Source organism: Micromonospora sp. NPDC005197 (assembly GCF_040608295.1).
In the GTDB taxonomy this organism is placed as follows: Bacteria; Actinomycetota; Actinomycetes; order Mycobacteriales; family Micromonosporaceae; genus Micromonospora.
In genome coordinates, this window is record NZ_JBEXHY010000003.1 from 1 (window position 1) to 57,025 (window position 57,025).

Here is a 57,025-nt window from a genome sequence, read left to right on the forward strand (position 1 = left end):
GGGGTGAGTTTTCTTTGGCGGCCGGGCGGCGGCGCGGGGGGCGGGTTGGTGGTGGGGTGGGGGGACCGCGCGCCGGCGGGGGCGGGCCGGGCCCGCCGCCGACGACCGGTCAGATCTTGGCGACCTGGTTGAAGTTGAGCTCCACCGGGGTCTCCCGGCCGAAGATCGACACCAGCACCTTGAGCTTCTGCTGGTCGGCGTTGATCTCGCTGATCGTGGCCGGCAGCGACGCGAACGCGCCGTCGGTGACGGTGACCGAGTCGCCGACCTCGAAGTCGAGGACCTTGATCTCCGGCTTGGCCTTCTTCTGCTCGGTCTCGACGGCCGGCGCCAGCCACTTCAGCACCTCGTCGAGGGAGAGCGGCGCCGGCCGGTCGGCCCGGTCGGTCGCGCCCACGAAGCCGGTCACGCCCGGGGTGTTGCGGACACACGAGTAGGACTCGGCGGTCAGCTCCATCCGGACGAGGATGTAGCCCGGGAAGACCTTGGCCTGGATCTGCGAACGCTTACCGTTCTTGACCTCGATCTCTTCCCGGGTCGGCACCTCGACCTGGTAGATGAAGTCCTCCATGTCGAGGCTCGTGATCCGGGTCTCGAGGTTGGTCTTCACCTTGTTCTCGTAACCGGCGTACGAGTGCACCACGTACCAGTCACCCGGGGCGTAGCGCAGCTTCTGCCGCAGCTCGGCGACCGGGTCGTACTCCTCGTCCGGCGCAGGCTCGGTGGTGGGGAACTCCGGCTCGCTGGCGGCCTCAACCGACTCGTCACCAGCCGCCGTCGCGACCGTGGACTGCTCGTCCACCGGTCCGGCGGTCTCGTCGTACTCAGGCACGCTCGCTCACTTCCGTCACTATCGGCTGGAGACAGCCGGTCAGTCCGAGTTGCCGAAGACGAACAACACGACCTTGGCGAAGCCGTAGTCCAGCACGCCCACGATCGTCAGCATCACCGCGACGAACGTGACCACCACGGCGGTGTACGTCAGCAACTCCTTGCGGGTCGGCCAGATGACCTTACGCAGTTCGGCAACGACCTCGCGGAAAAACCGGGCGATGCGGCCGAACACGCCCACCCGACCGGTTTCCGACCGCGTGGTCGGCCGGCTGTCCGCCGATTCAGCCCGGGCGCGGGACCGCGTCGCGGTGCCTCCCCGGGAGACCGGCTCGTCCGCGCCGGAGGCGTCGTCGTCGGCTACGTCGTCGACGATCTCGTCGTCCAGACGATCGTCGCCGGCGTCCTCGCCGCGCCGCTTGTTGTCGGCCACTTCGCCCTCCGTCGCGGAATCTCGGGTCGCACGCCGGGCGGCGTGCGCGGCGCTGGTCACGCCGGCCGGGCCAAACCGTCCCGCGACGGGCCGCGGCCGGTGGATCAACCGGGGGCCCCGAATGCCTCGGAACCACCCCGCCGATGCCACCACCACGGGCCGGACGCCGCCTTGTCGGCGGCGCGACCCACGGGAACGGTCAGGCCTGAGGCGCAGGGGTGACAGGACTTGAACCTGCAGCCTGCGGTTTTGGAGACCGCTGCTCTGCCAATTGAGCTACACCCCTGTGCGGCAACACTCGCCCCACGCGGTCACAGACGACCGTGCAGGGGTCACTTGCCCCACGGCGGACCAGTGTACGGGTAGGCACCCGACTTTCCCAACCGGTCTCCCCGCCACGCGTGGCGGACCCGATTCAGCGCGCGGTCCGGATGGTCGCCCGGGCCTGTGAGAGCACCTTCTCCCCCAGGCAGGTCGCGGTCACATCGAGCCGGGTGAGGCCGTCCTCGGTCACCTCACGGACCCGCGCGGTCACCTCGATCTCGGTCCCCTGGTCGTCGTCCGGGACCACCACCGGCCGGGTGAACCGCACCCCGTACTCGATGACCGCGTCGGGCGCCCCGGCCCACTCGGCGACCGCCCGACCGACCAGGGCCATCGTGAACATGCCGTGCGCGATCACCCCGGGCAGCCCCACCTTCGTGGCGACCCGGTCGCTCCAGTGGATCGGGTTGAAGTCACCCGAGGCGCCGGCGTAGCGGACCAGGTCCGCCCGGGTCACCCGGAACGTCTTGGCTGGCAACTCCATCTCAGCCCTCCCCACGGATCACGTACCGGGCCCAGACGGAGACCACCGGTTCCCCGGCGACGGTGCTCACGTCGGTGCGGGTGGTCAGGAAGCCGTGCCCGCCCCGGCTGCTGACGTCCTCGATGGTGTTGGTGCAGACCAGCTCGTCACCCGCGACCACCGGCCGGATGTACGCGAACCGCTGATCGCCGTGCACCAGCCGGCTGTAGTCCACACCCAGGGCCGGGTCCTCGATGATCTGGCGGCTCGCCGCCATGGTGACGACCACCGGGAAGGTCGGCGGGGCGACCACGTCCGGGTGGCCCAGCGCCTGCGCCGCCACCGGGTCGTGGTGAGCCGCGTCGGTGGCGCCGATGGCCGTGGCGAACTCACGGATCTTTTCTCGGCCCACCTGGTAGGGGGCGGTCGGCGGATACGTCCGTCCGACGAAGGAAGGGTCCAGAGACATGCCGCGAACCTACACGGGAAGCACAATCGCCGATCTGGTCGGCAGGCAGCGGCTGAGCCGCGCCGTACCGGTCAGATCGGCGATTGGGAAGGCTTCGTCAATGGCCGGCGTGTGCCGGCCAGAGATCAGCGGGTCTCGCGGTGAACCGTGTGCCGGCCGTCGCGCGGGCAGAACTTCTTCAGCTCGATGCGGTCGGGGTCGTTCCGGCGGTTCTTGCGCGTGATGTAGTTGCGCTCCTTGCACTCCACACACGCCAAAGTGATCTTCGGCCGGACATCGGTAGCCTTCGCCACGGCGGAGTGCCTTCCTCGCTAACGGAAACAACTACGACGCGTCAGCCTAGACGCTGACTGCGCGGACATGCAAAGTGGGCGCCAGTGGCGCCCATCTCCACGACCACCGGGAACGAGCCCGGAAGACGAGAGTAGCGGTGGCCGGACTTGAACCGGCGACACAGCGATTATGAGCCGCTTGCTCTGCCATCTGAGCTACACCGCCGCGGTGGGTCCAGCTGAACCCTCGAGCCCCCTTACGGAATCGAACCGTAGACCTTCTCCTTACCATGGAGACGCTCTGCCGACTGAGCTAAGGGGGCCTGCGCGATCTCCCCGTGGGGCGCGCAGAAGTAAGAGTACACGGCCCGGCTCGACAGGTGAAATCGGATCCCTGGTGATCGTCTACGCCCAGCTCAGGGCACGACACGCAGCCGCGGAAGCTCCCCACCGGAGATCGTTTCGGGGTCGACCTGAGCGCCGAACCAGGCCGCCAACCGCTCGTACGGCAGCGGTCGACTGAACAGGAAGCCCTGGCCGATCTCGCACCCGATGTCCTGAAGGAGCTCCAGGGTCAGCTCACTCTCCACACCCTCGGCGACCACGGCCAGGCCGAACTGCTGGGAGAGCGTCACCACCGCGTTGACGATCGCCAGGTCCCCCGGATCGGTCGCCATGCCCTGCACGAAGGACCGGTCCACCTTCACCTCGTGCACCGGCAGCCGGCGCAGGTGGGCGAGCGAGGAGTCACCGGTGCCGAAGTCGTCCACCGACAGCCGGACGCCGAGATCGCGGAGCCTGCGCAGCGTCGGGATCGGCCGGTCCGTGCCGTCCAGGACCCCCGACTCGGTGATCTCCAGGGTGAGGCGCTGCGCCGGCACCCCGTACTCGGTCAACAGCTCCTGCACCCGGTCCGGGAAGTGCTGGTCGGTGAGCGTACGGGCGGCGAGGTTCACCGCGATGGGCAGCGGCTGGTTGGCCTCGGCCCAGTCCCGGCTGCGCCGCAGACCCTCGCGGAGCACCACCTCGGTGAGCCGACTCAACTGGCCGGTGTGCGCGGCAACCGCCACGAAGTCCTCGGGAGCGACGGTGCCGTGCGTCGGGTGCTCCCACCGGGCCAGACACTCGACACCGAGCAGACGCCGGTCCCGCAAGGTCACCTTGGGCTGGAAGTAGACCTCCAGCTCGTTCTGGTCCAACGCCTGACGCAGGTCACCGGCGAGACCCAGCCGGCGCAACGACCGGGATTCCAGGCCCGGGTTGAACAACTGCACGCTGCCGGGCACCGATTTGGCGGCGTTCGCCGCCAGATCGACGCGGAGCAGCAGGGTCGCGGCATCGCTGCCATGATCCGGGTGTACGACGACCCCGACGGCGGTGTTCACGTCCAGGGTGAGCGCGTCGAAGACCATCTCGTCGCGGATCTGGTCGCGCAGCTGTTCGGCCAACTCCAGCGCGGCGTCGGCGTTCTCCAGACGCAGGGTCACCAGGAACTCGTCCCCACCGACGCGACCCACCAGGGCCGACGACGGCGCGCTGGCCCGCAGCCGGTTGGCGACCTCGACGAGCACCTTGTCCCCGGCGGCGTGGCCGAGGGACTCGTTGACCTGGCGCAATCCGTCGACGTCGAAGAGCAGCAACGCCACCACCTCACCCGGCGCGCCAACCTTGACCGACTCGTCCAGCGCTGCGGTGATGCGCCGCCGGTTGGGCAGCCGCGTCAGGGTGTCGTGGTAGGCGTCGTGCCGCAGGCGGTCGACAAGTCGCGAATTTTCGAGCGCCACAGAGGCGTGGGCGGCCACCGTCTCGAATACCGAGATATCGCGTTGGGTGAAGTACAGCGGGTCGGCGAGCCGGTTGGTGACCTCGAGTGTCCCAATCACCACACCACCTGAGCGGAGCGGAACGACCACTGTGTCCTTGACCCCCCGCTCGGCGAGGCTGGCCCTGAACTCGGGATCACTTGTCACGCCACGGCCGACAGTCACCGGGCGAGCGGTCTCCAACACCTTCTCCCGCAACGCCGACGGGGTCAGGGACAGATCCAGCAGGCCAGAATCCTCGACTCGCGCGGTGAGCAGAATCTCGGGGTGACGGCCCTGTGCGGGCAGCCAGAGGGTGGCGTACTCGGCCTGCATCAGCGCGCGCACCCGGCCGAGCAGGGCGTCGACGAGGGTGCCGTCCTGGCCGCTGGCCGCGACCGCCATGCTCAGCTCGTACATGTCGGTGAGCGTGCGGTGCTGGCGAAAGAACTGGGTGTACGAGCGGTAGACCAGAGCGAGCCCGGCCGCCAGCGCGGCCAGGGGCACCAACGACCACCAGGACGCCTTGATCAGGATCAGGACGACCAGACCGGCGGCGACGTTGATGCCTGCGGTCAGGAGCAGTGACGGCGCCGCGCGGAGGGCTTCCCGGCCGGCCTGCCAGCCCTGCAACAGGGTGTGCACCGACATGACGGCGGTGAGACTCACCAGGAACACCACGCTGATCGCGCAGCAGAGACTCACCCACGTCGTCGGGCCGACACCCGACCTCGGCGGCAACGCCTGGAGGACGAGAGTGGCGAGCGACGTCCCGGCGGCGGCCCGCGCCACGTTGAACCACACCTTGGGCGCCGTGATCCGGTGTCGCAGTTGGGTGACCAGGGACGCGAGCGTGTAGATGACGACGACCGTCAGCGGCGGCAGGAAGTAGAGCGCCAAGACGAGCGGCAACTCGGTAAGCGTCATGGCCACCGACTGCCGGCGGGCGACCAGCACCAGCAGCGGCAGACCCGCGGCGATCATCGCCGCGAGAAGGAGCGCTGCCCAGTGCCAGTCGCCGAACGGCCGGTCGGAGACCAGACCGGTGAGGGTTGCGCAGGCGACAGCCAGAAGGATCAGCGGAGCGGTGATGATCCAGGCGTCTTCCGACGACCTGCGCCTCGACTGGTCCCGCGCGATCATTCCGCTCCCTGGCGGTGTGGCGTGTCCCTTGACAAGCGGTGGCCCGTCGGACAGGGGTCGTCAGACCCAGACGACGTCCGTGAGGTGCAAATCGGCGGGTACACCGTGGTTGGCGATGACCATGGTGGCGACGGCGGCAAGGATGAGGAGCGAGCCATACAGCCGGCCCAACCTACGACCAGACATAAGATTGCTCCTGTCGGAAGGTCTCGTGGGGTAGTGGAGGTTCCACGATCGTGCCACAGCACGGGCAACCAGAGAAGTGGTGGCCGCCCGACTGGCACCACCGTCTGTTACTTCCCGCCGTTCGGCCCACCGCCCTCGTCGCACTGGGCCAGATCACGAGCTTGCGAGACAGTTCACCGCTGCGCGCAGTGCTGAAAACGACCTTCAACGCAATCCGGGTCCACCTATAAGCACTCGACACATCCGGTTCGAACGTTACGCTCAGTAACATCAGTCTGCGTGACCCGAACGCGCGCCTTAAGTCCGGCCATCGACCACCATACCGGCTCCGCGCCATCTCGCCAGTACCTCGTCGGGTTCATTTCACATGGACGACGCCTCCTGCCGCCGCTCGACCATTAACAGCATAGATGCAGCTCACCTACGCAATCCCATCGACCCCCAAAGATGCAAGTTGCGTGCGCCATCAGGCGTACGGGCGCTCAAGCCGGCGTGGCGGTGTCCTACCGCGGCAGTCGGAACGGGGCCCACATTTCGGCCTCCGGCACCTCGTGGGCCGTGAAGTACCCGCCTTGTTCCAGTGGGCCCAGGATGGAGAGGCCCCTCGACGTAGCTGCGTGGCGGGACCCGTCGCCATGGCGATGGGGAGCACGTCCGGCAGTTGGGCCCAACCCTGTGGCAGCCGAGCAGGAGCAGAGCCTCCTTTGGGGCACCCCGGGTGCTCTACCCGGAGATGCACCTTGGGCATGGTGAGCCAACCAATGTGCTGGCCCGGGCAACCCCAACCCCAGCAGCCCGAGCCGGTTCGTCAGCAACATCGCAGCCACGACGCCGGTCGGCGGCGAGGCACCAGGAGGGTGACACGAGCCCTGTGCAGAGCCGGTCGTGCACATCAAGAGACAACGGCCTTCGGTTGCAGGCCGATCCGGGCCGGCATCCGTCAGGAAATCGCCTCCGGTTCCCGGAGCACGAGCATCCGCAGCAGACCTCACAGCGACATGATCAACATACCCACAACCAGTCGGTAACGGCTGGACGCGGCCGGACAAACGACAACGGCCCCCGATCAGCATCTCTGCTGGTCAGGGGCCGTGTCTGCACCTGGTGGCGGGTAGAGGATTCGAACCTCTGTAGCTTTCGCGACGGATTTACAGGGCGTCTACGGTTCTGCAGCACCCCTCACCTTGACCTGGTGGCTAATGCCGCTGGCCAGCCGCCCGACGCTATGCCGCCCACGATCTGCCCAAGCCCAGGGCCGAAGCCCCGGACGACACGTTAGAGATCTTCAGTCAGCCCGCTGTTGACTGGGTTTACTGCCAACTGATCACCCCCACTTGTGGATCGATCCCGTCTCGGCTGCGGCGCACTCAACCGTGCCACTTCATCGTCTAGAACCACGGAGAAGGGATTAGTCAATCCCATCACTTTCTTCCGCAGAGCATCTTGTTTGATGAGCCAATGATTTAGCCTGTCCGGATCAATTCCGAGCAACTCAACAATGAGCTGCTCAATCTGCCCGACCCGACGCGGCTGCAGTTCGCTAGTCACCGGCAGCAGGTGACCTAGGGTATGCGCCAGGAAGTTGCGTTGCGATGGCAGCAAACTGGAAATGTCGATCACCGCTACCGTGTCGACGAAACTGGCAATGGTCGAAGCGTATAGACGGTAACGCCTAGCTTGCTCAGCAATCGGATCACCAGTAGTCACTTCATCACTTGAGGTGCTCGCGACGGCAAGGCCGATGCCTGCAGCCAATGCCAGGGCGACCAAGCCGTCCCAGTCACTGCGCGCGTCAGCAACGGACCGTAGCAGTTCGAGCGAACCCTCAATCTCGCCCTGCACAAGCAGCTGCATCGCACAACAAATGGGATACAGGTCTTTATCAATTCTATGACTTTCGAGCCGCTGCCCGAGTTCTCGGAGGTCGATGCGCATCGAGAAGCTCGCACCATCGGCCGCCTGAGCGAGGGTTCCGTCAGAAGCGCCGCGCTGGAAACCCAACAAGTACAGATCCCACGTTCGCTCCGAGTCAAGCGGCAATCGGTGGGTCCCGATCCACAAATTGCTCCAGATCCCGTCGGCGGTGACTTCGCCAGGATACATCTTGAGAAACCGTTCCATTTCTTCCCAGGCTTTCGGCAGTCGACCGACTCCCACCGCCACGAGAGCACTCAATTGGGCGGCTCTGCGGTCGCCCCTACCTCGGGCTATCCACTTCTCAGCGTTCGCAAAGTCGCCAACAGCGGCGTATTTCATGGCCACTGACAAGCCATCTTCATCACTACGGCGGAATTTGTCTACGCGCGTGACCCTTGTCAAAAGAAGGAAGTAGACCAGCACGGCATCGGCGTAGACCAAAGCTTGGCGCGTCAGAATATTCGGCCAGTCACCGTAAACTGCCTGCGCCACTTTCTGCGGAAGGAGTTCCAAGGGAACAGACCGCAGGGCCTCCATGTCGAATTCGATTCGACCGCGGCTCACCTCTGTGGAGACGGCGATAGCTATTACAAGCAGGCAGATAACGTCGCCTGCGGTTGCCAATAGGAAGCCTATGTAAGGACGGCCGGGGCGGATGCGAAAGGTAGCGTAGTAACCGTCCGCCGAGAAGAGTATCGACAGATGACGGAGCATCAGAATGACAAGGAAGAGGAGTAGCCACACCCGCACCGGCGTGGAATCCTCCAAATTCCAGCCTAATCCAATGAATGCAATCACGGCAGCCAGCAGCATCGCTGAATCAAGGTGGTTGTATTGATTTAGCCTAGTCCGCTGATTTATTTCCTCAACAGTGTCGCCCTTGGCAGAGGACGCCACGACGGCGGCGAACGGCCACCAGGCAGCCGATCGCACAATTCCAAGGAACACCAGGACTGCCTCGCGCATGGCAGCGATCCTTGATCGACTGGCCCTTCGCCAGTAATCCTGCACCTCAGCACGGCGCATCGACTCGGAAGTGCGAAATTTTCGCCCGACCGTGAAGTAAAGAGCCAGCGCGACGCCCCCTACGGCTAGATAGAGGCCAAGCAGCACGTAGAGAACTATTGTCTGCAACAAGCCCATCGGCCACCCACTCATCGAACGACGGCCATAACACATCAACCTTAGCGACTCAGCGCAAGCACGAGGCAACAGCCTCTACGACGTGCAACGCGAACAAGAGGGCGTAATTCTTTCATCTTTTAGGCGACGCGACACCCCGAGTGGTCATCATCCGAGCGCATCGCCGATCTTCTCGTTGATGGTGTCGTCGCCGCCGTCGATGCAGTTGGCGTAGACACGGAGCAGGACGGCGACGCCGTGGCCCAGGCGCCGGGCGACCTCGGTCGGCGGGACGCCAGCATTCAGCCAGAGCGAGGCCGCCGCGTGCCGCAGGTCGTAGGGACGGCGGACGAGCGGCGAGGCGACCTGCGATTCCGTCAGCGCCTTCTCGCGGGCGAGCTTCCACCACCGGTCGTAGACCGACTCGGAGAGCGGCCCGCCGTGCAAGCCCCGGAAGAACCGGCCGTCTGGGCCGACCCCGTAATTCTCGACGTGCGCGCACAGCAGCTCGACGAGCCGGGGCGGGATCGGGACCGTACGAGTCTCCGCCCTCCCCCGGTGCTTGAGTCCACGCCGCTCGTGCGAACCGCCGTCATCGGTCCAGTGCGACCCGGCGCGCGGCAAAGTGCCGGCGAGCACCAGGCGACCCCAGCGATGTTCGATCTTCTCGTGAACGCAGGACTTGGAAGGCTTGACCGCCGCCAGATCGTCGAAGTCGGCCCCGCAGTCGGCGCACCGGCCGGCAAGGTCGCAGTCCTCTCGCCGGAGGTCCGCGGCTTCCGAGGGACGCATCCCCGCGTAGTAGAGGCAGCCGAAGAACGCGGTGACCTTGTCGGCCCGTTTGCCGAGAGATTTCACCGCCTCCAGCAGCGTGGCGACCTGGGCTGGGTTCGCCACCACCCGCCGGTCGATGGATTGCGCCACCTCGGGGGCGGTCCACTGGACCCGGTCGACCGGATTGGAAGCGATCAGCTCCAGCTCGACGGCGTACCCGAGCACGTTGTAGAAGGTGGCCCGCTTGCGCTGGACGGTGGAGGCAGCCGCGGGCCTGCCGTCGAGGCGTACGCACAGGCTGTCGAGGACGCGGCGGACCATCGCGGGCGAGTCGAGTTCGACTACCGGCAGGGACGCGGTTTCCAGCCAGGCGAGCGCCGCCGCGTGGTCGGGCGGGATCTCCTCGGACCAACGGCGCGGGTTGAGGCCGTAGAGGTACAGCGCCTCACGAAGCAGGGCGTCAGTCGGTCGGCCCCGCTTGGTCGGCCGGGTCAGGGTCACCGTGATCGAGGTCAGCGCTTCGACAATCGAGCGCCGAGTCTTGGCCGCCGCGCGAGGCCACTTCATTTCGACGTACGCGCGGCTGTGCGCGTACCAGGTAGTGGGGTTCTTGGTTCTGGCCTCGGAGACCGGGCGGCCGGTGGCCCGGTCGAAGGGCTCCCCCGCGTTGGCCGCCTGGACCAGCTCGGCGCGGAACGAGTGCGCCAGGGCCTTGGTACGGAACATGTCCTCGAAGCGCTGGCCGCTCACCGCCCAACGGACCCGCCACGGCCGCGCCTTCCGGTCAGCGCGCTTACCGATCTCCCAGATTTGGACCTCGTAGCTCTTCATGCGGCGTCCTGCTCCAGGTCGCCGAGCCACCGACCGAGCGCCGACCGGCGGACGCGAAGCTGCCCGTTCGGGAGCTTGATCACCCGTGGTCCCTTGCCGGTCTGCCGCCAGTAGAACCAGGTCGAACGCGGTACGCGCAGTTCGGCGAGCACTTCCGGCACGGTCAACAACTCCTCGGTCACTGCGTCTCCTCCCCGTCATGCTGTTCGCTGTGCTGAGTTGCCGAAAGATCTGCCGACCCCTGCGCGGCCCGGTCCTTGGCGGCGAGCAGTTCAGACCGCCAGCGGGCGCGTTCGCTGATCGACCGCATGAGCCGGTGGGTCATCGGGCCGACGTCGGGATCGTCGGGTCGGGCGAGTTCCCAGGCGTGCCGGACCCGTTCGGTGGTGTCGCCCTGGTCGTCGACGAGCTGCGTGCCGTCGGTGGTGACGCCGAGCAGCGCCCGCACCCAGGCCCGCGCATCGTGCTTGTGGTCGGCGAGGGTCTTGCCGGACCAGTCGCGGGAGATGAGGATGCGCCGGCCGCCGATGCCGAGGGTGTCGCGCTGGTGGACCTTGCCCTTGCAGCGGCCGGGCTTGAGTTTGGCGTGCGCCTTTTTCGGCTGGACGCCGTAGAGCAGCCAGTTGGCGCACCGGTCGGTGCAGGGCGTGAGCTGGAGTTGCTGCCAGAGCCGGTCGAGGTGCTTGCGTTGCTGGTCGGTGGTTGCCTTGTGGCAGTCGCCGGTGTGCTTGGTGATGTATTTCGTGACGTACCGGATGGTGCGCTCGGCGTCCTCGGTGCCGGGCATGACGCCGCGGGCGTCGACTTGGGCGCCGAAGCGGACGACGTGCACGGGTTCGGCGTCTGGGTCGTCGTCGATGGTGTCGAGGGCTTCCGTCCAGGTGGTCAGGGGCTCGCGGGTGTCGGGGTCGACCCATGCCGCTGCCTGTTCGTCCCAGATCGGGAGCCGGTCGAGGGTGTACCGCTGCACGTCGACCGAGGGCCACCACACCTGGTGATAGGTAGCCGCCGCGACGGTGCGCAGCACGTCGCGAGGGATGGTGCCCCGGATGGCGAAGTGCGCGTGTGGGGCGAGGCGGCGTTGCGGCTCGACGCAGCCGGCGTACTGGACGTTCCAGCCCTCGCAGCGTCGGAGGTTCTGCCAGAACCAGTCGAGAAGTCGAGGGAAGTGGACGGCGTCCCAGGCGGCGCGGCGGTAGTCGTACCTGGCCGGGTTGACCGGGGTGCCGTCGGGGCGGACCGGGCCGTACGAGTCGAGGGTGAGCGTGAGCCACATCGACGGTTGGTAGGTGGAGCCGTCCGGGGCGGTGTAGGTCTTGCCGACGGTGCGGCGCTCAACTTTGCGCCGGGGCAGTTCGGGGGCGTCCTGGCGCCGTTTGGTGGAGCGCTTGCGCCGTGGACCGGGCTCGTCGTCCTGGTCCTCGTCGTTGGTGACGTGAGGTGGCCCGACGCGCCCGCGCAGGCCCTCAGTGGCGATGGCTTCCTCAACCTCACGGATCGCCTCGTCGAGGTCGGTCACCTGGTCCCACTGCGCGCCGCGTACGGCCTCGTCGCGGGAGAACTCCAGGTGCGCGCGGAACAGGATCAGGGACTTCTGCGCCTCGGCGGCGGGTTCCGGGCCGGGTAGCGGTTCGTCGTCGCGGTGCCAGCCCTCGCGGATCTGGGCTTGCCGTAGCCGGCGGTTCTTCTTGGCGCAGGGCGGGCACTTGTCCTCGCGGGTCGCGCCGCAGGGCAGGTCGATGACCTCGGTCAGGCCGGTGTCGAGGTCGGTGCGGCGCATGGCGAGCGGACGGACGCAGACTCCGTACTCGATGGCGATGTCCTTGAGCACGTCGATCGAGCGGGGCAGCGCCATGCGGGCCGCCCGCGACCCCGGCCGAGGAACGGCAGCCGGGGCCGGGGCGACAGGGGCGAGGCCGGGCAGGGTCGGCGGGGCGACCGCCGTACCAGTCATGCGGCACCTCCGGCCGAGACGCCGAGGTCCGGACCTGGGATGCTCTGCCGGTGATGTGGAGAGGCTGGGCCTACCAGTTCGAGGAGGTTCCCTGGCCGGAGATCGCGGTTCGGTTCCACGACTTCGCCGAGCAGCATCCTGACTTCGAACACATGGCCGCGATCGTGGACAGCGTCCTTGCCTGCGACGGAGCCTCGCGGCTGGCTGGCCTCACCTCCATGCATGACCTGGTGGTCGCTGCCCGCCCGGTACCAGAGGACCCGCCGGTCGAGGTAGTCATCGTGCGGTCGCCGTCGTCCGGACTGATTGGCCCCGGCGCCGTTCTTATCGAGCACCGGAGCACGTCCGGGCGAGACGACGTGATCGCTCGCCCCAGCGAGGAAGCAATACCGCTGTTTTGGCGATTCATGATCGAAAAGTTCGGCGTTGCGCCGGTGCGGTGAGACAACGCCTGCCGTCATCGAATGATCCCGACGACCTGGGGCCGGTTGTGCTGGACGACGCCGACCGGAGGCAGCACCGCGGCTGATGCCGGCGGCATCACCGGAGCCGGCGGCGCGGGTTCGACAGGCTGCGGCTCGTCGTACCAATCGCCCTGCGGCTGATCGGGCTCCGGGGCCGGCGGTGTGGTGGGTTGGCTGGACAGGACGACCTTGACCAGGGCGAGGAAGGCCAGCGAGGGCACCGCCGCGACGATCCAGCCCCAGACGGATGGTTCGGCTTCGGCGACCTGGGCGGCGAGGGAGAGCAAAGCGAACGCGATCAGGAGGACGCCGACCAGGCCGACGGGTCGACCATCACGGCGGCGGGCGCGGATCTCGAGGCCGAGGTAGATGGCCATCAGCTCGACGGCTACGGCGTTGGCCCAGCCGATCCAGTCGGGTTGGCCGTGGGCGACGGTCAAGGCGCCGCGCTCCGCGCGGCGCGGGGCGGTGAGCCGGCCGGCGGCAAGCCGCCCCGGCCGCCTCCGGCGCCGGGGCGGTGAGCTACCGACTGCCGCCGGACGGCCGCCCCGAGCCTGCTGATCTAGGAAGCGCACGTTCACGGCCAGGCGGTACGGAAGCCGGACGCGTCGCCCTGATCGAGGGTCGCGGCTTCCGACTGCCGCACCAGTCCAACCCCGGGACTGGCTTGCCCCCGGCCTACCTCCCGCAGCCGGCTACGCCCCCAACGCGGAGCCCTCAGCCAGTCGCTGCACCCGTGGTCCACGCCGCCCCTGGCAATCCGGAGCATCACCAGCATTCGCAGCCCAGAACGTGTTCGAGATGGTGGGAAGTCGGTCCAACAGATGGCCGACCTACTGCCAGGTGATTGAGCCGGGGACGGCGGCCTCCGCGGCGGCGATCGCATCATCCACCAGGTGGAAGCCCTGAGAGTCCGGCCAGAAGGGCTTTCCCCCGGCAGGCCATCCTGGCCGATACCTCACGTAGTAGAGCCGGCCCTCCGGGTTCAGCTGCGGAGACTCGTCTTCTTCGAGGTCGTTGTCAGCCTCTCCGACGGCATACCAGAAGTCGTAGTCGAGCATCACTACGCAGACCGCCGCGGAAGTGACCCCGCCGTAGATCCAGTGGCCCGTCGCCACGATCGTCTCCACACGGCGAGCGTAGGACGGCGTCCGGACATCTCTCAAACGCGCTGCCAGCGGCAAGATCGACCTGCCCACCATCTGCCCACAACCAGTCGTTAACGGCTGGACGCAGCCGGACTCGACCAGACAAACGACAACGGCCCCCGATCAGCATCTCTGCTGGTCAGGGGCCGTGTCTGCACCTGGTGGCGGGTAGAGGATTCGAACCTCTGTAGCTCTCGCGACGGATTTACAGTCCGCTCCCATTGGCCGCTCGGGCAACCCGCCAGGGCACCCCACCGCGTCGTAACGCGGCGGCGGAAGCAAGGATAGCGGCTCGCCCCGGGACCGACGCAACCGGGTACGGTCAGAGGGTCGTGCCGCTGGTCGGCGGCCGACGGCACGCCCAGACCGCCGGACAGCAGGAGCAGAAGCATGCCAGCGAACCCGTCATTCGACATCGTGAGCAAGGTTGACCGCCAGGAGGTCGACAACGCCCTTCGCCAGGCGGAGAAGGAGCTCGCGACGCGGTTCGACTTCCGCGGCACGGGCGCGGAGATCTCCTGGTCGGGCGAGGAGGCAATCGGCCTCCAGGCGGAGACCGAGGAGCGCGTCCGGGCCGCGCTAGACGTGTTCAAGGAGAAGCTGGTCAAGCGGAACATCTCGCTGAAGTCGCTGGACGCCGGCGAGGCTCGCCCGTCCGGCAAGGTGTTCAAGATCGACTGCAAGGTGATCCAGGGCATCGAGACGGACAAGGCCAAGGCGATCAGCAAGAAGATCCGCGAGGAGGGCCCCAAGGGCGTTCAGGCGCAGATCCAGGGCGACCAGCTGCGCGTCACCGGCAAGAAGCGGGACGACCTCCAGGCGGTCATCTCGCTGCTCAAGGGCGAGGACTTCGGCGTCGCCCTCCAGTTCACCAACTACCGCTAGCGGCACGAGCAGCCGGGCCGGCACCCGCAGGCGTGGAGTGCCGGCACCACGGTTGCCGAGCGGTTCACCCCACGCTGTACCAGTGCGTGGTCTCGCCCGGGATGGGCGTCAGCCGCACCCGTGCGCCGCCCGGGTCGTCGAACATGCGCACCCCGTCTCCGAGCAGCACCGGAGCGAAGAAGATCAGGATCTCGTCGAGCAGGCCAGCCCGGACGCACTGCCGGGCGATGTCGGCGCCGAGGACGTTCACGTATGTGTCGCCGGCCGCCGCCTTGGCCTGCTCGACAGCGGTGTGCAGGTCGCCGACGAACGTGATGCCGTCCGGGGGCTCGGCCGGCGGCTGGTGGGTCAGCACGAACACCGGTCCGTGGTACCGGCCGCCGAACGCGCCTTCCTTCTCGGTCCCTCGGTTGGGGTCGTCGCCGCCGAAGGTGCGGTTGCCGGCCAGGATCGCGCCGACGTTGGCCAGGACGCGGTCCGCGGTCGGGTTGTCGATCGTGAGGTGTTCGGTCAGCCAGGACATGTCCCCGTCGGGGCCTGCGATGTAGCCGTCGAGCGACGCGGTCGCGGAGTAGAGCAGCTTGGCCATGGTTCCCCCCTCGTCGATGCCCATTCTGATGGACGCCGCACGGCGGCAGAAGCCATCGGGGGCACGTCCACTGAGATCGACTCGGGTTTCTGGATGTCGGGGCGTCCTCGTCAACGGGACACCGCGACTTGCAGGAACCCGAGTCGATCAAGGCGCGGGGCCTGGCCGGACCGAGCCGGCCGGTGAGGGATCAGACGGGGACGGGCTCTTCGGCGCGTACCGCCGAGGCTTCTGCCCGGGCGATGGGCCCGGCGGGCAGCGCGGCGACCGCGGCCCCGACGGCCACCGCCACCCCGGCGAAGACGAAGGCCCACGGCACGCCCCCGGCGTGATCCACGATCAGGCCGGCCACCGAGCCGCCGGCGGCGCTCGCCGCCACGGCCACCGTGACCACCCAGGTGTACGCCTCGTTCAGCATGCCGGCCGGGGCGATCCGGCCGACCAGGGTGTTCTCCAGGGTCAGCGCCGGCGCGATGGTGGCCCCACCGACGATCAGCGCCACGCCCAGCGCCAGTGGCGTGGGCATCACCGCGAACACCACGAAGGTGCCGGCCAGCGCGGCGAGCAGCAGGGCGAACTGGCGGGTCATGTTCGGCGCGGGCCGACGGACGCCGAACCAGAAGCCGCCGATCGCGCTGCCGACTCCCCAGACCGCCAGCAACAGCCCGGCCAGGCTCTCCGGATCGTCGGTGGTGGCGTTGCCGGCGTACGCCGGAACGATCACACCGGCGGCGCCGAAGGCGATGCCCAGCCCGGCCACGCAGACCAGCAGGGCCGGGAAGCCGCCGACCCGCAGCGGGCCGAGCCCACGGGCGTGGTGTTCGCGCGGGTGCGGACGCCATCCGCGCATCACGCGACCGAGGGCGACGGCGGTGGTGCCCACCAGGGTGACGACCGCTGCCCCGATGAGCGCGGCGGCCGCGTCGGCGACCAGCACGAAGCCGGCCACGAGCAGCGGGCCGAGCACGAACACGATCTCGAACAGTGAGGTCTCCGCGGCCAGGGCGGTGTTGCGCAGGGCGTACCGGCCGGAGGCGGGGCTGGTCAGCTCGTTCCAGGCGCCGCGGATTGCGGCGGTGAGCGGCGGGTACGTCGCACCGGCGACGCCGGCCGTCAGGTAGATGGCGGCGAGGGCGTCGTCGCCCGAACGGCTGGCCAGCAGCAGTCCGATGAGCGCCAGCGGGTGGGCTACGGCGGTGACGAGCAGCACCGGGCTCGGGCCGACCCGGTCGGCGATCCGCCCGGCCACCGGGCTGAGCGCGGCGCCGGCGACGGCGTAGATGCCGCCGGCAACGGCGGCCAGCGCGTACCGGCCGGTCACCTGCTCGACCACCAGCAGCAGCGCCAGCGGCGTCATGCCGATTCCGAGTCGCCCGATGATGCCGGTGACCAGCAGGATCGGCGCACCGGGGATCCGCCAGACACCCAGGTACTGACGCAGCGCGGCCACCGTGAACCTCCGAGGATGTAATGAGCGTGAGCGGTTATGACCCTAACGCCGCCGGTCGGGCGGGCAGTACCGGATATCGGCCCCGACACAGCACTCCGCCCGCACCCGAGGCGAGCGGGTGCGGGCGGAGTGCAGAAAAGATCAGCGCTGGAACTGCACGGGCCCCGAGTTGGCGGCCATCCGCTCCAGCCGGGCGACCCGGTCCTCCATCTTGGGGTGGGTGGAGAAGAGCGCGGCCACCGCGCCACCGGAGAACGGGTTGGCGATCATCAGGTGGGCGGTGCTGGTGAGCGTGCCCTGGGCGGGCAGCGGGCGTTGCCGGGCCACGGCGTCGATCTTGCGCAGGGCGCTGGCCAGGGCCAGCGGGTCGCGACTCAGCTCGGCGCCCGACTGGTCGGCCTGGAACTCACGGCTGCGGCTGATCGCCAACTGGATCACCGTGGCCGCGATCGGGCCGAGGATCAGGGTCAGCAGCAGGACTGCCGGGTTGGGCGAATCCTCGTCGTCCCCACCGCCCAGCGGGATGAACCAGGCGATGTTCGCCAGGAAGGTGATGATGCCGGCCAGACCGGCCGCCACGCTGGAGATCAGGATGTCCCGGTTGTAGACGTGGGACAGCTCGTGCCCGATCACACCCCGCAGCTCCCGGTAATCCAGGATCTCGGTGATGCCCTGGGTCACGCAGACCGCCGCGTGCTGCGGGTTACGCCCGGTGGCGAACGCGTTGGGCTGAGCGGTCGGGCTGACGTACAGGCGCGGCATGGGCTGCCGGGCTTCGGTCGCGAGTTCGCGCACCATCCGGTACAGCTCGGGGAACTGCGCCTCGCTGACCGGTTGCGCCCGCATCGAGCGCAGTGCGAGCTTGTCGGAGTAGAAGTAGGAAATGCCGTTCATGACCAGTGAGATGAGGACGGCGATGACCAGGCCGCCACTGCCGCCGAACCAGTAGCCCACCGCGAGGATCAGGGCGGTGAGCAGACCGAGCAGCGCGGCGGTCTTCAGACGGTTGTGGTGCACGATCTCTCCTTCGGTGCACGGATCGCCGGGATCCGCTGACCGGTTCAACAACCCGGTACCCGTCAACCATCCGTCTCAACGCTGAGAACTCACTGAGATTGGGGTCGCAGGTCAGCGGGCGGCCAGATCCAGCACCAGCTGCGGGGCGAAGCCCAGCACCACGGCGGCCACCGTGGCCACCGCCAGCACCGCCGCCACCACACCCCCCAGCGGTACGGCCGGCGCCGCGGCACCCGATGTCGCCGTCGGCGCCCACAGCGCGGCCGTGACCCGCAGGTAGTACGCCAACCCGATCACCGCGTTCAACGCCACCACCAGCGCCAGCCAGGCCGCGCCGCCGTCCAGCAGCGACCGGACCACCGTCACCTTCGCGAACAGCCCGGCCAGGCCCGGCGGCAGCCCGGCCAGACCCACAAGCGCGAGACCGAGCGCCGCGCCCCGCCACGGGTGCCGGCGGGCCGCCCCGCGCAGGTCGTCAAGCGTGCCGCCGTCCGCACCCACCGGGCGCAGCGCGGTCACCCCGGCGAACGCGGCCAGCTCCAACACCACGAAGAAGACGGCGTACGCCACCGCGGCGGCGTACGCGGCGGACCGCGCCTCGCCCGTGCGGCCGGCGGCCAGCGCCAACGCACCCAGCGGGGCCAGGATGTAGCCGGCCTGCGCCACCGAGGACCAGGCGAGCAGCCGGACGGTACGCCGCTGGCGCAGCGCCACCAGGTTGCCGACGGTCATCGTGAGCACCGCCAGCAGGGCGAGCACCGGGCCGGTCTGGTCCGCCGGCAGCGCCCGCTGCACCACGGCCAGCAACGCGACGAGGCCACCCAGCTTCGACGCCGTCGACAGGTACGCGGCCACCGGCAGCGGAGCGCCGTCGTAGGTGGCCGGCGCCCAGGCGTGGAACGGCACGGCCGCCACCTTGAAGGCCAGCCCGAGCAGCAGCAGCGCCACGGCGGCGGTGGTCAGCGGCAGGTCGCGCAGCTCCGACCGCTCGGCCAGCAGAGCACCGAGCCGGTCCAGGTGCAGTGCACCGGTCACCGCGTACAGCAGCGCGGCGCCGAGCAGGGTGATCGTGGTGGCCACCACGCTCACGACGAAGAACGTCACCGCCGCCTCGGCGCTGGCCAGGCTGCCCCGGCGCAGGCCGACCAGCACGTACAGCGGCAGGGTCAGCGTCTCCAGGGCCACGATCAGGGTGATCAGGTCGCCGGCCGCGCCGAGCACCACACCGCCGGTCATCGAGCAGGCGAGCAGGAAGGCGTACTCCCCCACCGGCGACCGCCCGGCCCGCAGCGCCGGCACCGAAAGCCCGAGCACACCCAGGGTGAGCAGCGCCACCACCGCGGCGACCAGGGCCGCCCGCCCGCCGAAGACCCAGGAGCAGTCGGCGCCGACACAGAACGTCCGCCGCTCGCCGCCCGCACCGACCACGGCGGCGCCGACGGCGGTACCGAGCGCGCCGAGCGCGGCCACCGCGACCGTGACCCGAGGCCGCGCCAGGACCAGATCGATGATCAGCACGAGTACGGCGGTACCGGCCGCCAGGTACGCCGGCAGCAACGCCACGCTGTCCACGCTCTGCACGGCGCTCATTCGGGCCTGCCGTCGTTCGCGTCCACCCGCTGCGCCGCGCTCATCGGGAGACCACCCCGATCAAAGCGTCGACGGGCGCCTCGGCGACGCCGAGGACCAGCGCCGGGGCCAGGCCGATGGCCAGCGCGAGCAGCACCAGCGGCGCCCACGCGGTCAGCTCCGCGCCGGCCAGCCCGGAGCCGACCCGGCCCACCGCGGGGCTCGGCCGGCCGTGGGTGACCTGGCGCAACAACCGCAGGAAGTACGCGGCCGTGAGCGCGCCACCGACCGCCGCCAGCACCCCGAGGGTGATCCACAGCGGGCCGCCCACCTGGATCGCCGCGACCACCGCGAACGCCTCCCCCCAGAAGCCGGCCAGCCCGGGCAGGCCGAGCGACGCGATCGCCGCGAACGCCAGCAGACCCGCCAGCCGGGGCGCGGTCTCCCGCAGCCCGGACAGCTCGGCGAGCGCACCCGTGCCGGTACGGTCCTTCACGGCGCCCGCGAGGAAGAACAGCAGGCCGGTGATCACGCCGTGCGCGACGTTGCCGATCAGGGCCGCCTGGATGCCGGTGGCGGTCAGCGTGGCGACGCCCAGCAGGACGAAGCCCATGTGCCCCACGCTGGAATACGCGATGAGCCGCTTCACCTCAGCCTGGGCCAGGCAGACAAGCGAACCGACCAGAATCGCGGCGACCGCCAGCACGCCGAGCACCGGCGCGGCCCAGCGGGCGCCCTCGGGCGCCACCCCCACCGCCACCCGGATCAGCCCGTACGTGCCCATCTTGAGCAGTACGCCCGCCAGCACGACGCTGCCCACCGTCGGGGCCTGCGTGTGCGCGTCGGGCAGCCAGGAGTGCAGCGGCCAGAGTGGACTCTTCACCGCGAACGCGAGCGCGAGCAACGTGAACGCGGCCAGCTGGGTGCCCCGGGACAGCCCGCCCCCACCGGTCAACGCGACCACGTCGGCGGTGCCCGCCGCGGCGACCACGACGTACACGCCGACCAGCAGCAGCACCGACCCGAAGAGGGTGTAGAGCGCGAACTTGCGGGCCGCCCGCCGCCGGTCCGCGCCACCCCAGCCGGCGATGATCGCGTACATCGGCAGCAGGACGACCTCGAAGAAGAGGAAGAACAGCACCAGGTCCAGGGCGAGGAACGTGCCGAGGATGCCCACCTCGACCACCAGCAGCAGGGCCACCAACGCCCGGCCGCTGCCGCCGTCCGGCACCCACCACACCGTGTACGCGCAGCAGAGCAGGGTGAGCAGCGCGGTCAGCACCACCAGCGGCCAGGAGATGCCGTCGACGCCGAGGTGGAAGCGCAGATCCAGGCCGGGCACCCAGGGCAGGTCCACCTGGTGCCAGGGGCGCACCGCAGGCGTACCGGCCGACCAGGCGAACCACCCCCGCCCACCGAACACCAGCGGTACGGCGGCCAGCAGGGTCAGCGCCGCCGCGACCGTCCCGACGATCCGTGCGGCCCGGTCCCGTGGAGTCGCCGCCACCGCGACCGCGCCCACTGCCGGCACCACCAGCACGGCGACAAGCAGAACCTGCCCAAGCGTCATCGGATCGCCTCTGTTCGCGACTGCGGGGCTCGCAAACCCGGCTCACTCCTCGCGCTCACCGGATCGCTCCCAGCATGGCGGCGGCCAGGCCGATCAGCAGGGCGCCGGCCAGCACACCAGCGGCGGCCCGGGGCAGCGCCGCCCGGTGCAGCGCGGCGAGCCCGGCGCCCAGGCCGGAGGCAGCCCGGCCGCTGCCCTCGACGGCCCCGTCGACCACCACCTCGTCGCCGCTGCGCGCGAGGCGGGCCAGCGCCCGGACGGGGCGTACGACAAGGGCGTGCTGGACGTCGTCGAGCCGGAACGCGCGGGCGAAGACCGGCCGCAGCGGACCCAGCGCGGTCGCCGGGTCGGCGGCCCGGTCCCGCTGCCAGCGCACCCACACCAACCCCGCGCCGACCGCCAGCAGAGCCAGCGGCAGCAGCAGCGCCGGCCCGACGTGGACCAGGCCGTCCTCCGCACCGGCGACCGGCACGGTGGCGAACCGCAGCCGGTCGGCGAACGCGCCCACGAACCCGGCCAGGCCGAGCAGCGCGGCCGGCACGGCCAACAGCAGTACCGGCCACCGCAGCACCGCCGGAGGATCGTGCGGCGCGACCAGCGGCAGCCGGGGCTCGCCGAAGAAGGCCCGCAGCAGCAGCCGGCCCGCGTACCAGGCGGTGATCGCCACACCGAGCAACCCGGCCAGCCAGACCAGCCAACCCACCCACGACGGCGCCGGCCCGGTGCCCTCCAGCGCGGCCGACTCGGCGACCGTCAACACGCCGTCCTTGCTCCAGAAGCCGGCCAGCGGCGGCACACCGGCGAGGGCCCCGAGGCCGATCACGGTGCACCAGAACGTCACCGGCATGCTGCGGCGCAGACCACCCATCTCCGACATCAGCGTGGTGCCCACGGCGTGGATCACCGCGCCGGCGGCGAGGAACAGCAGCGCCTTGAACGCGGCGTGGGTGAGCAGGTGGAACAGCGCCGCCGACGGTGAGCCGACGGCCAGCGCGCCGGTCATGTAGCCGAGCTGGGACACGGTCGACCAGGCCAGCACCCGCTTGATGTCGTCCTGGGCGGTGGCGGCGAGCGCCCCGAGCAGCAGGGTGATCGCGCCGAGCACCCCGAGCACGGTCAACGTGACCGGAGCGGCCGTGAACAGCGGGTAGAGGCGGGTCACCGCGTACACCCCGGCGGCCACCATCGTCGCGGCGTGGATCAGCGCGGAGATCGGCGTCGGGCCGGCCATCGCGTCCGGCAGCCAGGTGTGCAGCGGGAACTGCGCGCTCTTGCCGGCCACCCCGGCCAGCAGCAACAGGCCGGCGGCGGTCAGCGTCACGCCGGAGTGGTCGTGCGCGAGCACGTCGGCGATCCGGAAGCTGCCCGTCGACACGCCGAGCAGCACGATGCCGAGCAGGAAGCCGACATCACCGACCCGGGTCACCAGGAACGCCTTCATCGCGGCGGCCGGTGCGCCCGCGAGCCGGCGGTCGTGGGCGATGAGCAGGTACGAGCAGAGGCCCATCACCTCCCAGCCGACCAGCAGCATGATCAGATCGCCGGAGACCACCACCAGCAGCATCGCACCGGTGAAGAGGCTGATCTGGGCGGCGTACGGCGGGTAGCGGTGGTCGACGTCGACGTCGTCGTGGGGGCCGCGCCGCAGATAGCCGATCGAGTAGACCTGCACGGCCAGGGCCACCGCGGTGACCGCGACGGCGACCAGCGCGGCGGCGCCGTCCAGGCGTACGCCGAGGGTCACCCTCAGCCCGCCGATGTCGACCCAGGTCGTCGACGTCTGGGTCGGACCGTCGACCGCCACCAGCAGGGCGACGGCCAACGCCAGCGCGCCGACCGCGCCGGCCACGCCGATCGTCACGGCGGCCGTCCGGGCCCGGTCACCCCCGGCCGCTCCGCCCGGGTGACGCGGGGCCGGCGGCAGCAGCAGACCGAGCAGGCCGGCGACCAGCGGTACGGCGGGCAGCGCCGCCCCGAGCAGCCCGGTCACCGACCCGCCTCCGCGTTCTGGCCGACGGCCCGCGCGGGCACCGGCAGCTCGGTCAACGCCACGTCATCAACCGCCACGGTGGCCCGCAGGCGATAGAGCTGAAGGACGATCGCCAGCCCCACCCCGATCTCCGCGGCGGCGAGCACGATGACGAACAGCGCGAAGACCTGACCGGAGTGCGGCAGCGCCGCGCGGACGGTGGTGTCCGCTGTGACGAGGACGAGGTTCACCGCGTTGAGCATCAACTCGACCGCCATCAGCACCAGCACGGCGTTGCGTCGGCGCAGCACGCCGTACACGCCGAGGCCGAACAGCAACGCGGCGGTGACGTACGGGATGACGGGCCTCACCGGCGCCCCCCGGAGGCCATGCTCCTCGCCGGCGCCTCGGCGTCGTCGCGCCGGCCGATGTCGGGCCGGGACAGCACCACCGCGCCCACCAGGGCGGACAGCAGCAGGACGGAGAGCACCTCGAACGGCAGCACCCAGGAGGTGAAGATCTGCTCGCCCAGCCGCTCGGCCGTGCCCGCGCCGGGCATCGTGACGGTGCTCCAGCGGTACGCGTCGACCAGCAGGACGCTCAGCCCCAGGCCGGCGCCGCCGCCGATCAGCGCGGCGGGCCAGCCGGGCCGGTCCAGATCGTCGGAGGCCCCGATCGGGGCCCGCGTCAGCATCACCGCGAACAACAGCAGCACCACCACCGCGCCCACATAGATCAGCACCTGCACCCAGGCGACCAGCTCGGCGCCGAGCACCAGATAGTCGCCGGCCAACGCGCCCAGGCAGACCACCAGGTAGAGCCCGGCCCGGACCAGGTGCTTCGTGGTCACCACCAGCACGCCGGCGCCCACCGCGACCGCGCCCAGGGCGAGCAGCAGCAGATCCGCGCCGGTCACCGGGCCGCCCTTCCGCCGGGTCGGGCCGCGCCTGGCCGCGTCACAACGCGGCCCGTCACGACGTGTCCCGTCAGGACCTGTGCCGTCACGACGCGGGCGGTCACGACGCGGGACCCGGGTCGGCGTCGGGACGTACCGCCGGTGGGACCGAACGCGCGGCCTTGCGGGCCGCCGCGGTCTCCTCCTTGGCCGGCTCGCCGTTCGGGTCGTGCGCCGGCGGCGGTGGAACCGTGGCCATCCACTGACCGAGGTGGTCCTTGTCGTGCAGCAGGTCCTTGATGTCGTACTCGGCGTACTCGAATTCCGGAGACCAGTAGAGCGCGTCGAACGGGCAGACCTCGATGCAGATGCCGCAGTACATGCAGAGCGAGAAGTCGATGTCGAACTTGTCCAGCACGTTGCGCTGGCGGGGGCGGGCGGCGCCGGGCACCGCCACCTCCTCCTTGTGGGAGTCGATGTAGATGCACCAGTCCGGGCACTCGCGGGCGCAGAGCATGCAGACGGTGCAGTTCTCCTCCGACAGCGCGATCACGCCGCGCGAGCGCGGCGGCAGCTCGGGGGCGACGTCCGGGTACTGCTGCGTGGTCGAGCGGCTGGTCATCGTCTTGAGGGTGACCGCCAGCCCCTTGACCAGGCCCGCGCCGGGCAGGCCGCGCTCGGTGGCGCCGCCCGCCGGGTCGCCGTGCTCGCTGGGGTCGGTCATGTGGACCATCCTGCCCTGTGGCCCCGGCGCGCGCGACCACCACCCACAGGTCGACGGCGGTATCGTGGTCGTGGGGAGAACGACGCACCTGGAAGGACCCGCCCATGACCGCCGCGCTGCAGAGCGACTACCCGCCCGAGAGCGAGTGGACGACTGACGATCTGGATGCGCTGCCCGAGGATGGCCGCCGCCGGGAACTGCTCGATGGAGTGCTGCTGATGTCCCCCTCCCCCACCCGCACCCACCAGACCATCGCCGGCAGACTGATGGCCGCGCTCGACGAGGACTGCCCCGACGGCTACGACGTGACCCAGGGCGTCGAGGTGCGGATCAACCGCACCCGCTCCTTCATCCCCGACGTGCTGATCACCACCGCTACCGCGGCGGCGCGCGAACCGTCGAAGTACGAGCCGCACGAGGTGGTCCTGGCCATCGAGATCGTCTCACCGAGCACCCGCTCAATCGACCGGGTGTTGAAGCCGGCGCTGTACGCCCAGGCCGGCATCCCGTTCTACTGGCGTATCGAGACGGAGGGTGGCGCGTTGGAGGTCGTCACCTACCGGATCGACGCCGTGAACGAGGTCTACACCGAGACCGGGCGGTGGACGAAGTTCGTCGACACCGGCGAGCCGTTCCCGATCAACCTGCCGATCAGCCGGATCACGCCCCGGGTCCGCTGACGACGGTCGGGGGGAGCATCTCGACGCCGAGCTGTTGGAGGAGCTGGAACAGCTCGTTGCAGCTCCACACCTCGACGATCCGGCCGGCCGTGTCGAAGCGCAGGAACGTCGCCCCGGAGTAGCTGACCACCCGGCCGGTCGGCGGCACCGGCCCGAACTGCCCGGCGTGGGTGCCGGCCGCCCGCCAGTGCACAGCCACCCGCTCACCGGCGGCGACCACGTCAACGATCTTGTAGCGCAGGTCCGGGAAGGCCGCTCGGCGCTCGCGGTGCCAGGCCAGCGTCGCCTCCGGCCCGGTGCCGCCCAGCCCGGGGCACTCCTCGGCGATCAACTCGTGGGCCGACTCCTCCCGGCGGGCGTTCCACACGTCGGCGATGAAGCGCCGGGCCGCCACCTCCACATCCGTCATGCCGGCAGGGTAGCCGGCCAGCTACCGGTGAGCGGGGGCCACAGGTGTTTGGCTCGCCCTTTGCTCTGCTTCAACGGACGCAACACTCTCGGCCATCGAATGTTGCCGTGAGTGAAGCAGAGCAAAGGGCGTGGGGGTGGTGGGGCCGTCCGCGGGCGAAGCTCGGCGTCTGGCCCGCAGGCCAGGTTCGCCGCGCCGCCCCGGCCCGCCGCGAATCGGCGAAGATGGGGTGGAGACGGCAACCGGACCGGGAGGTAGGAGCGACGTGGCGGAGACAGGCGGGAAGTACGTCGAGCCGGGTGGCGAGTTCACCCGGGACCAGCGGTACATCGCCACCCGGATCACCGCGGACGGGCGGGACGGCTACCCGGTCGAGCCGGGCCGGTACCGGCTGGTGGTCAGCCGAGCCTGCCCGTGGGCCAACCGCCTGATCATCGTGCGACGGCTGCTCGGCCTGGAGGACGCCATCTCGATGGCGGTGGCCGGCCCGACCCACGACGCTCGGAGCTGGACCTTCGACCTCGACCCGGGTGGGCGGGACCCGGTGCTCGGCATCGAGCGCCTCCAGGAGGCGTTCTTTGCGCGCTTCCCCGACTACGAGCGCGGCATCACCGTGCCGGCGATGGTGGACGTGCCGACCGGGCAGGTGGTGACCAACCACTACGCGCAGATGAGCCTGGACCTGTCCACCGAGTGGAGGGCGTACCACCGAGAGGGCGCCCCTCAGCTCTACCCCGAGCACCTGCGGGAGCAGATCGACGAGGTCAACAGTGTGGTGTTCCGCGACGTCAACAACGGCGTCTACCGGTGCGGCTTCGCGGGCAGCCAGGAGGCGTACGACAAGGCGTACCACCGCCTGTTCGACCGGCTGGACTGGTTGACCGAGCGGCTGACCGACCAGCGGTACCTGGTGGGCGACACCATCACCGAGGCCGACGTACGGCTGTTCACCACGCTGGTCCGCTTCGACCCGGTCTACCACGGCCACTTCAAGTGCAACCGGCAGAAGCTGAGCGAGATGCCGGTGCTGTGGGCGTACGCCCGGGACCTGTTCCAGACCCCCGGGTTCGGCGACACCATCGACTTCGACCACATCAAGCGGCATTACTACCAGGTGCACCGCGACATCAACCCGACCGGAATCGTGCCGCTCGGCCCCGACCTGTCCAACTGGGTCACCCCGCACGGCCGGGAAGCTCTGGGTGGCCGCCCCTTCGGCGACGGCACCCCACCCCCGCCCCCGGCCGAGCCCGTAGACCCGGCCCACACCCCGCTGCGCTGACCCACACCCCTCCCGGCGGGGGCGGGAGGGGGCGGGGTTAGAGGGCGACGCGGACCGCTGCGGTGAGGACCAACTGCGCCAGGGAGGCGGGCACGAGGACCAGCCAGCAGAGGCGTTGCAGCTGGTCCTCGCGCAGCCGGGGGTAGGACACCCGCAGCCAGATGACCACGAAGGCCACGGCGAAGACCTTGAGCAGGGTCCACAGCCAGCCCAGGTGCTCGTCGGCGAACGGGCCCTGCCAGCCACCGAGGAACAGCACCGTGGTCAGCGCGGCGATCACCACGATGCCGACGTACTCGGCGAGCAGGAAGAACGCGAACCGCAGCCCCGTGTACTCAGTCATGTAACCGAAGACCAGCTCCGAGTCGGCCACCGGCATGTCGAATGGCGGCCGGCGGATCTCGGCCAGCCCGGCGACGAAGAAGATGATCATCGCGGGCGCCTGCCAGAGCAGCCACCACGGCTGCCACGCCTCGACGATGCCGGACAGGCTGAGCGTGCCGGCCGCCATCGCCACCGAGGCGGCGGCCAGCACCAGCGGCAGCTCGTAGCCGAGCAACTGGGCGGCCCCGCGCAGCCCGCCGAGCAGGCTGTACTTGTTGGCCGACGCCCACGCCGACATGAGCACCGCCACCACCCCGACGCCGACCACGGCCAGCACGAAGAACAGGCCGATGTCCAACGGTTGCCCGACCAGGTCGTTCGGGCCGAGCGGAATGACCAGCAGCACCAGCAGGTACGGCACCAGGGCCACCGCGGGCGCCAGCCGGAACACCGCCCGGTCCGCCTCGCGCGGGGTGATGTCCTCCTTCTGCACGAACTTGACGCCGTCCGCCACGAGTTGCGCCCAACCGTGGAAGCCACCCGCGTACATCGGGCCGAGGCGGCCCTGCATGTGCGCCATCACCTTGTGCTCGGCCTGGCCGACGAGCAGCGGCAGGGTGAGGAACGCGACGAGCACGCCGCCCACCCGGAGCACCAGCTCCACCCAGAGCGGCATCAGGCCGTACCCCCGTCGTGGTCGGTCCGGTCGTCGCGGCCCGGCGGGTCCGCGACCGCCTCGCCGCCCGACGCGGCCGGGCCTGCGCCGGACACCGGCTGGTCGGCCGGGCCTGCGCCGGACACCGGCTGATCGGCCGGGCCTGCGCCGGGCGCGGGCTGGGCGGCCGGTGCCGGGTCGTCGGCGGGGCCGGCGGCCCGGGGAGTACGCGCCGGACGGGTCCCCGGCGCCGGCCGTGCGGGTCGCTCGCCAGCTGGTCGGGCCGGGGTGCCGCCGCGTGGACCCTCCCCCACGCCACCCGCGCCGGCCGGAGTCGGCGTCGTTCCCCACTCGCCCGGAGCGGGCACGCCCGGCGGGCGGATCGGTCGACGGCCACCGCCGGCCTCCGACTCGCCCGGCTCCTTCGCGCCCGGCCAGGGCTTCGCCACGCGGGAGGCGAGCACGAACTCCTTGCGCAGCGGGTGGCCCTCGAACTCCGGGGGCAGCAGCAGCGGCCGCAGCTCCCCGTGGCCGTCGAAGTCGATGCCGAACATCTCGTGGGTCTCCCGCTCGTGCCAGGCGGCACCCGGGTAGACGTCGACCACCGAGGCCACCGAGGGCGCGTCGCGGGGCACCCGGGTACGCAGCAGCACGCCGTGTCGCAACCGCGTCGACCAGAGGTGCGCCACCACGTCGAAGCCCTCGGCCAACTCGTCGACGGCGGAGAGCCAGTCGAAGAAGTCGCAGGCCAGCTCGCTGTCGTCGCGGGCCGCGCGGACGGCGGCCGACCAACTCGTCGGGGGTACGTCGACGGTGGCCCGGGCGAACCGCTGACCGCCGGAGACCGACGGGGTCGCCTCGACCGGCGCGAGCAGCGCGACCAGCCGAGCGCCGACCTCTTCCTCAGTCATGCCGCTGATCCTAGGGCGTCGGCCGGGTGCCGACCCGGCCCGCGGTCCACGACCGATCCCCGGTGATCTGCCCGCTTTACTGGGCAGCGGGCCAGTCGGCGGGGAAAGATGAGGGCGTGCGCGCTGTCACTGTGAAACCCGGGGTCGCCAACTCGCTGAGCCTCGCCGAGGATCAGCCGGAGCCGGCGCCCGAGGAAGGCGCGGTCCTGGTCGAGGCACTGGCCGTGGGAATCTGCGGCACCGACCACGAGATCATCGCCGGGGAGTACGGCGAGGCGCCGCCGGGCGCGGACCGCCTAATCATCGGGCACGAGTCGCTGGGCCGGGTGCTGGAGGACCCGAGCGGCGCCCTGCAACCCGGCGACCTGGTGGCCGGCATCGTCCGGCATCCCGACCCGGTGCCCTGTCCCAACTGCGCGGTCGGCGAGTGGGACATGTGCCGCAACGGTCAGTTCACCGAGCACGGCATCAAGGCGCTACCCGGGTTCGCCCGGGACCGCTGGCGGATCGAGCCCCAGTTCGCGGTCAAGCTGGATCCGGCGCTGGCCCAGGTCGGCGTGCTGTTGGAGCCGACCAGCGTGGTGGCCAAGGCGTGGGACCACATCGAGCGGATCGGCCACCGGGCCGAGTGGCAGCCGCACACGGTCCTGGTGACCGGCGCCGGGCCGATCGGGCTGCTGGCCGCGCTGCTCGGCACCCAGCGCGGGCTCACCGTCCACGTGTTGGACCGGGCCACCGACGGCCCCAAGCCGGAACTGGTCGCCGGGCTCGGCGCCACCTACCACGCGGTGCCGGTCAACGACCTGCCCTTCGAGCCGGACGTGGTGATCGAGTGCACCGGCGCACCCACGGTCGTCCTCGACGTCATGTGCAAGGCGGCGCCGACCGGCATCGTCTGCCTGGCCGGGGTGTCCAGCGGCGGCCGGAGCATCGACTTCGACGCCGGGGCGCTCAACCGGGCGCTGGTGCTGGAGAACAACGTGGTGTTCGGCTCGGTGAACGCCAACCGGCGACACTGGACCATGGCCGCGCAGGCACTCACCCGCGCCGACCAGGTCTGGCTCTCCTCGCTGATCACCAGACGGGTCCCGGTGAACAGGTACGCCGACGCGTACACCTCCGGGCCGGACGACATCAAGGTGGTGCTGGAGTTCGCCTCCTGACCGGCGGCCCGGTGACGTCAGATGCCGGGTAGCCGGCCGTTGCGGAACAGGTCCACGAAGAGCTGGTGATCCTGGCGGGCACGCACCCCGTACGCGTGCGCGAAGTCCACCAGGTGGGTGACGAAGCCCGACTCGTCGGTGTCCACGGCGGCGACGATCGCCTCCTCGGTGGAGTAGTCCACCAGGTCGTGACTGGACTCGTCGTCGGCGACCGAGTGCATCCGGGCCACCGCCCGGCCAAGGTCGGCAAGCACCCCGGTCAGCTCGTCCGGCTCGTTGACGTCGGACCAGTCCAGGTCGGCCGCGTACGGGGAGACCTCGGCGACGAGTTGACCGGCGCCGTCCAGCTCGGTGAAGCCCAGCCACGGGTCGGCGTGCGCCTGCAACGCCCGCTGCGACTCGGCGGTCCGGTGACCCTGGTGCTGGAAGTAGCCGCGTACCGAGTCGTCGGTCGAGTAGCGGGCCACCGCCGGGACCTGCGCCTGCTTCATGTAGATCACGACGTCGTTCTCCAGCGCCTGCGTGTGCCCCTCCAGCAGCAGGTTGTACGACGGCAGGCCGGCCGAACCGATGCCGACTCCCTTGCGCAGCACCACGTCCTTGATCCGCGTCGCCACCGGGCGCAGCCGGGCCGAGGCGGTCGGCAGAGTCCCCAGGTACTCCTCGAAGGCGGCGAGAACCCGGTCCCGGGTCTTCCCGTCGACCTCGAAGACCCCGTCTCCGATGGAGAACCGCCGCTCGTAGTTGTCGACGGTGGTCTGCTCGGCGAGCAGGTCGACCCGCGTGTTGAGGCGGGCCTGCTGGAGCACCCGACGCAGCACCCCGTCGGCGTTCTCCAGGGTGATCGAGCCGATGGCGTCGTCCCCGCCGGCGGCGATCGCCCGCAGCTCGGTCAGGTAGGAGCGGGCGAAGCCGGCCACCAGCTCACCGATCACCGTGTCGGAGAGGGCCTTGCTGTAGCCGAGCAGCGCCACGCTGGCCGCGAGCCGGCGCAGGTCCCAGGTGAACGGCCCGACGTACGCCTCGTCGAAGTCGTTGACGTTGAACACCAACTGCCCGGAGGCGTTCATGTAGGTGCCGAAGTTCTCCGCGTGCAGGTCGCCGTGGATCCACACCCGGCCGGTCCGCTCGTCGAGGAAACGGTCGTCGGCGAAGTCGCCACGCTGGTCGGCGTAGAACAGCGCGGCGCTGCCCCGGTAGAAGGCAAACGGCGACGCGGCCATCTTGCGGAACTTGCGGCGGAAGGCCGCCGGGTCGATTGCCATCGACGCGCCGAACTCCTCGGTGAGCACGTCGATGATGTGGGCGGACCGCTGGTCCACGGAATTGCTCATGAGCGCAGGTTAACCGGGCCCGACCAGCCCCCACGTCGAGCAATCGAGCGGTCCCCTCCGCACGGCGGGCCGTTCGTCAGTGTGCGGCGGGTGGGCGGACCGGCGGGGCGGTGAGGGAGTCGACGGAGCGCGGGGCGGCGGCCTCGCGGGGCGGGGCGTCCAGCGGCGCGGCGAGCAGATCCCGCTGCGGCACTCCGCCGATGCCGGACTGCTCGGCGGCGATCTTCTCCTGTAGGCGCAGGATGCCGTGCAGCAGCGCCTCCGGGCGCGGCGGGCAGCCGGGCACGTAGACGTCGACGGGGATGAGCTGGTCGACGCCCTTGGTCACCGAGTACGAGTCCCAGTAGGGGCCGCCGCAGTTGGAGCACGCGCCGAACGAGATGACGTACTTCGGCTCGGGCATCTGGTCGTAGAGCCGCTTGATGGCCGGGGCCATCTTGTCGGTCACGGTGCCGGAGACCACCATGAGATCGGCCTGCCGGGGGCCGTGGGCGAACGGAATCACACCCAGCCGGATGAAGTCGTGCCGACCCATGCTGGTGGCGATGAACTCGATCGCGCAGCAGGCCAGGCCGAAGTTGAACACCCAGAGCGAGTAGCGGCGCCCCCAGTTCAGCACGAACCGGATCGGCTCACCGAGCACTGCCGGTAGCTGCACGGACGTCCCCTCTCCTCATCCCACAGTGAATCACAGCCGCTTGTCACGGACCGGACAGGCAACCCCACCGGTTCGACCGCAACCGGCGGGCGCGGCCGAGTGTGTGACCGGTGCTGGCGAACACGCCGCCTGCGCCCACCACGGGGAGGACGAGTGCTTGTGACGAGAGAAGTACGGGTGGGCGGACCGCCCCCCGACCCGCCGGGAAGCCCCATCCCCGCGACTGCCGAACTGGCCTTCGACGACTTCTACCACGCCCACTTCCGATCGCTGGTGGTGCAGCTCACGGCGTACACCGGTGATCGTGGGCAGGCGCAGGACCTGGTTCAGGAGGCCTTCTGCCGGGCGTACACCCACTGGGGCCGGCTCGCCCGGTACGACGATCCGCTGGCCTGGGTGCGCCGGGTCGCCTGGAACCTCGGCCACAACCGCTGGCGACGGTTGCGGACCGCGCAGGCCTGGCTGCTGCGGCAACGCGAGACACACGTCGCCGAGCCGAGCCCGGACCGGGTCGCCCTCGACACCGCGCTGGCCAAGCTGCCGCCGAAGCAGCGACGGGCTGTCGTGCTGCACTACCTCGCCGACCTGACGGTCGCCGAGATCGCCGCCCAGGAACGGGTCGCCGAGGGGACCGTCAAGTCCTGGCTGCACCGGGGACGGGCGGCCCTCGCGACGCACCTGCGCGACACCAACGAGGAGGTGCGAGATGTCTGAGCAGGAGATCCTCGGCCTCGCCGACGAGTTCACCCACTACCGCCGTACCGTGCTGGCGGAGGTCGAGGTGCCCGGGCCCGCCGCCGTGCGGCGGACGGCAACCGGGCGCGGCCGTCGCCGGCTGGCCACCACCACCGCGACGGTGCTCGCGCTGTTCGGCGGGGCCGCCGTCGGGTACGCGGCGATGATCGGCCCGGATCGCGAGCCGGGCCCGGTCGACCCCACCCCGACCATCTCCGCGTCGCCCACGCCGAGCGGCACGGCGAGCCCGACCCCCGGCCCGTCCGTCACGAGCGGCAGCCCGACCTCCACCGCCCCGAGCGGGAAGATCAGCCGGGCCCAACTGCTCGGCGCGGCGGTGACCCTGCCCGCGTGGCGAGCCGGGCGGGGATGCCCCACGTCGGGCGTCCGGCTCAGCGGTGACGACCGTGAGGGCGTCAACTGGCTGCTGGCGCTCGACCAGGGGGACGTCGACGGGGACGGCACGGTGGAGGCGGTGGCGCTGGTGCAGTGCGTGCTCGGCTCCGGCGGACCCATGCAGGTGGTCGCCTTCGACCGCGACCAGCAGGGCAAGATCGTCACACTGGGCCGGGTGGTCACGACGAGCATCGACAAGCCGCAGTGGTTGTTCGCCCTCGACGTGGTGGACGACGGCACCGTGCGGGTGCAGGTCGGCGACATCGCGCCCGGTGGTGGCTGGCCCGGTGAGTGGTCACAGCGACAGTGGCGGGGCTACCGCTTCAAGGGCGGGTCCTTCGCGCAGGTCTCCGGGCCGACGAGCTTCGGGCCGAACCCGCACGACGTCAACCTCGTGGTCAGCGCCACGAACCTCGTGCTGGCCGACGCGCCGGACGGCTCCCGGACCGGCACGATCACCGTACGCATCCGCAACGGGGGCGGCGGACCCGCCGCCTACGTGGCCCTGCGGCTCGGCCTACCGGCGGCGGTCCGCCCTGACGGGGACGGCTGGGCGGCCTGCCGCAACGACCCGGAGAAGACCCGGGATCCGCTGACCTGCGACCTGAACCAGCTCGGGGCCGGCAAGGAGGTCCGGCTCACGCTGGGCTTCCGGGTCGCCGCCGGCACCACGGTCGGCACGGGGAAGGCCGACGTGGACGGCCGCCCGATGGACGCGAGCTTCGACTTCGTGCAGGAGGTCTACGACCCGGACAACACGGTGGTGATCACCTACCGTTGAGCCGACCCGACCGGGACGGGACACGGCCGCGCTCACCGAGCGCGGCCGTGTCGGCGTGCCAACCGTCGCGTCCCTCGTGCCGACTGTCAGATTCGCGGCCGTTCGGGCCGCAACCTCGTACGCCGCACTGAAGTGTTACCGGCGCCAGGGCACCGGCCCCGGCGCCAACGGGGAGGGGCAGTGACAGCAACGATGGGAGCCCGCGCCAACGAACCACCGGCGGCGTTGACGGCCGCAGGGCTGAACGCGGCGGCGATCACCTTCGACGACTTCTACCACGCGCACTTCCGGAGCGTGACCGCCCAACTGTGCGCGTACACGGGGGATCTGGGCCACGCTCAGGATCTGGCCCAGGAGGCGTTCTGCCGGGCGCTGGCGCGCTGGGACCGCCTGGTCCGGTACGACGATCCGGTGGCCTGGGTTCGCCGGGTCGCCTGGAACCTGGCCCGCAGCCGCTGGCGTCGGCTGCGCACGGCCCGCAACCACCTTCTGCGCCAGCGGCGCACCGAGGCCGAGGTGGACGGCCCGACACCGGACCGGGTGGCCATCGACGCGGCGCTCGCGCAACTGCCCGCCAACCACCGGCGGGCCGTCATCCTGCACTACCTGGCCGACCTGTCGGTCAATCAGATCGCTCTTCAGGAAGGGGTGGCCGAGGGCACCGTCAAGTCCTGGCTGCACCGCGGCCGGGCCGCCCTTGCCGGACTGCTGGACGAGAACACCGAGGGGGTGTCCGATGTCTGATCTCGAACCGCGGCTGCGCGAGCGGTTCACCGCGTACCGCACCGATGTCACCACCCGGGTCGTCGGTCCCGGTCCCGACCAGGCCCGACGCACCCTGCGTCGGCGCCGGCAGACGAGGGTGGTGGCCGTCGCCGCGGCGGCGGTCGTCCTAGTGCTGGCACCGGTCGTCGCCAACGCCGCGCTGAAAGGCGACCGCACGCCGCCGGTCCCGGCCGAGTCCGTCGACCCGACGTCCCCGCCGACGACGGCACCGCCGCCGCCCACACCGTCGGTCAGCCAGTCGCCGAATTCCACACCCACGGCCGACCCCGACGCCCCGGACGGCCGGATCAGCCGGACGCAGCTGCTCGCTGCCCGCCTGGACCTGCCGGCCTGGCCGCCGATCGTGCCGTCGACCTGCACCACGTCGAAGGTGCGGCTGGTGACAAGCTCCATCAACAACTACATTCCGCTGCTCACCGACCTGAAGGTGAGCCACGCCGACCTGGACGGGGACGGCGCCGAGGAGACTGTCGCCGCCATCTCCTGCCGGTACGGCGAGGCGTCGGCGAAGCAGGTAGTCGCCTTCGACCGGGACGACAGTGGGCGGATCGTGACGCTCGGCAGAGTCGTGCGGACCACCGACGGTGTCGAGGACATTCGCGGCCTGGAGGTCACCGCGGCCGGTGCGGTCCAGGTGCGGGTGGCCGACCTGCAACCCTGCTGCGACACCCCGTCCTACTGGCCGCAGGAACAGCTGCGCACCTACCGGTTCACGGGGGGCCGGTTCACCCAGACCGACGGTCCCACGAAGTTCGGCAAGGATCCGCGGCTCACCGACCTGCGGCTGAGCATGACCCACACGCTTGTCGACGCCCCGGGTGGCCGCAAGCTGACCACCGTCTTCACCGTGAGGAACGCGGGACCGGTCGATGCGGCACAGGTCGAGCTGCGCGGCTTCAACCTGGGTGAGCCGACGGGTGGCGACTGGTCCCGGTGCGACCCGAAGGTGGCGGCAGCAGACGACAACGACTCGTGCCTGCTGCCGGGGGTGCCGGCCGGTGAGTCGCGGCGCTACACCTTCGTGCACCTGATGCCCGACCGTTCGGGCGCCGACGCGATGACACGGGCCTTCCATGTCACGCACTTCGACGCTCAGGACCGACGGTGGCGCGATCTCAACGACAAGGACAACCGTGTGGAACTGCCCGGCGTGCTCTGAGCGGGACGTCCGCTGCCCCACCCCGATCGGGGTGGGGCACCGGCGTTCAGTCGTCCGAACCCCAGGTGGGGCGTTGCAGCAGACCGACGAACTCGACCAGCAGGCGTTCGCGCAGCGCCGGCGGGGCGGCGTCGAGCAGCGTGTTCACCAGCGCCATCCGGTCCGGCAGAGGCCCCGCCGCACCTGTGTCGGCCCCGCCACCCAGGCCGAGCCCGGCGGCCAGGCCGACCACCACCTCCGGGGTCAGCGCCTCGGGGGTGAGGGCGCCAACCAGGGACGCCAACTCGGCGGGCAGCCGCACCGGGCCGGCCGCGTGGGCCGCCGCCACCGCGGCGGCGAGATCCGGGCCGAACTCCGCCACCCGGGGCGCGACCGAGGCGGTCACCGTGAGGTGCACGCTGGCCGGCAGACCGGCGTACGACAGCTGGGGCTGGGTGTGCCAGCCACGCGCGGTCAGCTCGTCCACCAGGACGAACAGGTCGGGTCCATCCTCGGTGGCGGTGAAGCAGACCACTGTCGACTCCGGCTCGGCCAGCAGCCGCAGCCCGTCGACGGCGCGGACCGCGTCGGCCAGGCCGGCGACCGCGTCCCGGGTCACGGCGGCCAGTCGCAGGTAGCCGGCGTCGCCGAGGTGCCGCAGGGTGGCGTACGCGGCGGCGATCGGCCCGCCCGAGCGGGTGGACGCGATCACCGGATTGATCATGGTGTAGCCCGGCCAGTCCGCGTACGCGAAGTACTGCGGGGCGCGTCCCGCGGCGTCGCGGTGCAGCAGCACCGACACGCCCTTCGGCGCGTACGCGTACTTGTGCAGGTCGACCGAGACGGAGGTGACCCCGGGCACCGTGAAGTCGAACGCCGGCACCGGCTCGCCGAGACGACGCAGGTACGGCAGGGTCCAGCCGCCGAAGCAGGCGTCGACGTGACAGCGCACCCCGGCGTCGGCGGCCACGGCGGCGATCTCGGCCACCGGGTCCACCACCCCGTGCGCGTACGAGGGCGCGGAGCAGGCGACAAGCACCGTCTCCGGGCGGATCGCGGCGGCCATCGCGGCCGGGTCGGGGCGCAGAGTGTCCACCGAGACCGGCACCACGTCCAGCGCCACCCGCAGGTAGTGCGCCGCCTTGGCGAACGCGGCGTGGGCGCTCGCCGGCACCACGATCCGGGGTGCGGTGATCTCCGGGTGGGCGTCCCGGGCCGCCTTGACGGCGAGGATCAGCGATTCGGTGCCGCCGCTGGTGACGCTGCCGACCACGTCGGGTGCGGTCGTGCCCGGCCCGCCGCCGAGCACCCGGCCGGCAGCGCCGACGAGCGCGTTCTCCATGGCCAGCAGGGACGGGAACGCGGTCGGGTCGAGCCCGTTGACGTGCGCGCTCTCCCGGTACGCGGCGGCGGCGAGGTCGTCGAGCCCTGGCACCGCCGGGTCGTACACGTACGCGAACAGCCGCCCGCCGTGGGTCGGCCGGTCGCCCGCGCGCAGCCGTCGAACCTCCGCCAGCGCGACGTCCGCGGCCACCCCGTCGCGGGACAGCGCCCCCGCCCCGACCGTGTTCTCGTCGATCATGGAATCGTCGTGCCCTTCTCGATGCGGCCCACCGCCGTGGTGTGCTGGCCCCGCGTGGAGGCCAGGACGGCGGAGGTCAGGGTGTAGCGGCGCAGGAGCAGGACCGGCGGGCCCAGCAACAGGGCCGGGATGATCGTGAAGCCGAGGAGAACGCCCAGTCGCGCCGTGTCGGACTGGGCGGCAGCCGTGCCGGTGTCGGAGGAGACGTAGCCGGAGAGCTGGAGCACCAGCCCGTACACGCCCGGGCCGAGGGCCAGGCCGAGGGTCTCCCCGGCGGTCCACAGGCCGGTGAAGACGCCCGCCTGCCGGCGGCCGGTCCGCGCCGTGTCGTACGCGATGCAGTCCGGGAGCATGGCCAGCGCGAACACCTGCTGCCCGGCGTACCCGACGCCGATGACCGCGACCACCAGGTAGACGACGACCAGGGGCAGCAGCGGGGCGGCGACCAGGGCGAGCGCCCCGGCGGCGAGGATCAGCCCGGCGGCGACCAGCGCGGACCGCTTGCCCAACCGGGCGCCGACGCGGGACCAGAGCGGCATCACCAGCAGCGCCGGCCCGACGAAGCAGGCGAAGAGGAGGGTCGGCCCACTCTGCTCGTCGCGCAGGATCTGCCCGGCGAAGTAGTTGACCCCGGCGAGGATGGTCGCCACGCCGGCGGACTGCACCACGAAGCAGACCAGCAGCGCCCGGAACGGCCGGTTGGCGGCCGCCACGGCGAGCTGGGCGCGCAGTGTCGGCTCGCTGGCGCCTACCACGCCACCGGGCGCGGACCGGGTGCCGAGGAACGCGCCGAGGGCGCCGATGACGATGAGCGCCGCCACGAACAGGCCCATCCAGCGGTGCCCGGGCACGCCGTCGCCGCCGGCCCTCACGACCAGCGGGGCCACCGCGCCGGAGACCAGGATGGTCAGCGCCAGCACGGCGATCCGCCAGGTCATCAGCCGGGTGCGCTCGGCGTAGTCGTCGGTCATCTCGGCGGGCATCGCCACGTACGGCACCTGGAAGAAGGCGAACGCGGTCGCCGTGGCGAGGAAGGCGAGCGCCACGTACGCCGCGGCGGCCGGCCCGTTGCCGAACGGCGCGGCGAAGATGGCCGCGAAGAGCACGGCGAGCGCGAGACCGGCGACGAGCAGGTACGGCCGGCGTGCGCCCCAGCGCGACCGGGTGCGGTCGGAAATCCGCCCGGCGACCGGGTTGACCAGCACGTCCCATGCCTTGGGCAGCAGGACCAGCAGGGCGGCGAGCCCGGCGGCCACGCCGAGCGTGTCGGTCAGGTACGGCAGCAGCAGCAGACCGGGCACCGTGCCGAACGCGCCGGTGGCCAGCGAGCCGAGCGCGTACCCGGCGTGCACCGGGCGGGGCAGCCGACCGGCGGCGGGCAGGCTGGCCGCATCCGGGCCGGCGGCGGGCAGGCTGGCAGCGCCCGGCGGCTGGTTCATGGGGCCGAATGTTACTCACGTTATGCGGCAGGTCACATCCCCTCATCCGGCGACCAACCGGCCACCGAAATGTCCACGCCCTCGCCGCGCAACGGGACCCCCTCGGCCCGCAGCCGGGCCCGCGCCTCCCGCTCGTGACCCGGTGGCAGCCGGCCACCAGCGGTCACCACCCGGTGCCAGGGCACCGAGCCGCCGTGCCGGGCCATGATGGAACCCACCAGGCGCGCGGAGGAACGGCCCGAGCGCTCGGCCAGGGCGTCGGCGACCCCGCCGTACGACATCACCCGACCCTGCGGGATCCGCTCCACCAGGTCCAGCACCGCCTCGACGTACTCGTCAGGAGTCACAATCGGCCACCATATGGGAACGCCGCCGGGCGACGCGGGCGTGACCACGCAGAATGGGCGGGTGCGCGACGCAGTCACGGCCGCCCGACGGGTCGTCGTCAAGATCGGATCCTCCTCGTTGACCACCGCCACCGGCGGCCTGGCCGACGAGCGGGTCGACGCGCTGGTCGACACCCTGGGCCGACTCGCCGCCGAGGGACGCGAGGTCGTGCTGGTCTCGTCGGGCGCGATCGCCGCCGGCCTCGCCCCGCTCGGGCTGATCCGACGTCCGCGCGACCTGGCCACCCAGCAGGCCGCCGCCAGCGTCGGCCAGGGCCTGCTGATCGGCCGGTACGCGGCCAGCTTCGCCCGGCACGGCCGCACCGTCGGGCAGGTGCTGCTCACCGTCGACGACGTGACCCGGCGGGCGCACTACCGCAACGCGTACCGCACGCTGCGCAAACTGCTCGACCTGCACGCGGTCCCGATCGTCAACGAGAACGACACGGTGGCCACCGAGGAGATCCGGTTCGGCGACAACGACCGCCTGGCCGCCCTGGTGGCCGCGCTGGTGCACGCCGACCTGCTGGTGCTCCTCTCCGACGTGGACGCACTCTGGACGGGCGACCCGGCCCGCCCGCAGTCGACCCGGATCCCGGAGGTCCGCAGCGACGAGGACCTCGCCGGGATCACCATCGGCGGCGCCGGCCGGTCCGGGGTCGGCACCGGCGGCATGGTGACCAAGGTCGAGGCGGCCCGGATCGCCACCGGCTTCGGCATCCCCGTGGTGCTCACCTCCGCCGACCTAGCCACGTCGGCGCTGGCCGGCGAGCCCGTCGGCACGCTGTTCCATCCGCAGCGGCAGCGCCCGACGGCCCGGCTGTTCTGGCTGGCCCACGCCACCTCGCCCCGAGGGCGGCTGCACCTGGACCCGGGCGCGGTGGCCGCCGTCGTCGGGCGGCGCAAGTCGCTGCTGCCCGCCGGCATCACCGCCGTGGACGGCACGTTCACCGCCGGCGACCCGGTGGACCTGGTCGACACCGCCGGCGCCCCGGTCGCCCGTGGCCTGGTCAACTACGACGCGGTGGAACTGCCCGGGCTGCTCGGTCGCTCCACCTCCGAACTCGCCGCGGCGCTCGGCCCGGCGTACGAACGGGAGGTCGTCCACCGCGACGACCTGGTGCTGCTCTAAGGAGTCGACAGTGAGTGAGCGTCAGCGAGCGAATCATCGGATCAGCGCGTCGGTGCCTCAGGACGGCACGGAGCGAAGCGGAGTGCCGGCATGAGCGTCGTCGAGCAGGCGCGACGGGCGCGGGACGCCGCCGCCGACCTGGCCGTGGCCACCCGTACGGTCAAGGACGCCGCGCTGGTGGCGATGGCCGACGCGCTGGTGGCGCGTACCCCGGAGATCCTGACCGCGAACGAGACGGACCTGGCGGCCGGCCGGGAGGCCGGGCTGAGCGCGGCCGTGCTGGACCGGCTCGCCCTCGACGCGGGCCGGGTGACCGGCATCGCCGACGCGCTGCGCCAGATGGCCGCGCTGCCCGACCCGGTCGGCGAGGTGGTCCGCGGCTCGACGCTGCCCAACGGCCTGGAGCTGCGCCAGATCCGGGTGCCGTTCGGGGTGGTCGGCATCATCTACGAGGCACGCCCGAACGTGACCGTGGACGCCGCCGGGATCTGCCTCAAGTCCGGCAACGCGGCGCTGCTGCGCGGGTCGTCCTCGGCCGCGCACTCCAACGCCGCGCTGGTCGCGGTGCTGCGCGACGCGATCGCCGACGCCGGCCTGCCGGCCGACGCGGTGCAGCTGCTCGACGCCAGCTCCCGCGACTCGGTCAAGGAGCTGATGCGCGCCCGAGGGCTGGTCGACGTGCTCATCCCGCGTGGCGGCGCGTCGCTGATCCGCACCGTGGTCGAGGAGTCGACGGTGCCGGTGATCGAGACCGGAGTGGGCAACTGCCACGTCTACGTCGACGCCGCCGCGGACGTGGCGAAGGCCGTCGCGGTCACGCTGAACGCCAAGACGCAGCGCCTGTCCACCTGCAACACCGCCGAATCGCTGCTGGTGCACACGGACGTCGCCGACGCGTTCCTGCCGCCGATGCTGGCCGCGTTCGCCGAGGCCGGCGTGACCGTGCACGGCTCCCCCGAGGTGACCGCGTATTCCGCCGCCGTGGTCCCGGCGACCGAGGAGGACTTCGCCACCGAGTACCTGTCGGCCGACATCTCGGTCGCGGTGGTCGACTCGCTGGACGCGGCGGTCGCGCACATCCGCCGCTTCGGCACCGGGCACACCGAGGCGATCCTCACCGACTCGGCGAGCGCGGCCCGCGACTTCGTCGCCCGTGTCGACGCGGCGGCGGTCATGGTGAACGCCTCGACCCGCTTCACCGACGGGGGCGAGTTCGGCTTCGGGGCGGAGATCGGCATCTCGACGCAGAAGCTGCACGCCCGGGGCCCGATGGGCCTGCCCGAGCTGACCAGCACCAAGTACGTCGTCACCGGGGACGGGCACCTGCGCTAGGGCCGATGTCAGCCCGGCTGCACGGCGGCTCCGGCCGCCGCCGGTCGGGCGGCCCGGATCGCGGACAGCGTGGCGTGCACGTCGAACTGGTGACCGTCGTCGCTCTCCCAACCCCCGTCGCTGCGCTGGGTCTCGGCGAGCCGCCGCAGGGCCCGCACCATGATCCAGTCGTGCAGGTCGATGCCGACCCGGCGCAGCGTGGCCCCCAGCCAGGCCACGTCGCCCGGCGACATCGTGGGCATCCGTTCGGCGAGCACCACCTGGATCCGCGCCGACTCCTGGAACATCTCCTGACGGTGCAGCACGGCGGCGCTCAGCCAGCCCGCCGCGAGAAACGACGGCCAACTGCCGTCCGGGCGCAACCGCGCGACGATCGACTGGGCCGCCGCCTGCACCACACCGGCGTACGCCCCGCCGACCCGGTGATCGAGCGGACCCGAGGCGCGGGCGTCCAGGCCGGCGACGGTCAGCCAGAAGCCGGCGTTGGCGGTGAGGAAGAGTTTGGCCTCCGGATCGCCGGGGCGGGCCCACTCCGGGGCCGAGCCGGTCAGCGAGAGGTCCTCGTCCCAGCCGCCGTCGGCCTGCTGCCGGGACGCCAACCAGTCCAGTGCCCGGCGGGCGGCGGGACGGCCCAGCGCGCCCAGGTCGTCCAGCTCGGCGAGGCGGAAGCAGGTGGCGTCGACCGAGGCGACCTCGCCACCCCAGCTCGCCGGCCAGCCGCCGTCCGGCGACTGGCCGATCTCGGCCGTCTCCAACAGCTCCGGCGGCACCGGCGTGCCGTTGCGCAGCCAGGAGAGGCGGGCGCGTTCCACCGCGTCCCCATGCGCCACGACGAACCCGATCGCGGCTTCCAAGTCGACCACGGCGGTGACGCTACCTGCGCAGACACGATCCCGCCTCGGGGAATCGGCCAGCTGGAAATGGCTGCGTCGCTCCGGCCGGAGCGCCGTACGGAGGCACTTGCGTCGATTTACCGCCGTCGGCCGCGGTGTGTAGAACCACGCCGGGGCGGCGCCGCGTGGCGTCGCCCCGGCGGCCGGTCAGTACGCGGGCAGTGCCGGGTCGATCTGCTTGATCCAGGAGAGCACGCCGCCCTGCACGTGCACGGCGTCGCGGAACCCGGCCGCCTTGAGCGCGGCGAGCGCCTCCGCCGAGCGGACGCCGGACTTGCAGTGCAGCACGATCTGCTTGTCCTGCGGGAGCTTCGCCAGCGCCTCGCCGGAGATGATGTCGCCCTTGGGGATGAGGGTGGAGCCGGGGATCCGCACGATCTCGTACTCGGCCGGCTCCCGCACGTCGACGAGGAAGATGTCCTTGCCGGCGTCCTGCCACTCCTTCAGCTCCAGGGCGGTGATGGTCGAGTCGAGCGTCGCCTCCTGGGCCTCCTCGGAGACCGCGCCGCAGAAGTCCTCGTAGTCTTCCAGCAGGTCGGTGACGGTCGGGTTCTCGCCGCAGAGCACGCAGTTCGGGTCCTTCCGAACCTTGATCTTGCGATACTCCATCTCCAGGGCGTCGTAGACCATCAGGCGGCCGACCAGCGGCTCACCGATGCCGGTGAGCAGCTTGATGGCCTCGTTCACCTGGATCGAGCCGATCGACGCGCAGAGCACGCCGAGCACGCCTCCCTCGGCGCAGGACGGGACCATGCCGGGCGGCGGCGGCTCCGGGTAGAGGCACCGGTAGCAGGGGCCGTGCTCAGCCCAGAACACCGACGCCTGGCCGTCGAAGCGGTAGATCGAGCCCCAGACGTACGGCTTGCCGAGCAGCACCGCCGCGTCGTTGACCATGTACCGGGTGGCGAAGTTGTCGGTGCCGTCGACGATCAGGTCGTACTGGGCGAAGATCTCGCGGACGTTCTCGCGGTCCAACGCGGTGTTGTGGATCTCCACGTTGACCAGCGGGTTGATCTCGCGGATCGACGCGGCGGCGGACTCGGCCTTGGAACGGCCGACGTCGGACACGCCGTGGATGACCTGGCGCTGGAGGTTCGACTCGTCGACGGTGTCGAAGTCGATGATGCCGAGGGTGCCGACCCCCGCCGCGGCGAGGTAGAGCAGGGCGGGCGACCCGAGGCCACCGGCGCCGACACAGAGCACCCGGGCGTTCTTCAGCCGCTTCTGCCCGGCCACCCCGACGTCCGGGATGATCAGGTGGCGCGAGTAGCGGCGGATTTCGTCAACGGTCAGCTCGGCGGCGGGCTCGACGAGCGGGGGCAACGACACGGTGAACTCCCCGGGATCGGCGGTGTGACCGCGCCATTGTTGCTCGCCCGGGCCACTCTCGGCCATGAGGGAGGACACGTGGCCCGCGATGCGGGAGGGGAATAACCGGCGGCCGGTCGCTCAGGGGACGATGTCGCCGCCGTAGCGACGGCCGTCGAGGTACGGCCAGGCGTTGGCCAGGCAGCCCTGCAACCCGTACGTCTGCTGCTGCATCACCGGTGCGGGCTCCCCCGGGCCGGGGCATGCCTCGTGCTGCTCGCCGAACTCGTGGCCGACCTCGTGGTTGATGACGTAGGTGCGGTACGTCTCCAGCGGGGCCCCGTAGTCGGGCACCGCCTCCTGCCAGCGGGCCAGGTTGATGATGACCTGGCCGGGCAGCCGGCAGGAGGTGTAGCGCTCGGTGGTCAACCCGCCCTCGGCGCACATCCGCTCGGACGTGACCGGGGTGGCGAGGTAGACGGTGAAGTCGGCGGCATCGACGTCGGCCACCCGCTGCACCCGCAGCTCACCGGAGGCGATCCAGCTGCGCGGGTCGGCCAGCACCTCGTCCACTTGCGCGGCGAACGCGTCGGCGTCCTGACCGCTGCCCCGTTCGACCACGACCCGGTAGCGGCGCAGCGGTCCGTCCGTACCGTGCACCACCGTTCCCCCGTCGGCGACGGTGAAGCGTCCCGCGCCGACCGACGGGTAGCCGCTGGGCACCGGGTGGGCCTCCCCGCCGCCCAGGCCCATTCCGCCCTGGGTCGGGGTGGGCGGTACGTCGGCCGTCGGTTCGTCGCCCCGCGTCGCGGTCACGCCGACTGCGGTGGCGGTGGCGGCCACGAGCAGGCCGAGCAGCAGGCTGCGGCGTCGACGGCGGCGCATCCGCAGCACCGTGGGACGCGCACCCTCGTACGCGGACCGGTCGGGCGGCTCGGGCGGGCCGTAAGGGGACGACGGCGTCATGACGTCCAGCCTGCCAGATTATTCGGGCAATTCTCCGCTTTTAGCTTCTATTGCCGCAATACCCCTCATGGGGCCGGTTGTCTCAGAGAGCCGGCCCGGCGTAACGCCGACCGTCGACGTACGGCCACGGGTTGACCCGACACCCGTCGAGAAAGAGGGTCTGCTGCATCATCACCGGCGCCGGACGCCCCGCGCCCGGGCAGCGCTCGTGCCGGTGCCCGAGCTGGTGACCCACCTCGTGGTTGACCACGTACGTCCGGTAGACCGCCAGCGGCACGCCCGCCGACACGTAGTGCGGCACCGACAACCGCCACCGATCCAGATTGATGATCACCTGGCCGGGCGCGCGGCAGGAGGTGTACGGCCGCCCGCCGATCCGGATGTCCACGCCACCCTCGGCGCACATCCGGCCCGCCGTACGGGCGGTCGCCAGGTAGACGGTGAAGTCCCGGGGAGCGTCCCCCGGGACCTGCTGCAACCGCAGCCGGCCGCTGTCGACCCAACTGCCCGGCCCGGCGAGCGCCACCTGGACGGCCTGCGCGAACGCGGCGATGTCCTCGTTGCTGCCCGACTCGACCGCCACCCGGTAGCGGCGCAGCTCACCCGCCCGGCCCAGCACCGGGCCGGCGTGCTCGTCGTGGCTGAACCGGCCGGTACCCGCGGTCGGCACCGCACCGGGCAACCGCAGCACCGGCGACGGGCTCGGCGACGCAGCGGTGGCGGTCGGCGACGGATCCGCCGACGGCGGCAGCGGCCCGGCCGCCGACGGCGGCAGCGGCCCGGCCACCAGCGGCGGCCCGATCTCGTCGGCAGTCAGCCGATCCGGTGGCACGCCCGGACCCTCGGCGATCACGGTCACCGCCGCGCCGACAGCCAGCACCACCGCCACCAGCTGGGCGATCAGTGCGAGGGGACGGCGGCGGCGAGCGAACCTGAACATCCCGGTCAGCCTGCCAGATCGGACGGCCGAGCGGCCGCCTCCGTTTCGGCGAGCAGGCCGACCACCGCCCGGGCGACCAGCCGGGGAACCTCCAGCTGAGCCACGTGACCGACACCGCCGAGCATCAGCAGACGGCTGTCCGGGATGACCCGGGCGGTCTGGGGCGCGACCCGAACGTCGACCAGCCGGTCCTGCCGGCCACCCACCACAAGCGTCGGCGCGCGCACCGCCCCGGCGAGCCGCCACAGCGAGCCCGGCCCCGGCAGATACGCCCGCAGGAAGCTGGAGACCAGCCCCCGGAACGTCCGGACGTACGCGGCCGCGTAGTGCTCCGCCTCGTACCGGACCCGGATCTCCTCCAACGCCTCGGCCCGGCGCTGCGCACAGATGCGGCTGAGGTCGGCGACGCACGCCTCCAACACCTGCTGGGCCATCACCTCGGGCGCGAGTTGGGTGAGCCGCCGGGCGACCAGCCGTTCACCGCGCGGAATGGCCAGCACCGGCAGCATCCTGCCCTGCAACGACCGCCGGAAGTCCAGAAACGGCAGCGCCGGAGAGATCAGGGTGAGGGTGCGGACCAGGTCGGGCCGCAGCCCCGCCACCTGCACCGAGACCGCGCCACCCAGCGAGTTGCCGAACAGGTGCACCGGCCCCCGACCGGAGTGCTCGATCCACCGGATCACCAGGTCGGCGAAGGCCGGGATCGTGTAGCGCGGGCCCGGCTCGCTGCGGCCGAACCCGGGCAGGTCGATGGCCTGGCCGTCCAGCCGGTCGGCGAGCAGGCCGGCCAGGTCGGTCCAGTTCTGCGACGAGCCGCCCAGCCCGTGCACGTACAGCGCCGGCTCCGCGTCGACGGTCGTCGCCGGAGTGTCCCGCACATAGGTGACGACGCCGTCGAGGCGGACCTCCCGGCCCGGCCACGGCGGCGGCACACCGACCTCGGGGAGGAGGTGGTCCGGCCAGAGGGAGGCGCGCTTCATCCTCCCAGTCTGCCTCGGACCACTCAGGACAGCAGCGCCTCCAGCCGACGATTGACCGCCGCCAGCGTCGCCCGGACCACCGCCTGTCGCGGATCGCCGGCCACCAGGGCCGAGCCGGCGAGCTGCTCGACCCAGCCCTCGCAGACCAGCAGCACCACCACCGTGGCCACCTCGCAGTTGCCGAACGGCACCACCGCCGCGTGCTCGACGAAGCAGCGGCCGCGCTCGGCGTTCTCGGCGCCGCGCAGCAACTCGTCCACGGCGGCGGCTGCGGCCACCGCACAGAGGCGCAGCACGTAACCGTCGACCGCCGGCCCGGTCGCGTACCCGGCCGCGTTGTCGTCGCCGGCCAGCAGCCGCACCTCCACGTTGGCGTCCAGACCGAAGGTGCTGACCTGCACGTGGTCGATGACCACACGCGGCCCCGGCACGCCGCCGGTGTCCAGAGGCCGAGAGGGCGCCGACTCCGTCGTGGTCACCTGACCGCCGGAGTACGACGTACCGACCGTCGCCGGGCTGCCGGTGGCTCCGCCAGTGGGCGCGGCCGAGACCGAGCCGGGTTCCTCGACGGTGGCGCGGCCCCGGTGCGGGGCGCCCGCCCGCCGTCGACGCGCGGCGTCCGGCCCGGCCCACTGCTCCGGGCCCGCCGGCGTGGCCTCGACCCGACCGCCCGACGACCGAGCGATCGAGGGCGCCTCGGTGGTACGCGGTTCCGCGCCGGTGTCGCGCGGCTCGGCAGGCCGCGCCTCGACAGATCGCGGTTCGACGGGACGCGTCTCGGCAGCTCGTCGCTCGGCGGGGCGCGGGTCGGCGGATCGCGGCTCGGCAGCGCGACGGCGGACCGGCGGGGCTGGCGTGGTGGGCAGGCCGGGCACGTTCTGCGGGGCGGCGGCCAGCCCCATCCGTTCCTGGAGCAGCCGGGCCACCTGTCGACTCACCTCGGCCGGATCGGCACCGTCGGCCAGGTCCAGTCGGAGGCTGTGCGCGCCGGCCGGCGTACGGCGCAGGGCGGCGTCCCGAACGCCGGCCACCTCCCGTACCGCGTCCAGGATGGCGTTGACGTCGAACCCCTCGGGACGCTCCCGCAACGGAGCGGGCTCGTCGTCGCGGCGCAGGTGGGTGGCGATGCGCGCGAGTTCGGGGGTTTCGGCGGGTGGCTCCACGGCTGGCGGCTCCGGCACAACGGGCACGTCCGGTTCCGCGGGGACGCGCTGCGGCAACACCGCCGACGTGTCGGGCCGTCGCCCGCCGTCGGCGGGCTCGACCGGCGACGCCGGGTCGGGGGCGGATCGGCGAGCCGCATAGGGAGGGGAGGACGCGGGTGACGGCCGGTCGTGACGCCCGGGGCCGCTGGCGGCGGAGGCCGGACCGGCACTGGCCGAGGGAAGCGGGGCACCGGCGAGGGAAGGACCGGCCGCCGTCGGGGCGGCAGCAGTCGGCTCGGCGGGCGACGGCTCGGGGGTCGCTGGTCGGAGCCGGAACGGTCCGGTCGGCCGGACCGGGCCGGTCGACTCACCCGCGTCGCTCGCCCGGGGAGAGGTCGCCGGCCGGGTAGCCGGCCAGGAGGGACGCTCGGCCGGAGCTGCCGAGATGCGGCCCTCGGACCAGTCGGGTCGCTCGGCCGCCACGGGTGTCGGCGATCCACCGGCCCACGAGGGCCGTTCGGCCACCGGACGGACCGGTGCCGCCGGTGGCGGCGCATCGGTCAACGTCGGCGGTGGGCCGGCGGGCGCCGGCGGCGGATCGACCGGCGCGGGCGGATCGACAGGTGCCGGGCCCGCCCAGGACGGGCGCGTACTCGCCGAAGTGCCGACGGGCGTCGGATCGCCGGCCCAGGACGGGCGCGACGGCGGGACGCTGGTCGGCGTCGGGTCCGAGCCGCCGGCCCAGGAGGGGCGGGGCGGCGGCGGGAGGGCCGATGCCGGGCCGGCCCAGGACGGGCGCGACGGCGGGGCGCTGGCCGGCGTCGGGTCCGAGCCCCCGGCCCAGGAGGAGCGGTCAGCGGCCGGCGGGCCACTGGTCGGCTCGGCGCGAGCGGCACCGCCCGACGCAGACCCTCCGGCCCACGACGGACGCTCAACGGCCGGCGGACCACTCGTGGGGGCAGACCCCCCAGCCCAGGAGGGGCGCTCAACGGCCGGCGGGCCGCTGGTGGGTGCGGGGCCGCCGGCCCGGGAGGGGCGCTCAACAGCCGGCGGGCCGCTGGTCGGGGTGGGGGCGCCGGCCCAGGAGGGGCGTTCGGCGGCGGGCGGCGCAGTGCGTGGGGGAACGGGCGGGCCGCTGGTCGGGGTGGGGTCCGTGCCGCCCGCGCGAGGCGACGGGTCGGCCGCCGCGCTGACCGGGGCCGGCGCGGCCCAGGACGGGCGGGCCGCGGGGAGCCCGCTGGTCGGCTCGGGCGTCGGCCCACCGGCCCAGGAGGGCCGCTCGGCCGGCTCGGGCCGGGAGACTTCCGGAGGCACGCTGGTCGGAATCGCGGCCGGACGTTCACCGGCCCAGGACGGGCGCGTGGGCGTGCCGCGGTCGGCGTCCGCCCCGGCCTGGGGGGCGTCCCGGGTGACGTCGTACGCGCGGGGCGGCTCGGCAGGCACCGGCTCGTACGGACGGGTCGGCTCGGCGCGCACCGGCTCGTACGGCAGGTGGGGCTCGGCGACCCAGCCCGGCGTGGACTCGTCCCGCGCCGGTCGGCCGGCCGGCTCGCCGTCCTGGCGGGACCAGGGCGGCGCCCACCCACTGCCCCAGCTCGGGCGGTTCCAATTGGGCCCGGACCAGTCCGGCTCGATGGAAGGAGACTCGCCCGCTCGGTGCGTGTCCCCGGTGGGGCGCTCCGGCTCGGAGTCGTCGCCGCGCCCGGTGGCACGCCCCGACTCGGCCGATGCCTCGGCTACGGGCGGGACCTGCCAACCGCGGGAAACGGCCGGTTGATCGTCGACGGCCGGCCGTTCGCCGGTGGGCGCGCGGAGACCGGGCGGAACCTCGAAACCCGAGGCCGCCGTGCCGACGGGCGGCACCTGGATGGCGGCTGGCGCCGTGCTGGGCAGACCGGGGTCGGCCCAGCGGACGCTGCGCGGCGCGGCAGGGTCGGTGGTGGAGTGCCGGGGCGGGCCGGTGTCGGCCTCCCCCGCCCCCGGCTCCGCGGCCGGCGCGGGACGCTGGGCGGGCACCACCAGCCGGCCCCCGCCCACGTCGGGCCGGTCCTCGGCGGTCCGCCCGGGCGGCGCGCTCACCGGCGTCTGGCGGCCCGACGAGGCCCCGCCGTTGAGGTGCGCGACGCCGTTGATCTCCGCATCGCCGTGGCGGACGCCGTTGATCTCGCTGTCGCCGCTGCTGTCGCTGTCGCTGTTGATCTCGGCCTCGTCGTGGTGGACACCGTTGGCGTGGTGGCCGTTGACCCGGGCCGGCCGCTCGGAGTCACCGGTCAGTCCGGGCAGAGGCGCGGGCAGATCGCCGTGCCTGGTGGAGGAGGCGCGCCAACCGGACGCGGGGGGTCGCTGCCACGGTGGTGCCTGCTCCCCGGCCGCCTCGCGCTCGACAGACGGGGACCACCCGCCCGTCGAGGGCGCCCACCCGCTGCCGGAGCGGCCCGGGTCGTCGTGCTGACCCGTTCCGTCACCGTGCTCTCCCGGGGTGGCGGCTCCGGGTTGCCCTGTTTCACTCACCGCGCGCTCCTTGGTCGCCCTCGCTGAGGCTACCGTGTGGGGAGAGTGGCGATAAGTTACAGCGGCGGGCCATTTCCACGACGCGGTCGAGGGCCGCCCCGGTCTGGGGGGAAAATGCCGGCCCGTACGGAGAACTCGGAGGATCCCATGACCGCTGTGGGGAACGGCGCACAGACTGCTGGCAGGCCCACCCGCCTGCCCCGCTCCGCGCGCCGTAAGCAGCTGCTCGCGGCGGCGCAGGAGGTATTCGTCGCGCAGGGCTACCACGCCGCGGCGATGGACGACATCGCCGAGCGGGCCGGGGTTTCCAAGCCGGTGCTCTACCAACACTTCCCGGGAAAGATGGACCTCTACCTGGCCCTGTTGGACACGCACTGTGACGCCATCGTCGCTCAGGTGCACGAGGCGATGCGCGGCACCAGCGACAACAAGGAGCGGGTCAGCGCGTCGGTGCGCGCGTACTTCGACTTCGTCGATCACGAGAGCGAGGCGTTCCGCCTCGTCTTCGAGTCGGACCTGCGCAACGACCCGGCGGTGCGGCAGCGGGTGGAGCGGGTCGAGCAGGGCTGCATCGCGGCGATCACCGACACGATCATCTCGGACACCGGCGTGAGCCGGTCGCACGCCGAGTTGCTCGCCTCCGGGCTGGTCGGCGCGGCGGAGACCGCCGCGCAGTTCTGGCTGGCCGGTGGCCGGCAGGTGCCGAAGGCGGAGGCCGAGGCTCTGGTGGCGGCGTTGTCCTGGCGGGGCATCGCGAGCTTCCCGCTGCAAGGTGAGTCAGCCTGACCGCCGACCCCGTGATCGGATAGCCTTCGCAGGGCGGTTATCGCCCCAGTTGAGGAGGCACAGTGGAGGTCAAGATCGGCGTGCAGTACGCGCCGCGCGAGCTGGTTCTGGACAGCGCGCAGTCGCCGGCCGAGATCGAGCAGATCGTGACCGACGCCTTCGCCGGCAACGGCGGCACGCTCTCCCTGACCGACGAGAAGGGCCGGCGGGTCATCGTTCCGGTCGAGAAGGTCGCCTACGTCGAGATCGCCGAGGCGTCCCCCCGAGCGGTCGGTTTCACCGTTCGCTGACCGGTCCGGCCGTCGCGGCAGGTAGGCGTTTCCAGGCCACCTGCCGCGGGCCGGTTCCGCGCCCGACGGGTGGCGGTCAGTTGTTCAGTCCGGCGACCGCCATTCGCGCGGTGTGTGCGGCGGTGAGCCTCCCGAACAGCCCCGGCACGTCGACCCGGTCGCCCCGCGCGATCAGCGCGGTGAGTGCGGCCCGTTCGGCGGCGACGCGGCCGGCCTGGGACAACGCCTCGCCGACCAGCCGCCGGGCCCACATGGAGAGCCGACCGGCCACCCGGGGATCGGCGGCGACGGCCAGCCGGATCTCGGCGACGGCGAACTCCGCGTACCGGGAGTCGTGCAACACGTCCAGCACCAGCGCCCGGTCGGGCTCGTCCAGCGCGTCGGCGATCTCCCGGATGAAGTCGTCGGTGATCGCGTCGCCCACGTACGCCTTGGTGACCACCTCCGCCCAGTCCCGCGGCTCGGTGGAGTCGTGGTACGCCTGCAACGGCTGCACGTACGGCGTCATCGCCTCCTCCGGCGGCACACCCAGCGCGGTGAGCCGGTCGGCGAGCCGGCGGTAGTTGCCGATCTCGGCCGCGGCCATCTGGTTCAACGCGGCACGTCGGTGCAGGTCGGGGGCGAGTCGCGCGTCACCGGCCATGCGTTCGAAGGCGAGCAGCTCACCGAAGGCGACCAGGCCCAGCAGGTCGGCGACGGCGGGACCGGGGGTGGTCGGCGCGGACACGAGCGCAGGCTACCGTGCGGGACGGGCGCCGGGTGGCCCGTGCGGGGCACGGACGAGCGCCCGAGGAAGTGTGGCGCAGGTCACATTCGATGGCCCCGCGTGCCGGCTGGCCGACCGGGAATCGGGACGTGAGCTTGCCTGTTCAGGTAGCATAGAGCAGTTGCCGTGGGCGCCGATCTGATCGAAAGCTCAGCCCGCGGCGCGCGTGCGGCCCGGTCCGGCTCGGCACTCTGCCGCCGACCGTGTGGCCCGCGTCATACCGAACGCGCCCTGAGGACGAGACGGGGCGCACCCACGAGAGGGCACCCCCACATCCACATGAGCGAGCTGACTCAAGATCTGATGGACGGCCAGGAACTGGCCCCCACCGCCCCGGTTCGACCCGAGGCTCCCACCTTCGCCGCCCTCGGCGCCCGCGAGGAGACCGTCGAGGCGCTGGCCGCGGCCGGCATCACCCGCGCGTTCGCCATCCAGGAGTACGCGATCCCGATCGCGCTGCGCGGCGTCGACCTGATCGGCCAGGCGCCCACCGGCACCGGCAAGACCCTCGGCTTCGGCGTACCGCTGCTGGAGCGGGTCTTCGCGCCGAACGAGGGCAGCGACGGCGTCCCCCAGGCGCTGGTCGTCGTCCCCACCCGTGAGCTGGGCATCCAGGTCGCCAAGGATCTGGCCGCCGCCGGCCGGACGCGCGGCGTCCGGGTGCTGCCGATCTACGGTGGCGTGGCGTACGAGCCCCAGATCGACGCGCTGCGCAAGGGCGTCGAGATTCTGGTCGGCACCCCGGGCCGACTGATGGACCTGCAGAAGCAGAAGCACCTCCGACTGGACCGGGTGCACGCGCTCGTCCTCGACGAGGCCGACCGGATGCTCGACCTGGGCTTCCTCGACGACGTCGAGAAGATCCTGGCGATGCTTCCGGAGGACCGGCAGACGATGCTGTTCTCGGCGACCATGCCGGACCCGATCGTCACCCTGTCCCGGCGTTTCCTGCGCCAGCCGATGACGATCCACGCCGGGCACACCGCCGAGACCGGGCCGTCGCCGCAGACCCAGCAGCTGGTCTACCGCACCCACTCGATGAACAAGGTCGAGGTGGTGGCGCGCATCCTCCAGGCCGAGGGGCGCGGGCTGACCATGATCTTCACCCGCACCAAGCGGGCCGCCGACCGGGTCGCCGAGGATCTCGACTTCCGCGGGTTCGCGGTCGCCGCGGTGCACGGTGACCTCGGTCAGGGCGCCCGTGAGCGGGCGCTGCGGGCGTTCCGCGCCGGCAAGATCGACATCCTGGTCGCCACCGACGTGGCGGCCCGTGGGCTCGACGTCACCGGCGTCACCCACGTGATCAACTACGACTGCCCGGAAGACCAGGACACCTACACCCACCGGATCGGTCGTACCGGCCGGGCCGGGGCGACCGGCGTCGCGGTGACCTTCGTCGACTGGGACGACATGCCGCGCTGGCGGATCATCGACAAGACCCTCGGTCTGGAGATGCCAGAGCCGCCGGAGACGTACCACACGTCGCCGCACCTCTACACCGACCTGCACATCTCCACCGAGGTCAGCGGCACCCTGCCCACTGCCGAGCGCACCCGGGCCGGGCTGTCCGCCGAGATCGAAGAGGATCTGGGCGGGACGACCCGCTCCCGCCGGGGCGACAGCGGCGGTCGGGGCCCTCGACGCGGTGAGAGCCGCGGCGACGGCCGGGGTGAGCGCCGTGGCCGCGGTGACGGCCGCCGGGACCGCACCGACGCCGGCACGCCGGCCGCCGAGGCACCCACGGACGCCGCCGGCGACGAAGCCAGCCGCACCCCGCGCCGTCGGCGTCGCCGCCGCGCTGGCGAGACGGTCGCGGGCGAGCCGACCGCGGTGATCTCGGCCGACGCGGCACCGGCCGAGCCGGCCTCCGCCGCCGCCGAGGGCGAGGCCTCGAAGCCGCGCCGCCGGCGCCGCCGTGGTGGCGGTTCCGGCGCGGGTACGCCGGCCGAGGCGACCGCGGACTGACGCAGCGAGATTCACCCGACATCCCCCGCACCGCCTCAGCGCGGTACGGGGGATGTCGCCTTCCCACCCCACCTGCCGAAAATGGAACGATGCCGGAACCACTGGATGCCGCCCTGACCGAGGTTCGTGCACTGCTGCTCGACCCCGCGCTGACCCGGGCGGTCGCCGCCGGGCGTCGCCGCGGACACCGACCCACGGTCGTGCGGGCCGAGCTGCGTCCGGTGACGCTCAAGGCCGGCCCGCGGTTGCAGATCGCCACCTCCGACGGCGCGCGCCCGCACACCCGCAACGTCGCCCCCGGTCCCGAGGCCGCCGTGGCGGTCGACGAACTCCTGGCCGAGCCCTTCGGCAACTGGCACGTGGAGACGGCCGACGCGACCCTCCAACTGCGGGTGACCAAGTCCGGTGAGGCGCAGGTGCACCGGGCCGCGACGACCCGACCGGCGGCGACGCCGAGTGGTAACGACCGAGCCAAGGAATACCTGCTCGATCCGGGCGACCCGATCTTCGCGGAGATCGGCGGCTCGGCGGCCAAGCGCCGCCAGGTCGACGCGTTCCTGCGCGCTCTGGCCGCGACCCTGCCCGCCGATCTGACCGGCCCGCTGCGGGTGGTCGACCTGGGCTGCGGCAACGCCTACCTGACCTTCGCCGCGTACCGCTATCTCGCCAGTCGCGGGCTCGACGTCGAGCTGATCGGCGTGGACGTCCGGGAGGACCAGCGGCGGCGCAACACCGAGCTGGCGCAGCGACTGGGCTGGGCCGACAAGGTCAGCTTCGTCGCGGGCACGATCGCCGAGGCCGTTGTCGACCCCGCCCCGGATCTGGTGCTGGCGCTGCACGCCTGCGACACCGCCACCGACGAGGCGCTGGCCCGCGCGGTGCGCTGGGAGGCCCGCTGGGTGCTCGCCGCGCCGTGCTGTCACCACGACCTGGCAAAGCAGCTACGCGCCCAGCCCACCCCGGCGCCGTACGAGCTGTTGACCCGGCAGGGCATCCTGCGCGAACGCTTCGCCGACGTGCTCACCGATGCGCTGCGCGCGGGGCTGCTGCGGGTGCACGGGTACCGGGCCGAGGTGGTGGAGTTCGTCGACTCCCAGCACACGCCCCGCAACCTGCTGATCCGAGCCCGCCGTAGCGGCACCGCCGACCCCCGACAGGCGGAGTACCGCGAACTCGTCGACCAGTGGCGGGTCACACCCCGGCTGGAGACCCTGCTCGCCGCCGACGAGCCGCCCGCCGTCTAGCGCTTCGGCGCGGGCCCGGCAGTCAGCCCACCGAGGCCAGCAGATCGTCGGCCAGAGCATAAGCAGCGGTCGACACAACGAGAGGGTCACCGATACCCTCCTCGGCTCTGCCCGCCATCACCGATCCTGGCGCTTCGGGGCTTGCCGCGAACAGGTACGCCAAGAATCCAAGGGCTTGCTCGGTCACCTGCCCTGCAAGTTCATCAGCCCGAAGCTCGCGCAGACTGTCAGCAAGCTGCTCGGTTCTCACCGCCACGAGAAGCCGGTAGATGTCGTGTGCGTCCTTATCCACGAGGCGCTTGGGCGCCTGTTGCCGCTCGCCAACCTTGTGCAACTTGGCCACCAGCAAAGCGGCAGGGCCCGCGACATTGGCCGTACAGACACGGCTGTCGCCCGGAGCGAGCGCACGTATGGCAAGTGCGGCGTGGTCGACGACCGCAGCCTCCAATCCAACCGCTCGCCTCGCCGCTCTCGTGGAGTGCGGCGGGATTCTTGCTGCCCGACGACTTGATCCACCAGCAAGCGCCTCTGGGACCATCAGATCGACGGGAATTCCTTTGGGGTTCAACCATGCCCCAGGCTGGTGCGCTCGAACATCGAGATGAAACCCGGCTGCCCGCATGGCCTCCTCCAGTAATGGCTCCTGCGGGAGCGCGCGCGTGTCGAGTGCAAGGTCGCAATCCTTGGTCGCTTCCGCCAGTGCGACGGGTGCGGCACCCGTATGCAGGTATATCGCCTGTGCTCCGATCACGATCACAGCGTTGGCGTGGTCGCGAAGAGCATCCAGGGCGTCCAGTAACGCACCCCGTGCGGACAGCAGAAGGTCATCGTCGCCATGCCTGCTCATGCTCCTCCATCCAGTCAAGGAGTTCCTGCCCCTCAGCAGGCGCCCGCCCAGGGCCTGTCAGCAGATCGACAGCGGCTTGGCTCGGAGCCACATAAAGCAAGCCGTCATCCTGCACCCGTCGATCGAACACGACGTCGTACTTTCCCTGCGCGAGCAGCACGTTCGCACCCGCATCAACGGGGCGCAGCTTGAGTTTCTCGGCGGCTTGGGTCACGTCGTCCACGTAAAGCATCGCCAGCCTGGCCGGCGCATAAGGCGCTAGACGGTGCGCCGCCAAAGACCCGGTCAGCGCGTAGCGCAATCCGTGCACCCCCCGCAGGTCTTCCTGCAACGCCGGAATGCCTCGCGGACTCAGGTAGGCGTTGACACTGTTGCTGCGCTGGAAACCGTAATCCTCACTCCATCGCTCCAGGATTCGGCGCCACTCAACGCCCCTTATCAGGCCGCCTTTCGCGCGCGT

The 57,025-nt window shown here is 71.7% G+C and carries 52 protein-coding genes, 4 tRNA genes and 1 pseudogene (1 of these 57 cut by a window edge); 15 read left to right on the forward strand and 42 right to left on the reverse strand.

Annotated features, from left to right (window positions below):
• Nucleotides 1–109 precede the first annotated feature (109 nt).
• The 13 genes from nusG to ABZU46_RS02050 form a co-directional block, all read right to left on the reverse strand.
• Nucleotides 110–832, reverse strand: coding sequence for a transcription termination/antitermination protein NusG (gene nusG, locus ABZU46_RS01990; RefSeq protein WP_354854322.1), 723 nt, complete (start codon nt 830–832; stop codon nt 110–112).
• Between the two features lie 39 nt (nt 833–871).
• Nucleotides 872–1,264, reverse strand: coding sequence for a preprotein translocase subunit SecE (secE, locus tag ABZU46_RS01995; protein WP_234583446.1), 393 nt, complete (start codon nt 1,262–1,264; stop codon nt 872–874).
• Nucleotides 1,265–1,477: 213 nt separating this feature from the next.
• A tRNA-Trp gene (locus ABZU46_RS02000) sits at nt 1,478–1,550 on the reverse strand.
• Nucleotides 1,551–1,679: 129 nt separating this feature from the next.
• Entirely contained in the window at nt 1,680–2,072 is a 393-nt protein-coding gene (locus tag ABZU46_RS02005) for a MaoC family dehydratase (RefSeq protein WP_354854324.1), read from the reverse strand.
• Between the two features lies 1 nt (nt 2,073).
• Nucleotides 2,074–2,520 (reverse strand): MaoC family dehydratase N-terminal domain-containing protein, encoded by a 447-nt coding sequence (locus ABZU46_RS02010; protein ID WP_354854326.1) that lies wholly within the window; start codon nt 2,518–2,520, stop codon nt 2,074–2,076.
• A gap of 125 nt (nt 2,521–2,645) precedes the next feature.
• Nucleotides 2,646–2,813, reverse strand: a complete 168-nt coding sequence (gene rpmG, locus ABZU46_RS02015) for a 50S ribosomal protein L33 (protein ID WP_007073056.1) — start codon at nt 2,811–2,813, stop codon at nt 2,646–2,648.
• A gap of 132 nt (nt 2,814–2,945) precedes the next feature.
• Nucleotides 2,946–3,018 (reverse strand) — tRNA-Met (locus ABZU46_RS02020).
• A gap of 24 nt (nt 3,019–3,042) precedes the next feature.
• A tRNA-Thr gene (locus tag ABZU46_RS02025) sits at nt 3,043–3,115 on the reverse strand.
• Nucleotides 3,116–3,208: 93 nt separating this feature from the next.
• Nucleotides 3,209–5,737 (reverse strand): bifunctional diguanylate cyclase/phosphodiesterase, encoded by a 2,529-nt coding sequence (locus tag ABZU46_RS02030; RefSeq protein WP_354854328.1) that lies wholly within the window; start codon nt 5,735–5,737, stop codon nt 3,209–3,211.
• A gap of 1,461 nt (nt 5,738–7,198) precedes the next feature.
• A complete protein-coding gene (locus tag ABZU46_RS02035; protein ID WP_354854330.1) occupies nt 7,199–8,953 on the reverse strand; it encodes a hypothetical protein in 1,755 nt (584 codons plus the stop codon).
• Between the two features lie 177 nt (nt 8,954–9,130).
• Nucleotides 9,131–10,567, reverse strand: a complete 1,437-nt coding sequence (locus tag ABZU46_RS02040; protein ID WP_354854331.1) for a site-specific integrase — start codon at nt 10,565–10,567, stop codon at nt 9,131–9,133.
• Nucleotides 10,564–10,749 carry a helix-turn-helix domain-containing protein gene (locus ABZU46_RS02045; RefSeq protein ID WP_141911181.1) on the reverse strand — a complete coding sequence of 62 codons (186 nt, stop codon included), beginning with the start codon at nt 10,747–10,749 and terminating at the stop codon, nt 10,564–10,566. Before ABZU46_RS02045 ends, ABZU46_RS02040 begins: the two co-directional genes overlap by 4 nt.
• Nucleotides 10,746–12,521 carry a replication initiator gene (locus tag ABZU46_RS02050; protein WP_354854333.1) on the reverse strand — a complete coding sequence of 592 codons (1,776 nt, stop codon included), beginning with the start codon at nt 12,519–12,521 and terminating at the stop codon, nt 10,746–10,748. The genes ABZU46_RS02045 and ABZU46_RS02050 overlap by 4 nt, the downstream gene beginning before the upstream one ends.
• 50 nt (nt 12,522–12,571) lie before the next feature.
• Here ABZU46_RS02050 and ABZU46_RS02055 point away from each other — a divergent pair, with 50 nt between their 5' ends.
• Nucleotides 12,572–12,964 carry a hypothetical protein gene (locus ABZU46_RS02055; protein ID WP_354854334.1) on the forward strand — a complete coding sequence of 131 codons (393 nt, stop codon included), beginning with the start codon at nt 12,572–12,574 and terminating at the stop codon, nt 12,962–12,964.
• Between the two features lie 14 nt (nt 12,965–12,978).
• On the opposite strand, the gene ABZU46_RS02060 is transcribed toward ABZU46_RS02055, so the two are convergent.
• The 3 genes from ABZU46_RS02060 to ABZU46_RS02070 all read right to left on the reverse strand — a co-directional run bounded on the left by ABZU46_RS02060 (nt 12,979) and on the right by ABZU46_RS02070 (nt 14,376).
• On the reverse strand, nt 12,979–13,425 hold the full coding sequence (locus ABZU46_RS02060; RefSeq protein ID WP_354854335.1) for a hypothetical protein: 447 nt from the start codon (nt 13,423–13,425) through the stop codon (nt 12,979–12,981).
• A 393-nt stretch (nt 13,426–13,818) separates the two neighbouring features.
• On the reverse strand, nt 13,819–14,115 hold the full coding sequence (locus ABZU46_RS02065; RefSeq protein WP_354854337.1) for a hypothetical protein: 297 nt from the start codon (nt 14,113–14,115) through the stop codon (nt 13,819–13,821).
• Between the two features lie 177 nt (nt 14,116–14,292).
• Nucleotides 14,293–14,376 (reverse strand) — tRNA-Tyr (locus ABZU46_RS02070).
• A 147-nt stretch (nt 14,377–14,523) separates the two neighbouring features.
• Between ABZU46_RS02070 and ABZU46_RS02075 the strand changes: the two genes are divergently transcribed.
• Entirely contained in the window at nt 14,524–15,018 is a 495-nt protein-coding gene (locus tag ABZU46_RS02075; protein WP_354854339.1) for a YajQ family cyclic di-GMP-binding protein, read from the forward strand.
• A 64-nt stretch (nt 15,019–15,082) separates the two neighbouring features.
• Here ABZU46_RS02075 and ABZU46_RS02080 read toward each other — a convergent pair whose 3' ends face one another.
• From ABZU46_RS02080 to ABZU46_RS02120, 9 genes are all read right to left on the reverse strand, one after another.
• On the reverse strand, nt 15,083–15,607 hold the full coding sequence (locus tag ABZU46_RS02080) for a dihydrofolate reductase family protein (RefSeq protein WP_354854341.1): 525 nt from the start codon (nt 15,605–15,607) through the stop codon (nt 15,083–15,085).
• Between the two features lie 190 nt (nt 15,608–15,797).
• A complete protein-coding gene (locus tag ABZU46_RS02085) occupies nt 15,798–17,057 on the reverse strand; it encodes an MFS transporter (RefSeq protein WP_354854343.1) in 1,260 nt (419 codons plus the stop codon).
• 141 nt (nt 17,058–17,198) lie between these two features.
• Nucleotides 17,199–18,074, reverse strand: a complete 876-nt coding sequence (gene htpX / locus ABZU46_RS02090) for a zinc metalloprotease HtpX (protein WP_354854345.1) — start codon at nt 18,072–18,074, stop codon at nt 17,199–17,201.
• Between the two features lie 111 nt (nt 18,075–18,185).
• Nucleotides 18,186–19,664: a proton-conducting transporter membrane subunit gene (locus ABZU46_RS02095; RefSeq protein WP_354854347.1), complete on the reverse strand. Its 1,479-nt coding sequence runs from the start codon at nt 19,662–19,664 to the stop codon at nt 18,186–18,188.
• A 40-nt stretch (nt 19,665–19,704) separates the two neighbouring features.
• Nucleotides 19,705–21,213: an NADH-quinone oxidoreductase subunit M gene (locus ABZU46_RS02100; RefSeq protein WP_354854348.1), complete on the reverse strand. Its 1,509-nt coding sequence runs from the start codon at nt 21,211–21,213 to the stop codon at nt 19,705–19,707.
• A 55-nt stretch (nt 21,214–21,268) separates the two neighbouring features.
• Nucleotides 21,269–23,203, reverse strand: a complete 1,935-nt coding sequence (locus ABZU46_RS02105; RefSeq protein ID WP_354854350.1) for an NADH-quinone oxidoreductase subunit L — start codon at nt 23,201–23,203, stop codon at nt 21,269–21,271.
• Nucleotides 23,200–23,553, reverse strand: a complete 354-nt coding sequence (gene nuoK, locus ABZU46_RS02110) for an NADH-quinone oxidoreductase subunit NuoK (RefSeq protein WP_354854352.1) — start codon at nt 23,551–23,553, stop codon at nt 23,200–23,202. The genes ABZU46_RS02105 and nuoK overlap by 4 nt, the downstream gene beginning before the upstream one ends.
• Nucleotides 23,550–24,098, reverse strand: coding sequence for an NADH-quinone oxidoreductase subunit J (locus ABZU46_RS02115; protein WP_354854354.1), 549 nt, complete (start codon nt 24,096–24,098; stop codon nt 23,550–23,552). Before ABZU46_RS02115 ends, nuoK begins: the two co-directional genes overlap by 4 nt.
• Nucleotides 24,099–24,198: 100 nt before the next feature.
• Nucleotides 24,199–24,810, reverse strand: a complete 612-nt coding sequence (locus tag ABZU46_RS02120) for an NADH-quinone oxidoreductase subunit I (protein WP_354854356.1) — start codon at nt 24,808–24,810, stop codon at nt 24,199–24,201.
• 95 nt (nt 24,811–24,905) lie between these two features.
• Between ABZU46_RS02120 and ABZU46_RS02125 the strand changes: the two genes are divergently transcribed.
• Complete coding sequence (locus ABZU46_RS02125) at nt 24,906–25,481, forward strand: Uma2 family endonuclease (protein ID WP_354854358.1); 576 nt, start codon at nt 24,906–24,908, stop codon at nt 25,479–25,481.
• Here ABZU46_RS02125 and ABZU46_RS02130 read toward each other — a convergent pair.
• On the reverse strand, nt 25,462–25,890 hold the full coding sequence (locus tag ABZU46_RS02130) for an ester cyclase (protein WP_354854359.1): 429 nt from the start codon (nt 25,888–25,890) through the stop codon (nt 25,462–25,464). The genes ABZU46_RS02125 and ABZU46_RS02130 overlap by 20 nt on opposite strands.
• 229 nt (nt 25,891–26,119) lie before the next feature.
• Between ABZU46_RS02130 and ABZU46_RS02135 the strand changes: the two genes are divergently transcribed.
• Nucleotides 26,120–27,172, forward strand: coding sequence for a glutathione S-transferase C-terminal domain-containing protein (locus tag ABZU46_RS02135; protein ID WP_354854361.1), 1,053 nt, complete (start codon nt 26,120–26,122; stop codon nt 27,170–27,172).
• A gap of 37 nt (nt 27,173–27,209) precedes the next feature.
• Here ABZU46_RS02135 and ABZU46_RS02140 read toward each other — a convergent pair whose 3' ends face one another.
• Nucleotides 27,210–28,172, reverse strand: coding sequence for a complex I subunit 1 family protein (locus tag ABZU46_RS02140; protein WP_354854363.1), 963 nt, complete (start codon nt 28,170–28,172; stop codon nt 27,210–27,212).
• A 323-nt stretch (nt 28,173–28,495) separates the two neighbouring features.
• Nucleotides 28,496–29,062: pseudogene (locus ABZU46_RS02145) on the reverse strand (NADH-quinone oxidoreductase subunit C); the annotation flags it as partial.
• A 116-nt stretch (nt 29,063–29,178) separates the two neighbouring features.
• On the opposite strand from ABZU46_RS02145, the gene ABZU46_RS02150 reads away from it, so the two are divergent.
• Entirely contained in the window at nt 29,179–30,225 is a 1,047-nt protein-coding gene (locus tag ABZU46_RS02150) for a glucose 1-dehydrogenase (protein WP_354854365.1), read from the forward strand.
• A 17-nt stretch (nt 30,226–30,242) separates the two neighbouring features.
• On the opposite strand, the gene ABZU46_RS02155 is transcribed toward ABZU46_RS02150, so the two are convergent.
• Nucleotides 30,243–31,559 carry a DUF2252 domain-containing protein gene (locus tag ABZU46_RS02155; protein ID WP_354854367.1) on the reverse strand — a complete coding sequence of 439 codons (1,317 nt, stop codon included), beginning with the start codon at nt 31,557–31,559 and terminating at the stop codon, nt 30,243–30,245.
• A 76-nt stretch (nt 31,560–31,635) separates the two neighbouring features.
• Nucleotides 31,636–32,217 carry an NADH-quinone oxidoreductase subunit B family protein gene (locus ABZU46_RS02160; protein WP_354854368.1) on the reverse strand — a complete coding sequence of 194 codons (582 nt, stop codon included), beginning with the start codon at nt 32,215–32,217 and terminating at the stop codon, nt 31,636–31,638.
• Nucleotides 32,218–32,394: 177 nt separating this feature from the next.
• On the opposite strand from ABZU46_RS02160, the gene ABZU46_RS02165 reads away from it, so the two are divergent.
• The 4 genes from ABZU46_RS02165 (at nt 32,395) to ABZU46_RS02180 (ending at nt 36,074) form a co-directional block, all read left to right on the forward strand.
• The gene (locus tag ABZU46_RS02165) at nt 32,395–32,931 is read left to right on the forward strand and encodes a SigE family RNA polymerase sigma factor (RefSeq protein ID WP_354854369.1); all 537 of its coding nucleotides are present in this window, start codon (nt 32,395–32,397) and stop codon (nt 32,929–32,931) included.
• Nucleotides 32,924–34,129, forward strand: coding sequence for a hypothetical protein (locus ABZU46_RS02170; RefSeq protein ID WP_354854371.1), 1,206 nt, complete (start codon nt 32,924–32,926; stop codon nt 34,127–34,129). Before ABZU46_RS02165 ends, ABZU46_RS02170 begins: the two co-directional genes overlap by 8 nt.
• Before the next feature lie 180 nt (nt 34,130–34,309).
• Entirely contained in the window at nt 34,310–34,873 is a 564-nt protein-coding gene (locus tag ABZU46_RS02175) for a SigE family RNA polymerase sigma factor (protein WP_354854373.1), read from the forward strand.
• Complete coding sequence (locus tag ABZU46_RS02180) at nt 34,866–36,074, forward strand: hypothetical protein (RefSeq protein ID WP_354854375.1); 1,209 nt, start codon at nt 34,866–34,868, stop codon at nt 36,072–36,074. Before ABZU46_RS02175 ends, ABZU46_RS02180 begins: the two co-directional genes overlap by 8 nt.
• 46 nt (nt 36,075–36,120) lie before the next feature.
• Here ABZU46_RS02180 and ABZU46_RS02185 read toward each other — a convergent pair whose 3' ends face one another.
• From ABZU46_RS02185 to ABZU46_RS02195, 3 genes are read right to left on the reverse strand one after another with little or no spacing between them, the layout of a single operon-like run.
• Nucleotides 36,121–37,635, reverse strand: coding sequence for an aminotransferase class V-fold PLP-dependent enzyme (locus ABZU46_RS02185; RefSeq protein WP_354854377.1), 1,515 nt, complete (start codon nt 37,633–37,635; stop codon nt 36,121–36,123).
• Nucleotides 37,632–39,074, reverse strand: coding sequence for an MFS transporter (locus ABZU46_RS02190; protein ID WP_354854379.1), 1,443 nt, complete (start codon nt 39,072–39,074; stop codon nt 37,632–37,634). Before ABZU46_RS02190 ends, ABZU46_RS02185 begins: the two co-directional genes overlap by 4 nt.
• Before the next feature lie 32 nt (nt 39,075–39,106).
• Nucleotides 39,107–39,421: an MGMT family protein gene (locus ABZU46_RS02195; protein WP_354854381.1), complete on the reverse strand. Its 315-nt coding sequence runs from the start codon at nt 39,419–39,421 to the stop codon at nt 39,107–39,109.
• A gap of 13 nt (nt 39,422–39,434) precedes the next feature.
• On the opposite strand from ABZU46_RS02195, the gene proB reads away from it, so the two are divergent.
• Complete coding sequence (gene proB, locus ABZU46_RS02200) at nt 39,435–40,592, forward strand: glutamate 5-kinase (RefSeq protein ID WP_354854383.1); 1,158 nt, start codon at nt 39,435–39,437, stop codon at nt 40,590–40,592.
• A 90-nt stretch (nt 40,593–40,682) separates the two neighbouring features.
• Nucleotides 40,683–41,924 (forward strand): glutamate-5-semialdehyde dehydrogenase, encoded by a 1,242-nt coding sequence (locus ABZU46_RS02205; RefSeq protein ID WP_354854385.1) that lies wholly within the window; start codon nt 40,683–40,685, stop codon nt 41,922–41,924.
• 8 nt (nt 41,925–41,932) lie between these two features.
• Here the strand turns inward: ABZU46_RS02205 and ABZU46_RS02210 are convergent, their stop codons facing one another.
• The 6 genes from ABZU46_RS02210 to ABZU46_RS02235 all read right to left on the reverse strand — a co-directional run bounded on the left by ABZU46_RS02210 (nt 41,933) and on the right by ABZU46_RS02235 (nt 49,482).
• Nucleotides 41,933–42,838, reverse strand: coding sequence for a prenyltransferase/squalene oxidase repeat-containing protein (locus ABZU46_RS02210; RefSeq protein WP_354854562.1), 906 nt, complete (start codon nt 42,836–42,838; stop codon nt 41,933–41,935).
• 126 nt (nt 42,839–42,964) lie between these two features.
• A complete protein-coding gene (gene moeZ, locus ABZU46_RS02215; protein ID WP_354854564.1) occupies nt 42,965–44,212 on the reverse strand; it encodes an adenylyltransferase/sulfurtransferase MoeZ in 1,248 nt (415 codons plus the stop codon).
• A 54-nt stretch (nt 44,213–44,266) separates the two neighbouring features.
• On the reverse strand, nt 44,267–45,091 hold the full coding sequence (locus ABZU46_RS02220; RefSeq protein WP_354854386.1) for a DUF3152 domain-containing protein: 825 nt from the start codon (nt 45,089–45,091) through the stop codon (nt 44,267–44,269).
• A gap of 82 nt (nt 45,092–45,173) precedes the next feature.
• Nucleotides 45,174–46,031 (reverse strand): DUF3152 domain-containing protein, encoded by an 858-nt coding sequence (locus ABZU46_RS02225; RefSeq protein ID WP_354854388.1) that lies wholly within the window; start codon nt 46,029–46,031, stop codon nt 45,174–45,176.
• A gap of 5 nt (nt 46,032–46,036) precedes the next feature.
• Nucleotides 46,037–47,011 (reverse strand): alpha/beta hydrolase, encoded by a 975-nt coding sequence (locus ABZU46_RS02230; RefSeq protein WP_354854390.1) that lies wholly within the window; start codon nt 47,009–47,011, stop codon nt 46,037–46,039.
• A gap of 23 nt (nt 47,012–47,034) precedes the next feature.
• Entirely contained in the window at nt 47,035–49,482 is a 2,448-nt protein-coding gene (locus ABZU46_RS02235; RefSeq protein ID WP_354854566.1) for a hypothetical protein, read from the reverse strand.
• A 1,332-nt stretch (nt 49,483–50,814) separates the two neighbouring features.
• Here ABZU46_RS02235 and ABZU46_RS02240 point away from each other — a divergent pair.
• Both ABZU46_RS02240 and ABZU46_RS02245 read left to right on the forward strand, forming a co-directional pair.
• The gene (locus ABZU46_RS02240) at nt 50,815–51,453 is read left to right on the forward strand and encodes a TetR/AcrR family transcriptional regulator (protein ID WP_039909051.1); all 639 of its coding nucleotides are present in this window, start codon (nt 50,815–50,817) and stop codon (nt 51,451–51,453) included.
• Between the two features lie 62 nt (nt 51,454–51,515).
• Complete coding sequence (locus tag ABZU46_RS02245) at nt 51,516–51,743, forward strand: DUF3107 domain-containing protein (RefSeq protein WP_030329796.1); 228 nt, start codon at nt 51,516–51,518, stop codon at nt 51,741–51,743.
• Between the two features lie 76 nt (nt 51,744–51,819).
• Here the strand turns inward: ABZU46_RS02245 and ABZU46_RS02250 are convergent, their stop codons facing one another.
• The gene (locus ABZU46_RS02250) at nt 51,820–52,470 is read right to left on the reverse strand and encodes a ferritin-like fold-containing protein (protein ID WP_354854393.1); all 651 of its coding nucleotides are present in this window, start codon (nt 52,468–52,470) and stop codon (nt 51,820–51,822) included.
• Nucleotides 52,471–52,788: 318 nt separating this feature from the next.
• Here ABZU46_RS02250 and ABZU46_RS02255 point away from each other — a divergent pair, with 318 nt between their 5' ends.
• Both ABZU46_RS02255 and ABZU46_RS02260 read left to right on the forward strand, forming a co-directional pair.
• Complete coding sequence (locus ABZU46_RS02255; protein ID WP_354854394.1) at nt 52,789–54,474, forward strand: DEAD/DEAH box helicase; 1,686 nt, start codon at nt 52,789–52,791, stop codon at nt 54,472–54,474.
• 89 nt (nt 54,475–54,563) lie between these two features.
• Nucleotides 54,564–55,718, forward strand: a complete 1,155-nt coding sequence (locus tag ABZU46_RS02260) for an SAM-dependent methyltransferase (RefSeq protein ID WP_354854396.1) — start codon at nt 54,564–54,566, stop codon at nt 55,716–55,718.
• Between the two features lie 22 nt (nt 55,719–55,740).
• Here the strand turns inward: ABZU46_RS02260 and ABZU46_RS02265 are convergent, their stop codons facing one another.
• Both ABZU46_RS02265 and ABZU46_RS02270 read right to left on the reverse strand, forming a co-directional pair.
• The gene (locus tag ABZU46_RS02265) at nt 55,741–56,565 is read right to left on the reverse strand and encodes a GSU2403 family nucleotidyltransferase fold protein (protein ID WP_354854398.1); all 825 of its coding nucleotides are present in this window, start codon (nt 56,563–56,565) and stop codon (nt 55,741–55,743) included.
• Nucleotides 56,543–57,025 carry the end of a hypothetical protein gene (locus ABZU46_RS02270; protein WP_354854400.1) on the reverse strand. The gene runs 543 nt beyond the window's last position, so only the last 483 of its 1,026 coding nucleotides appear in the window; the start codon falls outside the window, past its right edge; it ends in the stop codon at nt 56,543–56,545. Before ABZU46_RS02270 ends, ABZU46_RS02265 begins: the two co-directional genes overlap by 23 nt.

Excerpts from the sequence above, each read along its gene's own strand:
- ABZU46_RS02180 (WP_354854375.1), top strand. The coding sequence starts at position 34,866 with ATGTCTGATCTCGAACCGCGGCTGCGCGAGCGGTTCACCGCGTACCGC.
- ABZU46_RS02140 (WP_354854363.1), bottom strand. The coding sequence starts at position 28,172 with ATGCCGCTCTGGGTGGAGCTGGTGCTCCGGGTGGGCGGCGTGCTCGTC.
- ABZU46_RS02120 (WP_354854356.1), bottom strand. The coding sequence starts at position 24,810 with ATGGTCCACATGACCGACCCCAGCGAGCACGGCGACCCGGCGGGCGGC.
- ABZU46_RS02030 (WP_354854328.1), bottom strand. The coding sequence starts at position 5,737 with ATGATCGCGCGGGACCAGTCGAGGCGCAGGTCGTCGGAAGACGCCTGG.
- ABZU46_RS02075 (WP_354854339.1), top strand. The coding sequence starts at position 14,524 with ATGCCAGCGAACCCGTCATTCGACATCGTGAGCAAGGTTGACCGCCAG.
- ABZU46_RS02230 (WP_354854390.1), bottom strand. The coding sequence starts at position 47,011 with ATGAAGCGCGCCTCCCTCTGGCCGGACCACCTCCTCCCCGAGGTCGGT.
- ABZU46_RS02260 (WP_354854396.1), top strand. The coding sequence starts at position 54,564 with ATGCCGGAACCACTGGATGCCGCCCTGACCGAGGTTCGTGCACTGCTG.
- ABZU46_RS02170 (WP_354854371.1), top strand. The coding sequence starts at position 32,924 with ATGTCTGAGCAGGAGATCCTCGGCCTCGCCGACGAGTTCACCCACTAC.
- ABZU46_RS02220 (WP_354854386.1), bottom strand. The coding sequence starts at position 45,091 with ATGACGCCGTCGTCCCCTTACGGCCCGCCCGAGCCGCCCGACCGGTCC.
- ABZU46_RS02185 (WP_354854377.1), bottom strand. The coding sequence starts at position 37,635 with ATGATCGACGAGAACACGGTCGGGGCGGGGGCGCTGTCCCGCGACGGG.
- ABZU46_RS02010 (WP_354854326.1), bottom strand. The coding sequence starts at position 2,520 with ATGTCTCTGGACCCTTCCTTCGTCGGACGGACGTATCCGCCGACCGCC.
- ABZU46_RS02265 (WP_354854398.1), bottom strand. The coding sequence starts at position 56,565 with ATGAGCAGGCATGGCGACGATGACCTTCTGCTGTCCGCACGGGGTGCG.
- ABZU46_RS02240 (WP_039909051.1), top strand. The coding sequence starts at position 50,815 with ATGACCGCTGTGGGGAACGGCGCACAGACTGCTGGCAGGCCCACCCGC.
- ABZU46_RS02190 (WP_354854379.1), bottom strand. The coding sequence starts at position 39,074 with ATGAACCAGCCGCCGGGCGCTGCCAGCCTGCCCGCCGCCGGCCCGGAT.
- ABZU46_RS02225 (WP_354854388.1), bottom strand. The coding sequence starts at position 46,031 with ATGTTCAGGTTCGCTCGCCGCCGCCGTCCCCTCGCACTGATCGCCCAG.
- ABZU46_RS02005 (WP_354854324.1), bottom strand. The coding sequence starts at position 2,072 with ATGGAGTTGCCAGCCAAGACGTTCCGGGTGACCCGGGCGGACCTGGTC.
- ABZU46_RS02255 (WP_354854394.1), top strand. The coding sequence starts at position 52,789 with ATGAGCGAGCTGACTCAAGATCTGATGGACGGCCAGGAACTGGCCCCC.
- moeZ (WP_354854564.1), bottom strand. The coding sequence starts at position 44,212 with ATGGCCGAGAGTGGCCCGGGCGAGCAACAATGGCGCGGTCACACCGCC.
- ABZU46_RS02080 (WP_354854341.1), bottom strand. The coding sequence starts at position 15,607 with ATGGCCAAGCTGCTCTACTCCGCGACCGCGTCGCTCGACGGCTACATC.
- ABZU46_RS02040 (WP_354854331.1), bottom strand. The coding sequence starts at position 10,567 with ATGAAGAGCTACGAGGTCCAAATCTGGGAGATCGGTAAGCGCGCTGAC.
- ABZU46_RS02095 (WP_354854347.1), bottom strand. The coding sequence starts at position 19,664 with ATGAGCGCCGTGCAGAGCGTGGACAGCGTGGCGTTGCTGCCGGCGTAC.
- ABZU46_RS02130 (WP_354854359.1), bottom strand. The coding sequence starts at position 25,890 with ATGACGGATGTGGAGGTGGCGGCCCGGCGCTTCATCGCCGACGTGTGG.
- ABZU46_RS02205 (WP_354854385.1), top strand. The coding sequence starts at position 40,683 with ATGAGCGTCGTCGAGCAGGCGCGACGGGCGCGGGACGCCGCCGCCGAC.
- ABZU46_RS02100 (WP_354854348.1), bottom strand. The coding sequence starts at position 21,213 with ATGACGCTTGGGCAGGTTCTGCTTGTCGCCGTGCTGGTGGTGCCGGCA.
- ABZU46_RS02155 (WP_354854367.1), bottom strand. The coding sequence starts at position 31,559 with ATGAGCAATTCCGTGGACCAGCGGTCCGCCCACATCATCGACGTGCTC.
- proB (WP_354854383.1), top strand. The coding sequence starts at position 39,435 with ATGGGAACGCCGCCGGGCGACGCGGGCGTGACCACGCAGAATGGGCGG.
- ABZU46_RS02050 (WP_354854333.1), bottom strand. The coding sequence starts at position 12,521 with ATGACTGGTACGGCGGTCGCCCCGCCGACCCTGCCCGGCCTCGCCCCT.
- ABZU46_RS02125 (WP_354854358.1), top strand. The coding sequence starts at position 24,906 with ATGACCGCCGCGCTGCAGAGCGACTACCCGCCCGAGAGCGAGTGGACG.